The 56,519-nt window shown below is 68.8% G+C and carries 52 protein-coding genes (2 of these 52 cut by a window edge); 7 read left to right on the top strand and 45 right to left on the bottom strand.

Annotated features, from left to right (window positions below; all coding sequences use genetic code 11):
• The 18 genes from AL072_RS18390 to ccoG form a co-directional block, all read right to left on the bottom strand.
• On the bottom strand, window positions 1–816 hold the 5' portion of the coding sequence (locus AL072_RS18390; protein WP_045582855.1) for a beta-ketoacyl-ACP synthase. 411 nt of this gene lie to the left of the window's left edge; 816 of the gene's 1,227 nt are visible here — the first part of the coding sequence; it begins with the start codon at window positions 814–816; its stop codon lies beyond the left edge, outside the window.
• The gene (locus AL072_RS18385; RefSeq protein WP_045582856.1) at window positions 816–1,541 is read right to left on the bottom strand and encodes a 3-ketoacyl-ACP reductase FabG2; all 726 of its coding nucleotides are present in this window, start codon (window positions 1,539–1,541) and stop codon (window positions 816–818) included. Before AL072_RS18385 ends, AL072_RS18390 begins: the two co-directional genes overlap by 1 nt.
• Window positions 1,538–1,993, bottom strand: a complete 456-nt coding sequence (locus tag AL072_RS18380) for a hotdog family protein (protein WP_045582857.1) — start codon at window positions 1,991–1,993, stop codon at window positions 1,538–1,540. The genes AL072_RS18385 and AL072_RS18380 overlap by 4 nt, the downstream gene beginning before the upstream one ends.
• Window positions 1,990–3,180 (bottom strand): beta-ketoacyl-[acyl-carrier-protein] synthase family protein, encoded by a 1,191-nt coding sequence (locus AL072_RS18375; RefSeq protein ID WP_045582858.1) that lies wholly within the window; start codon window positions 3,178–3,180, stop codon window positions 1,990–1,992. Before AL072_RS18375 ends, AL072_RS18380 begins: the two co-directional genes overlap by 4 nt.
• Window positions 3,177–3,767, bottom strand: a complete 591-nt coding sequence (locus AL072_RS18370) for a DUF3261 domain-containing protein (protein ID WP_045582859.1) — start codon at window positions 3,765–3,767, stop codon at window positions 3,177–3,179. Before AL072_RS18370 ends, AL072_RS18375 begins: the two co-directional genes overlap by 4 nt.
• Window positions 3,764–6,175, bottom strand: coding sequence for an MMPL family transporter (locus AL072_RS18365; protein WP_045582860.1), 2,412 nt, complete (start codon window positions 6,173–6,175; stop codon window positions 3,764–3,766). Before AL072_RS18365 ends, AL072_RS18370 begins: the two co-directional genes overlap by 4 nt.
• On the bottom strand, window positions 6,172–6,822 hold the full coding sequence (locus tag AL072_RS18360; protein WP_045582861.1) for a LolA family protein: 651 nt from the start codon (window positions 6,820–6,822) through the stop codon (window positions 6,172–6,174). Before AL072_RS18360 ends, AL072_RS18365 begins: the two co-directional genes overlap by 4 nt.
• Window positions 6,819–7,241: an acyl-CoA thioesterase gene (locus AL072_RS18355; protein WP_245636841.1), complete on the bottom strand. Its 423-nt coding sequence runs from the start codon at window positions 7,239–7,241 to the stop codon at window positions 6,819–6,821. The genes AL072_RS18360 and AL072_RS18355 overlap by 4 nt, the downstream gene beginning before the upstream one ends.
• Window positions 7,238–8,968, bottom strand: coding sequence for a glycosyltransferase family 2 protein (locus tag AL072_RS18350; protein ID WP_045582862.1), 1,731 nt, complete (start codon window positions 8,966–8,968; stop codon window positions 7,238–7,240). Before AL072_RS18350 ends, AL072_RS18355 begins: the two co-directional genes overlap by 4 nt.
• The gene (locus tag AL072_RS18345) at window positions 8,965–10,704 is read right to left on the bottom strand and encodes an ApeI family dehydratase (protein ID WP_052710080.1); all 1,740 of its coding nucleotides are present in this window, start codon (window positions 10,702–10,704) and stop codon (window positions 8,965–8,967) included. The genes AL072_RS18350 and AL072_RS18345 overlap by 4 nt, the downstream gene beginning before the upstream one ends.
• On the bottom strand, window positions 10,701–11,228 hold the full coding sequence (locus AL072_RS18340; RefSeq protein WP_063840353.1) for a COG4648 family protein: 528 nt from the start codon (window positions 11,226–11,228) through the stop codon (window positions 10,701–10,703). Before AL072_RS18340 ends, AL072_RS18345 begins: the two co-directional genes overlap by 4 nt.
• 28 nt (window positions 11,229–11,256) lie before the next feature.
• The gene (locus tag AL072_RS18335; RefSeq protein ID WP_200909837.1) at window positions 11,257–11,508 is read right to left on the bottom strand and encodes an acyl carrier protein; all 252 of its coding nucleotides are present in this window, start codon (window positions 11,506–11,508) and stop codon (window positions 11,257–11,259) included.
• A 6-nt stretch (window positions 11,509–11,514) separates the two neighbouring features.
• A complete protein-coding gene (locus AL072_RS18330) occupies window positions 11,515–11,775 on the bottom strand; it encodes a phosphopantetheine-binding protein (protein WP_045582863.1) in 261 nt (86 codons plus the stop codon).
• Window positions 11,768–12,541, bottom strand: coding sequence for a lysophospholipid acyltransferase family protein (locus tag AL072_RS18325; protein WP_045582864.1), 774 nt, complete (start codon window positions 12,539–12,541; stop codon window positions 11,768–11,770). The genes AL072_RS18330 and AL072_RS18325 overlap by 8 nt, the downstream gene beginning before the upstream one ends.
• A complete protein-coding gene (locus AL072_RS18320; protein ID WP_045583326.1) occupies window positions 12,534–13,292 on the bottom strand; it encodes a beta-ketoacyl synthase chain length factor in 759 nt (252 codons plus the stop codon). The genes AL072_RS18325 and AL072_RS18320 overlap by 8 nt, the downstream gene beginning before the upstream one ends.
• 14 nt (window positions 13,293–13,306) lie before the next feature.
• A complete protein-coding gene (locus AL072_RS34950; RefSeq protein ID WP_045582865.1) occupies window positions 13,307–13,579 on the bottom strand; it encodes a hypothetical protein in 273 nt (90 codons plus the stop codon).
• Between the two features lie 415 nt (window positions 13,580–13,994).
• On the bottom strand, window positions 13,995–15,500 hold the full coding sequence (locus AL072_RS18310) for an aminotransferase-like domain-containing protein (protein ID WP_045582866.1): 1,506 nt from the start codon (window positions 15,498–15,500) through the stop codon (window positions 13,995–13,997).
• 119 nt (window positions 15,501–15,619) lie between these two features.
• Window positions 15,620–17,143, bottom strand: a complete 1,524-nt coding sequence (gene ccoG, locus AL072_RS18305; protein ID WP_045582867.1) for a cytochrome c oxidase accessory protein CcoG — start codon at window positions 17,141–17,143, stop codon at window positions 15,620–15,622.
• Window positions 17,144–17,263: 120 nt separating this feature from the next.
• On the opposite strand from ccoG, the gene AL072_RS36125 reads away from it, so the two are divergent.
• Entirely contained in the window at window positions 17,264–17,737 is a 474-nt protein-coding gene (locus AL072_RS36125) for a DUF1289 domain-containing protein (protein WP_342669606.1), read from the top strand.
• A 27-nt stretch (window positions 17,738–17,764) separates the two neighbouring features.
• On the opposite strand, the gene AL072_RS18295 is transcribed toward AL072_RS36125, so the two are convergent.
• The 14 genes from AL072_RS18295 to AL072_RS18230 all read right to left on the bottom strand — a co-directional run bounded on the left by AL072_RS18295 (window position 17,765) and on the right by AL072_RS18230 (window position 35,270).
• Window positions 17,765–18,364: a hypothetical protein gene (locus tag AL072_RS18295; RefSeq protein ID WP_144428280.1), complete on the bottom strand. Its 600-nt coding sequence runs from the start codon at window positions 18,362–18,364 to the stop codon at window positions 17,765–17,767.
• A gap of 140 nt (window positions 18,365–18,504) precedes the next feature.
• A complete protein-coding gene (locus tag AL072_RS18290) occupies window positions 18,505–19,533 on the bottom strand; it encodes a helix-turn-helix domain-containing protein (RefSeq protein WP_052710083.1) in 1,029 nt (342 codons plus the stop codon).
• A 92-nt stretch (window positions 19,534–19,625) separates the two neighbouring features.
• The gene (locus AL072_RS18285) at window positions 19,626–20,342 is read right to left on the bottom strand and encodes a response regulator (protein ID WP_045582870.1); all 717 of its coding nucleotides are present in this window, start codon (window positions 20,340–20,342) and stop codon (window positions 19,626–19,628) included.
• Complete coding sequence (locus AL072_RS18280; protein WP_045582871.1) at window positions 20,339–23,104, bottom strand: sensor histidine kinase; 2,766 nt, start codon at window positions 23,102–23,104, stop codon at window positions 20,339–20,341. The genes AL072_RS18285 and AL072_RS18280 overlap by 4 nt, the downstream gene beginning before the upstream one ends.
• A gap of 34 nt (window positions 23,105–23,138) precedes the next feature.
• On the bottom strand, window positions 23,139–23,747 hold the full coding sequence (locus AL072_RS18275) for a K(+)-transporting ATPase subunit C (protein WP_045582872.1): 609 nt from the start codon (window positions 23,745–23,747) through the stop codon (window positions 23,139–23,141).
• Window positions 23,748–23,757: 10 nt separating this feature from the next.
• Window positions 23,758–25,878: a potassium-transporting ATPase subunit KdpB gene (gene kdpB / locus AL072_RS18270; RefSeq protein ID WP_045582873.1), complete on the bottom strand. Its 2,121-nt coding sequence runs from the start codon at window positions 25,876–25,878 to the stop codon at window positions 23,758–23,760.
• Between the two features lie 14 nt (window positions 25,879–25,892).
• A complete protein-coding gene (gene kdpA, locus AL072_RS18265; RefSeq protein ID WP_045582874.1) occupies window positions 25,893–27,602 on the bottom strand; it encodes a potassium-transporting ATPase subunit KdpA in 1,710 nt (569 codons plus the stop codon).
• 13 nt (window positions 27,603–27,615) lie between these two features.
• Window positions 27,616–27,705 (bottom strand): K(+)-transporting ATPase subunit F, encoded by a 90-nt coding sequence (gene kdpF / locus AL072_RS18260; protein ID WP_045582875.1) that lies wholly within the window; start codon window positions 27,703–27,705, stop codon window positions 27,616–27,618.
• A 293-nt stretch (window positions 27,706–27,998) separates the two neighbouring features.
• Entirely contained in the window at window positions 27,999–29,078 is a 1,080-nt protein-coding gene (locus tag AL072_RS18255; RefSeq protein WP_045582876.1) for an alpha-hydroxy acid oxidase, read from the bottom strand.
• Window positions 29,075–29,770: a tetratricopeptide repeat protein gene (locus tag AL072_RS18250; protein WP_045582877.1), complete on the bottom strand. Its 696-nt coding sequence runs from the start codon at window positions 29,768–29,770 to the stop codon at window positions 29,075–29,077. The genes AL072_RS18255 and AL072_RS18250 overlap by 4 nt, the downstream gene beginning before the upstream one ends.
• Entirely contained in the window at window positions 29,770–30,456 is a 687-nt protein-coding gene (locus tag AL072_RS18245) for a Fe2+-dependent dioxygenase (protein WP_045582878.1), read from the bottom strand. Before AL072_RS18245 ends, AL072_RS18250 begins: the two co-directional genes overlap by 1 nt.
• Before the next feature lie 123 nt (window positions 30,457–30,579).
• Window positions 30,580–32,877, bottom strand: a complete 2,298-nt coding sequence (locus AL072_RS18240) for a TonB-dependent receptor (RefSeq protein WP_082109012.1) — start codon at window positions 32,875–32,877, stop codon at window positions 30,580–30,582.
• A 353-nt stretch (window positions 32,878–33,230) separates the two neighbouring features.
• The gene (locus AL072_RS18235) at window positions 33,231–34,703 is read right to left on the bottom strand and encodes a glycosyl transferase family protein (RefSeq protein WP_245636840.1); all 1,473 of its coding nucleotides are present in this window, start codon (window positions 34,701–34,703) and stop codon (window positions 33,231–33,233) included.
• A 129-nt stretch (window positions 34,704–34,832) separates the two neighbouring features.
• A complete protein-coding gene (locus tag AL072_RS18230; RefSeq protein ID WP_045582880.1) occupies window positions 34,833–35,270 on the bottom strand; it encodes an EamA family transporter in 438 nt (145 codons plus the stop codon).
• A 341-nt stretch (window positions 35,271–35,611) separates the two neighbouring features.
• Between AL072_RS18230 and AL072_RS18225 the strand changes: the two genes are divergently transcribed.
• The 4 genes from AL072_RS18225 to AL072_RS18210 are packed head-to-tail and all read left to right on the top strand — an operon-like array spanning window position 35,612 to window position 39,344.
• Window positions 35,612–36,568 carry a siderophore ABC transporter substrate-binding protein gene (locus AL072_RS18225; RefSeq protein ID WP_045582881.1) on the top strand — a complete coding sequence of 319 codons (957 nt, stop codon included), beginning with the start codon at window positions 35,612–35,614 and terminating at the stop codon, window positions 36,566–36,568.
• Window positions 36,569–36,626: 58 nt separating this feature from the next.
• Entirely contained in the window at window positions 36,627–37,616 is a 990-nt protein-coding gene (locus AL072_RS18220; RefSeq protein WP_045582882.1) for an ABC transporter permease, read from the top strand.
• Window positions 37,606–38,589 (top strand): iron chelate uptake ABC transporter family permease subunit, encoded by a 984-nt coding sequence (locus AL072_RS18215; RefSeq protein WP_045582883.1) that lies wholly within the window; start codon window positions 37,606–37,608, stop codon window positions 38,587–38,589. The genes AL072_RS18220 and AL072_RS18215 overlap by 11 nt, the downstream gene beginning before the upstream one ends.
• Window positions 38,586–39,344, top strand: coding sequence for an iron ABC transporter ATP-binding protein (locus AL072_RS18210; RefSeq protein WP_045582884.1), 759 nt, complete (start codon window positions 38,586–38,588; stop codon window positions 39,342–39,344). Before AL072_RS18215 ends, AL072_RS18210 begins: the two co-directional genes overlap by 4 nt.
• 93 nt (window positions 39,345–39,437) lie before the next feature.
• Here AL072_RS18210 and uxuA read toward each other — a convergent pair whose 3' ends face one another.
• From uxuA to AL072_RS18195, 3 genes are all read right to left on the bottom strand, one after another.
• A complete protein-coding gene (gene uxuA, locus AL072_RS18205; protein WP_425388598.1) occupies window positions 39,438–40,640 on the bottom strand; it encodes a mannonate dehydratase in 1,203 nt (400 codons plus the stop codon).
• Window positions 40,641–40,700: 60 nt separating this feature from the next.
• Complete coding sequence (locus AL072_RS18200) at window positions 40,701–42,209, bottom strand: mannitol dehydrogenase family protein (protein WP_045582885.1); 1,509 nt, start codon at window positions 42,207–42,209, stop codon at window positions 40,701–40,703.
• 163 nt (window positions 42,210–42,372) lie between these two features.
• Entirely contained in the window at window positions 42,373–43,737 is a 1,365-nt protein-coding gene (locus AL072_RS18195) for an MFS transporter (RefSeq protein ID WP_082109013.1), read from the bottom strand.
• Between the two features lie 520 nt (window positions 43,738–44,257).
• Here AL072_RS18195 and AL072_RS18190 point away from each other — a divergent pair.
• The gene (locus tag AL072_RS18190) at window positions 44,258–45,952 is read left to right on the top strand and encodes an ELWxxDGT repeat protein (RefSeq protein ID WP_052710084.1); all 1,695 of its coding nucleotides are present in this window, start codon (window positions 44,258–44,260) and stop codon (window positions 45,950–45,952) included.
• 7 nt (window positions 45,953–45,959) lie between these two features.
• Here the strand turns inward: AL072_RS18190 and AL072_RS18185 are convergent, their stop codons facing one another.
• From AL072_RS18185 to AL072_RS18175, 3 genes are read right to left on the bottom strand one after another with little or no spacing between them, the layout of a single operon-like run.
• Complete coding sequence (locus AL072_RS18185; protein WP_144428279.1) at window positions 45,960–46,691, bottom strand: GntR family transcriptional regulator; 732 nt, start codon at window positions 46,689–46,691, stop codon at window positions 45,960–45,962.
• The gene (locus AL072_RS18180; RefSeq protein WP_060721729.1) at window positions 46,688–48,079 is read right to left on the bottom strand and encodes an amidase; all 1,392 of its coding nucleotides are present in this window, start codon (window positions 48,077–48,079) and stop codon (window positions 46,688–46,690) included. Before AL072_RS18180 ends, AL072_RS18185 begins: the two co-directional genes overlap by 4 nt.
• Window positions 48,076–49,284 (bottom strand): MFS transporter, encoded by a 1,209-nt coding sequence (locus tag AL072_RS18175; RefSeq protein WP_045582887.1) that lies wholly within the window; start codon window positions 49,282–49,284, stop codon window positions 48,076–48,078. The genes AL072_RS18180 and AL072_RS18175 overlap by 4 nt, the downstream gene beginning before the upstream one ends.
• Window positions 49,285–49,313: 29 nt before the next feature.
• Here AL072_RS18175 and AL072_RS18170 point away from each other — a divergent pair, with 29 nt between their 5' ends.
• Complete coding sequence (locus tag AL072_RS18170) at window positions 49,314–49,667, top strand: hydroxyisourate hydrolase (RefSeq protein WP_045582888.1); 354 nt, start codon at window positions 49,314–49,316, stop codon at window positions 49,665–49,667.
• A 6-nt stretch (window positions 49,668–49,673) separates the two neighbouring features.
• Here the strand turns inward: AL072_RS18170 and AL072_RS18165 are convergent, their stop codons facing one another.
• The 7 genes from AL072_RS18165 to AL072_RS18135 all read right to left on the bottom strand — a co-directional run.
• A complete protein-coding gene (locus AL072_RS18165) occupies window positions 49,674–50,486 on the bottom strand; it encodes an ABC transporter permease (RefSeq protein ID WP_045582889.1) in 813 nt (270 codons plus the stop codon).
• A 16-nt stretch (window positions 50,487–50,502) separates the two neighbouring features.
• Entirely contained in the window at window positions 50,503–51,360 is an 858-nt protein-coding gene (locus AL072_RS18160; RefSeq protein WP_045582890.1) for an ABC transporter permease, read from the bottom strand.
• A gap of 56 nt (window positions 51,361–51,416) precedes the next feature.
• Window positions 51,417–52,463: an ABC transporter substrate-binding protein gene (locus AL072_RS18155; protein ID WP_045582891.1), complete on the bottom strand. Its 1,047-nt coding sequence runs from the start codon at window positions 52,461–52,463 to the stop codon at window positions 51,417–51,419.
• 65 nt (window positions 52,464–52,528) lie between these two features.
• Window positions 52,529–53,647: an ABC transporter ATP-binding protein gene (locus AL072_RS18150; protein ID WP_045582892.1), complete on the bottom strand. Its 1,119-nt coding sequence runs from the start codon at window positions 53,645–53,647 to the stop codon at window positions 52,529–52,531.
• Window positions 53,648–53,980: 333 nt separating this feature from the next.
• Window positions 53,981–55,066: a 5-oxoprolinase subunit C family protein gene (locus AL072_RS18145; RefSeq protein WP_245636839.1), complete on the bottom strand. Its 1,086-nt coding sequence runs from the start codon at window positions 55,064–55,066 to the stop codon at window positions 53,981–53,983.
• Window positions 55,063–55,782, bottom strand: a complete 720-nt coding sequence (gene pxpB / locus AL072_RS18140) for a 5-oxoprolinase subunit PxpB (RefSeq protein ID WP_045582893.1) — start codon at window positions 55,780–55,782, stop codon at window positions 55,063–55,065. Before pxpB ends, AL072_RS18145 begins: the two co-directional genes overlap by 4 nt.
• Window positions 55,783–55,792: 10 nt before the next feature.
• Window positions 55,793–56,519, bottom strand: the 3' portion of a protein-coding gene (locus tag AL072_RS18135) for a TRAP transporter large permease (protein WP_045582894.1). 575 nt of this gene lie beyond the right edge of the window; the window shows 727 of its 1,302 coding nt (coding positions 576–1,302); its start codon lies beyond the right edge, outside the window; it ends in the stop codon at window positions 55,793–55,795.

The raw sequence follows: 56,519 nt of genomic DNA, 5'->3' as shown, positions 1-56,519 counted from the left end.
TGGCTGGGTCACATGGTTGCCGTCGGAATTGCAGGCGAAGCCCACGATCTCGGCATGGATGCGGGCGCCCCGCGCCAGGGCGTGTTCGCGCTCTTCCAGGATCAATGTGGCGGCTCCCTCGCCGATCACCAGCCCGTCGCGGTCGCGGTCATAGGGACGGGGCGAGGTATGGGGCTTGTCGTTCCGGGTGGAGGTGGCGAACAGCGTGTCGAAGACGGCCGATTCCGTCACGTCCAGCTCCTCCGCCCCGCCGGCGATCATCACGTCGGCCTTGCCCCACTGGATCGCCTCGCAGGCATAGCCGATCCCCTGGCTGCCCGAGGTGCATGCGCTGCTGGTGGGGATGATCCGGCCGGTGACGCCGAAGAACAGGCCGATGTTCACCGCCGCCGTGTGGCTCATCATCTGGATGTAGCTGGTGGCGTTCAGCGTCTTGGACGTGCCGGCGGTCATCAATTCGGCGAAGGCGATCACCGGTGCCGGGCTGCCGAAGGAGGAGCCGTAGGCGATCCCGGTGCGCCCCGACCTGATCGCCGGATCGCCCAGCAGGCCGGCGTCCTCCAACGCGCGTTCGGTGGCGCGCACCGCCATCCGGGCGACCGGTCCCATGGTCCGGGTCTTCTTGCGGGGATAGCGGTCGTCGATGGAGAAACCGGGCACCGGAGCGGCCAGACGGGTGTTGATGCCGTCGAAACGGTCCCATTCGGTCATGGTGCGCACGGCGGTCCGCCCGGCCAGCATATGGGCGCGGATCTCGGGCCAATTGTCGCCCAGCGCCGTGATTCCGCCCATTCCGGTAACGACGACCCTGCGCATCAGACCATGCCCCCGTTCACGGAAATCACCTGCCGCGTCACGTAGCCGGCCTCGTCGGAACAGAGGAAGGCGACGGCCGCCGCCACCTCCGCCGGCCGGCCGAGGCGGCGCATCGGCACGGCCTTCATCACCTCGTCCATCGGTATGCCGTCGATCATCTGGGTTTCGATCACGCCGGGAGCGACGCAGTTGACGGTGATGTTCCGCTTGGCCAACTCGACGGCGAGCGCCTTGGTGGCGCCGATGATGCCGGCCTTGGCGGCGGAATAATTAACCTGCCCGCGATTGCCGGTCAGGCCTGACACCGAAGACAGCGTGACGATGCGCCCGCCGGCACGCGCCGAGACCATGGGCAGAACCAGCGGCTTCAGCACATTGTAGAAACCGTCCATGTTGGTGCGCAGCACCGAGTCCCAATCCTCGTCCGACAGGGCGGGAAAGGCGGCGTCGCGGGCGATGCCGGCGTTCAGCACCACGCCGTAATAGGAGCCATGGGCGTCAAGCTCGGCCTCCAACGCCGCGAGGCAGCCGGCACGGTCGGAAATGTCGAAGCCCAGGATCCGCCCGTCGCTGCCCGCCGCACGGATGGCGTCCAGTGTCGTTTCCGCCCCGTCGCGGTCGCGCCCGTAATGGACGGTGATCGCGAAGCCGTCGCGGGCCAGCCGTTCGGCGATGGCGCGCCCGATTCCCTTGGAGGCGCCGGTGACCAGGATGCGTCGCGTCATGAATTGTTCTCCAACAGGGTCCGGGCATCCGCGGGCTGATAGACGGTGAGCTGGGCCGCAGCCACGGTCTCGCCGCCGACTGCTGCCACGCAGTCGAACACGCCCATCTCCCCGTCGCGATAGACCAGCGTCACCCGGATGCCCAACATTGTTCCCGGCGCGAACCAGGATCGATCCGCGGTGAAGGCGCGGGTGCCGAGCAGAAGGCCCAGCCGCACCGGCGCGCCGGCCTCCCGCGCTTCCGCTCCGACGAAGGCGCCGCAGGCCTGCGCCATCCATTCGATGGCCAGATGGGCGGGTGCGCCGCGTTCGGGATCGATGAAGGGCTCGCCGGTGCGCACGGTCACCGCCGCCATAAGGCCGGCGGCATCGTAGCCTTCCACCGTGTCGATCAGGATCATCGGGCGGGCATGGGGCAGAAGCTCTTCCACCGGCCAGGGGCAGGATTTCATCCCCGATCGATCCCCAGGATCAACGCCACGTTCGACCCGCCGAACGCGAAGGAGTTGCTGAGCATCGCCACCCGGTCCTCCTTCCCGGCCAGTCGGTCGCCCGGCCGGGTTAGGGCGAGTGGCGGAAGGGCCGGATCGGCGGCGCCGTCCCACAGATGCGGCGGAAGCAGTCGGTCGGGGTTGGTGTCCGGGTGCAGCGTCAGCCACAGGAAGGCCGCCTCGCAGGCCCCGGCGGCGCCCAGCGTGTGGCCGGTCATGGCCTTGGTCGAACTGCATGGCGTGTCGGGGCCGAACAGGGCATTCACCGCCTTCGCCTCCATCGAATCGTTGAGCGACGTGCCGGTGCCGTGCAGGTTGACGTAGCCGATGGCGCTTGCCTGCAAACCGGCGTCGTCCAGGGCGGCGCGCATGGCGGCCAGCGCTCCCTTGCCTTCCGGATCGGGCGCGCTGATGTGATGGGCGTCGGAGCCTTCGCCGATGCCGAGCAGTGTCACCGGTGCGGGGTCGCGGGTCAGCAGGAAGACCGCCGCCGCCTCGCCGATGTTGATGCCGTCGCGGTTGCGGCTGAAGGGCTGGCACAGCCCGGCCGACACCGCCTCCAGCGAGGCGAAGCCGCCCAACGTCATCCGGCACAGGGTGTCGGCCCCGCCCACCACCACGGCGTCGCAGAGGCCGGCGGCCAGCAGGCGGCGGGCCGACGCGAACACCTTGCCGCTGGAGGAGCAGGCGGTCGCCACCGTGTAGGCCGGCCCCTCCACCCCCAATGTCCGGGCGACGAAATCCCCCAGCCCGCCGGTTTCCTGATGCCGGTAATGGAACCCCGCGGGCCAGGAGCCGGTGCGCCGATGGACGAGGAAGGCCTCCTCGCCTTCGGCGATGCCGGCCGTGCTGGTGCCGACGACCACGGCGATCCGGTCCCGTCCGAACCGCCGGGCGGCCTGTTCCACCTCCTCCCCGATCTGGTCGAGGGCGAGGCGCATCAGGCGGTTGTTGCGCGGCTCCGCTCCCGGCTCCGATCCGGGCGGCGGGACCGGGACAGCACCCGACAGCACGGTCCGGCCGGGCACAAGGTCGTCGCGCGGGACCAGCCCGGCTCGGGTGCCGGCGAACAGCGCGGCGGCCACCTCGGCCTTTCCCGCACCGATGGGGGTGACGAGCCCCATGGCGGCGATGCCGGGCCGTATCATGGCACGACTTCCTGCGACTGGACCTCGATCTCGTACCCCCAGGCGCTGTTGGTGTAGCGCATGGTGCCGGTCCAGGGACCGGGGGAGGGGCCGGCGGCGTTCCAGCCGTATTCGGCGTGCAGGGCCTCCTTTCCGCCCAGGCGGATGGTGCGGGCATGCGGTTCCTGTGCCAGCTCGCCGCCGATGGGCGCCAGGGACCGGCGAACCACCGCTTCCGGCCAGTAGAGGACCACCAGATCGGCGAGCATGGCACCGGGCCTCACTTCCGGCGGCAGCCAGGGCGCGGCGTCGACATCGACCCCGGCATCGGTCCAGGTCACCGTCATGGCGCGGCGGCCCAGCGTATCCAGGCCGACCAGCGTCATTTTCTCAGGAGTCACGCTGATGTGCCCTTCAAACACGAAGCTGCGGTCCCCATGTCTGCCGGAGATGAGCTGCGCCGCCTCCACATTGCGGCCGAGGTCGGCGGGACGGGGCAGCGCAAGCCGCAGGTCCGGTCCCAGCATCGGCGCGCGGCTGTCCGGTCCGGGGGCCGCGACGCAGCCGCCGAGTATGAATGCCAGCGCCATCCAGGCCTTGCGTGTCATGCCTTTTCGCGTGCCCTTTTCAAAAAGTTCGGCACACTACACGAATCGCTTTTGGTTGCACAGCCCGTGCGCGTTCCGCCGCGCTTGCCCGGCCGGGCGGCCAGCGGAGCCAGCAGGAACGCCAGCAGGATGCCGAACAGCATGGTCAGGCCGAACCCATGCACGGCCCCAGCCTTGCTGACCACCAGCAACCCGAAGGACAGCAGCGTGGTCAGCGTCGCCAGCCACACCGCCAGCAGGGTGACCGGCTGCCGGTCCTCCCCCGCCTCGGCGCAGAAGATGGCGTAATCCACCCCGATGGCCAGGATCAGGATCAGCGGCATGATGTGGAAGAAGGTGATGCTCTCCCCGGTCAGGGCAACCAGCGCCGGGGCCAGCGTCACGGCGGACAGCGGCGGAAACATGGTCCGCCCCGCCCGCCGCCAGCCATAGCGCCACGCCAGGGGGCCGACCATCAGCAGCGCCGACACCGCAACCAGCAGCACGGCCCGTTCGCGGTACTTGCCGAGCAGGGCGCTGAAATCGCCGGCGGGATCGACCAGCCGCACCCCGTCCATGCCGGACAGGGCGGCGCGCAAGGCGGCAGGATCGGTCAATCCCTGAAGGGTCACGGCATGAAGTCCCGGCGCCAGCACCAGTTCCCCCAGCATCGGCACGGTGCCCACCGCGTCGTTCAGGCGGAGCGGTTCGGCGGGCCCGGAGCCGCCGGTGCCGGCCGTCGGCTCCGGCAACCCTGTCTGTGCCCGGTAGGTGGCGAGGAAGGGCGTTTCCAGGGCGTCGCGGACCAGGGCCATGTTTTCCCCCTGCCGGATCGCGGAGGGAACGAAGGCGGCCGGGGATTGGAAACCCGCGATGGCGCCATCGCGCACCAGCGGGACCAGCCGGTCGGCCAGTTCCTCCTCCGTCCGCAACGCTCCCTCGTCGTCGGGCGCACGCACCAGCACGAACTGTTGGGCGGTGGTGGCGCCGATCAGCTGCTGGATCTCCGCCTGCTGGCGGGCGAGGTCGGGAGAGATCGGCTGCAACCGCCGCACGTCGTCGTCCACATGCAGCCGCATCATGCCGACGGTCCCCGCCAGGGCCAGCGCCGCCAGCATCGCCAGCCGTAGCGGGCGCAACCGGGGCGTTTCCCAGAAGGTCCACAGCCGCTCGGCCATACGCATCATCCGCGCCCCGTGCCGCACCGTCCTGCCGCGGTCGAGCAGCGGCAGCCACAGCACGACGGTGGCGAAGGCGGAGACGAGACCGGCGGCGGAGAACACCGCGATCTGCCGCAGCCCGGGAAAGGGCGCCAGGGCCAGCGTGGCATAGCCGATCAGCGTCGTCGTCAGCCCAAGGGTGATGGCGGGCAGGACGTGGGCCAGCCGGTCGGCCGGGGTGGGCGTGCTTTCGTCGAACAGGCCGCTGCTGTAATGCAGCCCGTAATCCACCGCCACCCCGATCAGGCTGGTACCGAACAGCAGCGCCGCCACATGCAGCTCCCCGAACAGCAGCAGCCCGGCGGTGAAGCCCATGGCGATCCCCACCCCCAGTGCCAGCACGTTGTGCAGCAGCGGCCCAACCCGGCGGAACACAACCAGGATCAGCAGCACGGTGCCGCCCAGTTCCAGCATGGACAGCAGCGTCGCCTCGTCGATGGCGGTGCTGGCTCCGGCCTGGGCGAAGAACACCGCTCCCAGGCGCTTGATCTGCAAGTCGGGGTGAACTGCGGCCAGTTGGGAGGCCGATGCGTCGAAGGCCTCCACCACCCGGCTCTGCACCTCCAGCTCGAACGGTTCGCGCGACAGGGTGGCGCCGACCAGAATCCAGGTGGTCCCCTTTTCCGTCACCGTCAGCATGCCGTCGTCCAGCGTCAGGCGCGACAGGGGAAAGGGCAGCGCCGTCAGGAAGGAGGGCAGCAGCAGGAAGGGATCGTTGCGCAGCAGGCCAGCATCGGCGATGCCGCCGACGCCGAACAGTTGCGACAGCGCCCGCGTCGCGAGATCCTCCCCCCGTCCGGCCAGCAGCGTGGTGCGATCGGCGTCGCTCAGCAGGCCGTGGCGGTGGGGGAAATACAGGGCGCCCAAGGCCCGCAGGCGCGACGGGTCCACCCCCTCGTTGACGGTGGCGACCAGCCCGGTCGCGATCAGATCCCGCGCCAGCGTGGTGGCCGCGCCGCGCGCGGCGGCGCGGTCCTCCGACCCGACCAGGGCGATGATCCGGCGGCCCAATGCGCGGGATACCGCGTCGTTCGCGCGCTGAAGGGTGGGGTCCTGCTCCTCCCTCGGCAGCAGGGCCAGCAGATCGGTGCGCAGCGGCATCCCGGACTGCACGCGCCAGCCCAGATAGGCGCAACCGGCGACCACCACCAGAAGCCAGACGAAGGCCAGCAGGCGGGCGGTCCCCGGCCGGAGGAACGGATGCGTCATGGCGACGACGCGCCCAGGCTTTCCAGCAGTTTTTCCTCGTCCCGCCCCGGCGCCGTTGCCGACAGGCTCTGGTCGAGGAAGCTCAGGCGGTCGCTGTCGCCCTCGGGCTTGATGATCTCCACGCTGTCGACAAAGCGGTTGCCGCGCACGGCGATCCGGCGGATGGGCATGGCTGGATCGTCGGCCCGCAACGGTGCCAGATCCAGGCTCCAGCCCGCGGCGTCGCTGCCGCGGGTGACGGAGAACAGCCCGTCCAGCGCCTTCCAGTCGCCGGTCAGCGCGCCGCCCAGCATGGTGTACATCCGCAACATGAAGGGCAGCTTGGCAGCGGACAGGCGCATGGTCTCGTTGCCCCGCACCTCCTGCATCAGGCCGGCGGGACTCATCACCGTGGTGATGGCGAAGGGCTTCTCCACCTGCCAGATCAGGCCGCGGCCGGGGGCCAGCAGGAACCGGCCCTCGCTTTTCAGCGGTGCCGCGAAGCCTTTGAGGGTTCGTTCCTGTACGAAACGGCCGCGCAGAACCTGCCCCTCGGCCAGCGCCGCCGGTTCGGCTGCCGGGACGGCGCGCGCGACAAGGAGGGCGGCGAGGACCGCGATGGCGAGGAGCACCGGCGGCAGCGCCGCCGGAAGACGGAAGCGGATCACAGCAGCGCCTTCACTTTCTCGATCAGAATGGCCGGGGACTCGAAAGCCAGCTCCTCTGTCCCGATCGCGACGGCGAGCTGGATGGTGCGGGCCTTGGTCAGCACCTCGCCCGATCCGGCGTCGCGAATGCGGTAGTCGATGCGCAGGCGGTTCTCGTACTCCACCAGCGTCGCCGTTACCCGCACCGTCTGGGCGAAGCGGATGGGGCGGACATATTTCAGCTGCATGTCGACGATGGGCCACATGAAGCCCGACTCAGCCATCTCCGGGTAGTTGTAGCCGATGCGGTCCAGCAGGGCGCAGCGGGCCTGTTCCAGATAGCGGGCGTAATTGCCGTGCCAGACCACCTGCATGGGGTCGAGGTCGTAGAATTGCGCCTGGATGGTGACCTCGGCGGAAATCATATCGGCAGCGCTCATGGTTCCCCCGCGCCCTCCGGCGCCCAGAAATCGAAGAAGTTGTACCATTGGAACGGATCGGCCAGCGCATGGCGCTCCAGGCTGCAGGCGAAGGCGGCGGCGCAGCCGTCCAGAGCCTCCGCCCGCCGGCCGCGCGGCAGGTCGATGCGGTCGGTCAGCCGCTCGGCATACAGGCGGTGGCGGCCGGCCTCGCGCCGGCAGAACAGCAGATAGACCGGGCATTCCAGCAGAGAAGCCAGGATGTAGGGGCCCTGTGAGAAGGGGGCCGGTTCCCCCAGGAAGGGCACCCGGCTGACCCGCCCGCCACCGCCCACCGGTGTGCGGTCGCCGGCGATCACCACCCAGTCGCCCCGTTCCACCCGCTCCTTCAGGGCGATGGCGGTATCCGGCCCGACCTCTGTCACCTGGAGCGTGTTGACCCCGGCCTCGGGATTGAAATCGCGCAGGAGGCGGTTGTAGTTCTCGGCATGGCGGGTGTGGACCAGCACCAGCAACCGGCGTCGCGTCTCCTCGTCCAGCAGGGCGCGCGACAGATCCATGTTGCCCAGATGGGCGACGATGAACAGCGCGCCCCGGGGACTGGCCTCCGCCTTGCGCAAGGCATCGACCTCCGCCGGCTCGACCTCTCCGGTCTTCGTCCCGCCCGTCCAGGCGGCGAAGCTGTCCAGGGCCCGTCCGGCGAAGGACAGGAAATGGCGGTAGCCGTCCCGCCAGCCGGGCGCCCGCGCCATTCCCTTGGCCGCGAAGGCGCGGGTCAGGAAATCGTGCGAGGCCCGCCGCTGTTCGGTTCCCGTCAGGTAGAAATACAGGACCACGGGCGCCAGCACCGCCATGCAGCCGCGCCGTCCGAACAGGCGGTAGGCGGCGGCGCAGATCCGCAACCCCCGGGCCATGCCCCGCTCGCCCAGCGCCGCCCAATGGCTGGGCTTGTCCAGCGACGGCAGCGGAGGCGGGCGGTTGGCCAGGATCGACGGCAGCCGCGCCAGCATGGTGAACACCAGCCGGGTATGCATCCACGAGATGCGGACATTGTCCCGCAGCACATCGAAATTGGAGGTGTTGTCGGGCGGATAGGTGACCCTCACCGGCAGTTCGGCCACCGGCGTGCCGCGCCAGAACAGGCGGACCATGATCTCGGTGTCGAAATCCATCCGCCGCCCGATCCGGGCGCCGGTCGCCGTCAGCGCCGCCACCGGCGCCAGCGGGTAGACGCGGAATCCGCACATGGAATCGCGGATGCGGAGGGACAGGGTTTCGATCCAGACCCAGACATGGGTGACCCAGCGTCCGATGGCCCGGCCGGTCGGGATGGAGTCGTCATAGACCGGCCTGCCGGTCACCAGCGCATGGGGATGGCGGCGTGCCAGGGCCAGCAGGCGGGGAACGGCGGTCTGGTCGTGCTGCCCGTCGGCGTCCACCTGCACCACATGGGTGAAGCCGGCGGCCAGCGCCAGTCGGATGCCCTCCATCACCGCCGCCCCCTTGCCCTGGTTCGGTTCCAACCGCCGGACGGTGACGCCGTTGGTGGGATCGTGCAGGGCGGCGAGGGTGGAGCGGGCAGGTTCCATGCTGCCGTCATCCACCACGAAGACCGGTATCCCCTGGGCGCGCAGGCCCGAAACCACGTCGCCCACCACCCGCCAATGGTTGTGGCTGGGCACGACGGCACAAGCATGGAAGGCAGGGTTCAGGGAACCGGGGGCCAGGAGAACCGAGGGAGTGGTCATGCACCGGCCGCCCCGGTGTCCTCGACCTTGATGAAGCCGGACGTGAGAACCCCGCCGCCATCGCGGTACTCGAAGCCCAGGCGCCGGCGTGCCGGATCGTGACGCAGGCTCAACGTGACAATGCCGCCCGGCACGGTCACGCGGCGGAACTTGACCTGGAAATTCCGCGCCGCTCCGATGAACAGGCCGAGGTGACGGTCGGCGTTCCTCACCGCCCAATCGACCAGCGCCACCCCCGGCACGATCGGGAAATCGGGGAAATGCCCATCCAGCGCCGCAAGGTCGGGCGACACGAACAGATCCAGTTCCACCCCGCCGTCGATGGGACGCAGGGCGTGCATATCGGGTTCGGTGGGCTTCACGGACGTCTCCTCGGTGAACAGGGCGGCGAGGGCGGCGGCGCTGCGCTTGCCCAGCGGGCCGGCCGGAAGGCGGTCCACGAAACGCCACAGGCGCGGCAGGCCGGCCGGTTCCTGGGTCGCCGCCAAGTCCCGGCGCAGCAAGCGGCTGAAGCGGAACGGCCCCAGGGCGGCCAGCCGCTCCGCCCCCGCGGGGTCAGGGACGACCACCGCCCCTAGGCGCAGGCGGGCCTTGCCGTCATCCCCGCGCTCCACCACCGTCAGAGCGGCGTCGGCCACCCCGGGCAGGCCGCACAGCCGCCGCTCCACCTCGGCCAGTCCGATGCGCTTGCCTTCGATCTTCACCAATCCATCCGCCCGGCCCAGGAAGCGGAAGCCGTCATCCGACGCCATGTCGATCCGGTCGGCGCCCTCGTGCCTCCCTCCGGGGACATGGGCGGCCAGGACGCGCATCCCGCCATCCTCCATGCGTTCGACCCGCGTGCCGGGCAGCGGACGCCACGGCGGGTCGGCGACGGCGTCGACACGGTGGCGCAGGGCGACGGCGCCGGTTTCGCTGCTACCGAAAATCTCTGTGGGGACGGTACCGAGCAGATCGGCAGCCAGACGCGCCGCCCGCTCCGGCAGCGGCGCGCCGGCCGACAGGATCAGGCCGGGACGGCGGTCAGGTGGCAACGGGACCAGCCCGTCCAGCCGGGTCAGGTGGGCCGGGCTGGTGACGAGCACATCTCCTCCGCTCAGCGCCGCCGCCGCGGTTTCCCACAGGTCATGTGCCTTCCCGGCGAAGGGCCGTCCGCTCGCCAGCGGCCAGCACAGGCGGAAGGCCAGACCGTAGACATGTTGATGGGGAACCGTCGCCTGCACCCAGGCACCGGCGGGCACCATGGCGCCCAGCGCGGCCTCCACCGCCGCCGCCTCCCGTTCCAAATGCTCCAGGGTCTTGGCGATCCGCTTGGGCGCGCCGGTGGTGCCGGAGGTAAAAACCGTCAGTGGCGAGGCCGGGTCGAGCGCGTCGAGCGGCAGTCCGCCGTCCCCCGGTTCCAGCCGCAGGAACGGTTCCGCTGCCGGGCGCCCATCGCCGACCAGCATATCCCAGCCGCCACGCAGTCCCTCCAGCGTGCCTGGCTGGGCGTTGGACGGCAGAATCGCCTCCGATCCCGCCAGCCAGAGGGCGAACAGCCCCACTGCACCCCAATAGGCGTCTGTGGTGACCAGCATTCCCCGCCGGCAACCGGCCCGGCGCAGCCGCAGGGCGTTGGCGGCCACGTCGGCGCGGAAACGGGCGGCGCCGATCACGCAGCCGCTGCTGGAGGCCAGCGGGCCGTCATGCCCGTCGATCAGGATCCGGCCGAAGGAACAGAGAAGCGGTGCGTTCATCGGACGGTCCCGCGCACCCGCCGGCGGACCACCCATTCCCCCGCGAACAGCGCCCCCATGGCCCCATAGGTGAGCAGCCCGGTCCACAGCGCCCAGGCCTCGTCGCTCCCTGCCAGGGCCAAGCCGGCGGCGACGGCTGCGTTGAGGGTCAGCCAAACCGTCCATACCCAGGTGACTGCCCGGCAATAGGCCTGTCCTTCCGGCGGCAGATCCGGCTCGCGCAGGCGGGCCAGCCGTTCGACCAGGGACGGCGGATCGCGCAAGGTGACGGCGAAGGCGGCGGCGAAGCCCAGGCTGAGCACCACGGGATAGGCCCGCGCCGCGAGCCAGGGGTCGAGCGGCAGCAGGGCGGTCAGCGCTGCGGCGCCGGCCAACAGCGGCGGACGCCATGCGCGCCCCGCCTCCCCGCCCGAAATCAACAGCCGCAGCCCGATCAGCCCCAATGCCGCCGCGACGAATGCCGCAGGCGGCACCGTATCGCGCGCGGCATAGACGATGGCGGGATAGAGCATGCCGGCGGCCATCAGTGCCACGGCCGCCGGAGAGAGGCGCCTAGGCCGCAAGAAGAAGCGCCTGCACGCGGTCGAGAATGTCGCCGACGGTGCGCACGCTCTTGAACTCCTCGGGCTTGAATTTGCGCCCGGTCAGGTCCTGAAGCTTCACGACGAGATCGACGGCGTCGATGCTGTCCAGATCGAGATCCTCGAACAGGTGCGATTCGGGTGTAACCCTGTCCGGTTCCACCTCGAACATGTCCTCCAGGTAGCCCTTCAGCTTTTCATAGACTTGCTCGCGGGTCATCATGCCCGTTCACTCCACCTGCTGCGACTGGACGAAGAGCGCAAGGCTCCGCACGTTTGCGAAATGCGCCTTCACATCTCCGGTGACCGAGTCGATCTTGATGCCGAACCGCTTGCGAAGGGCGACGCCAAGCTCCAGCGCATCAATTGAATCCAATCCGAGGCCATCGACGAACAATGGTTCCGAGCTGTCGATATCCTCCGGCCGGATATCCTCCAGTTTAAGAGACTCGACGATCAGCGTTTTAATTTCGTTTTCCAAATCAACCATTGGCCGAGCATTCCATGTAATACTCTTCAAGCTGTCTGACCAACTTGCGTGCAGCAAGTGACCGGTACTCATACCCCAACCATTCACGGGCGTCCAGGCGGTCGCCAACCTCGACATGGAAGCGCGGGCGGCGGTACGGAACCTTCCACCACGGCTCTCCCTTTACCAGCGTCAGCGGCCGGCAGGTGATGACGACGAGCTGGATATCGGTTTCCAGCATCGTGGCGATGTTGGCGAAGCCGCGCCGGAAACGCGGCGGCTCGCCCGGTATCGTCCGGGTGCCTTCGGGAAAGATGATCAGGCTGTCGCCGCGCGCAATGGAATCCCGGCATGCCTCCAGAAGCGCTTCCGGTTCCAGATCGTTGCGGATATAGCCGGTCCCCCGCACCACGCGCCCAAGATAGGGGCTGTTCCAAAGCGCACCTTTGACGATGCACTGGCTGCGCGGCACCAGCCCCATCAGCAGCACCACGTCCAGCAGGGTGGGGTGGTTGGCGACGATCATCCGGCCGCCGGCCGCACGCAGCCGGTCGGCCCCCCGTACCGTCACCTCGATCACTCTCAGCCGTGTCAGGGTCCACACATAGCCACGGAACAGCCAGTGGACGAGCAACTGGTTGCGTTCCCGGCGCTTTGCCCCCGGCGGCGTCAGCAGGGTCACCAGTGGAAACACCGTCAGGGCAAGAACCGCTCCGCCACCGAACAGCGCGGCAAAGGCGAGCCCCGTGCACGCCACACGCCGCAGATGATCGAGCCGCTCAACCATGGCGCCGCCAGGTCCAGGTCATGCGCCCGCCCGCCGAGGTGGCTGCCGGCTCACCCGACAACAGAAAGCGCAGGAAATCCGATGCGGCGGAGGGCGCCGGATGCATGCCGCCGCGGTTGGGGGTGGCGTGAAAGAGGATATCGTCCCCGGCTTCCAGCAGCAGGGCGCAGACCATCGGCAGACCGGCATCATCCGCATCGCGGAATGCGCCGTAGACATCGGGCAGCACATCGTCGCCGTAGAGCAGAAGCACCGGTTCGTCCGGTCGTTCCGCCAGACAGACGGCAGCCTCCAGCAGGCCGAAGCCGAAGCTGTCCGGCCCGGCGGCAAGCGCCGTGTGGCCGGCGCGGTTGCCGGCATGGATCGAGAGCAGGCCGGCCAATCCATGGTGGACCGCCATGCTGAATTCCGCCGGTGACGGCGCTTCCCCCGCGTCCAGCGCCTCCAGAATGGTCACGGTCCGGCTCAACTCCCCATGACGGGACGCCAGGACGTAGCGCGCCCGCGCGACGGCGTCGCCGCAGGCCAGCGCCGCCGCGATCAGCTTCTGCCCCAGGGGAGTCGCCCGCCGGCGCAGCATCATGGGCAAGGGGGATGTCGCCGCATCCGCCTCGATCCCGTCCGGCGCTCCGGCCCAGCCGCACCATGCGGCGCGCGTCTCACGCCCCGGCGCCCAGGCCGACCAACGGTTCAGGGCGAACCGCAGCCCGGTCCCGACCGGCCCGGACCCGTTCACGGAATGGCCATTCATCGCCATTACCCGGGTCAATAGCCGGCGCGGTAGAGGCGACGCTCGATCTCGTCCTCCAGCGCCTTGACGTTCGAGTTGTAGGCGCGGTGGACCATTCCCCCCTGTTCCTTGAGGTTGGAGGTCGCGACGTGTTCGATGCCGTAGCGGTTCTGATCGTAACGGATGTTGACCGTCATCGTATGCGTCCGCCATTCTTGGGTCGCCCGCATCAGACCGGGCTGGACACGGTCCACGGTCCAGCGCTTCTCCGCCGCCGCTTCGAGGATCGCCTGTTCGACCGACCTCATGGGCAGGGTCCGCGCCCCCGCCGGCACGGGATGATCGGTGACCGTGTAGATGGGCTGCTGTCGGTTGCAGCCCCCCAAGCCCAGCACTGCCGTAAGTGCCACCGCCGCGCATACCGAACGCTGTGTCGAAGTCATACCGATCCCCGCAGCCCCCACCATCACGCTCCAATCCGGATGCCGTTCGCGTGCCCGCACACGCGTACCTCCGCAGGAGTTGCTGAATAGCATATTCAGATGATGGTATGCATTTGTTTGCTTACGGTATGATTGTGGCGGACCGATCCGGACAGGGCATCGTCGGGATGCAGGACGAGAGACCTCCCGGCTGACGGTGTCTCCGCTCAGTGAATTGAACAGCAGAGTCGGCCTGTTGGATGATTTCCGCCACAGGCTCGGCTCTTTGGAGCAACGGGGTTCAGATGACGATGCCGATCACCGCAGGGCTTTGTTCCAGTGTATCGGCCAGTGTTTCCAGCATGCGGCGGCAATCGGCGCGGGCAGGTGGGGCGCCGAGGCAGATGCGCAGCGCCTCCGGGGCCGGCCCGGGCTGGAAACCGGAGACGAGGTCGGGGCCGGGGACGAGGAAGGTGTCGCTGACTGCGGCGGCGATTCCGCGGGTGCGCAGGTGGGAAGCGAATTCGCCTCGCGTCCAACTCGGCGGCAGGGTCAGCCACAGGTGGAAGCCGTCGGGATGGGCGGTCATCGCCGTAGGCGGCAAAAGGTCGCGTGCCATGCCCTGGCGCACCCTTGCCTCCGCCCGGATGGCGGACAGAAGCTGTTCGGCGGTGCCGTCGCCGATCCATTGGGTTGCGACCGCGGCAAGGATCGGCGGGGTGCCGAGCATGGTCGCCCGCAGGGCGGAGGCGAGCCGGATCGCCTGCCGCCCGTCCGGTGCGGCGACATAGGCGATGCGCAGGCCGGGCGCCACGCATTTCGCCAGACCCACGACATGGAAGGTCACGTCCGGCGCGAACGACGCGATGGGCGGCGGCGCATCCTGCGGCAGGACGCCGTAGATGTCGTCCTCGATGATGGGAAATCCATGGTCGCGGGCGATGGCGGCGATGGCCTCGCGCCGCTCCGCCGGCAGGGTCGCCGTCGTCGGGTTGTGCAGGGTCGGGGTGCAATAGAGCGCCTTGGGCGCATGGGCCTTGACGGCGGCACGCAGCGCATCGGGGTCCAGCCCCCGGCCGTCCATCGGTATGCCGATCACCTGCAGCCCCAATTGCCGCGCGATGGCCTTGAAGCCGGGATAGGTCAGCGCCTCCGTGCAGACGGTGTCGCCGGGGCGGGCCAGCATGCTCAGCAACGCCAGCAGGGCGCCCTGCGTGCCGGGGCAGACGACGGTTCGGGTGGCGATCCGGCTGGCGGCCTCTTCGGCGTCGCTGCCGCCGGCCGGGTCGGGCTGCCGCCTGGCAAGCCACCGCGCGCCGGCCGCCCGGTCCTCGTCGGTGGCGCCGGCACCGGAATCGGGGTAGCGGAGCAGCGACTGCGGATCGATCTGCCGGACCGCCAGCTCTATGCCTTGGCGCACCCGGTCCAGCAGCTCCGGCGCGTCGGGAAGGGGCGGCTGATTCATCGTCATGTCGATGACGGCCGGGATGGGGTTGGGAACGGGAGCGGTCGTCAGGCGTCGGGCCGGGCCGGGCACCGGGGCGTCCTGCTGGCGGACGAAGGTCCCCTGGCCGACACGGGCGTCGAGCAGGCCGCGCCGGCGTGCCTCGCCATAGGCACGGCTGACCGTGGTCAGGTCCAGTCCCAGCCGGTCGGCCAGCGTGCGTTGCGGTGGCATCCGCTGCCCCACCGCCAGACGGCCGTCGCGGACATCGTCGGCGATGGCATCGGCGATGGCGAGATAGAGCGGCCTGTCCCGGTCGGTCAGGTCGGGCTGCCAGAGGCCGCCACCGGTTTGCTCTGCCATATCGGATTGCATGGATATCCTGACCGTTGCCGGCACCGGGCCGGATTGTCCGCAACATATGCGCGTTTCGCGGTCCTGGCCGCAAGCCGTTCCACCCGATCGGTGCCGGAGCCGCCGGATCAGGGTGCTAGGAACACGCTGTCGTGGCGGACCGGCTCGCCGGCCGGACCGGACAGGGCATCCGGCGTCAGCGTGAGGGTGAGCGGCGTCGAGGGGGCCGACAGCGCGGCCTTGGGCACGCGGACCTGGATGCGGTAGGTATCCACCGCGTTGGCGCGGGCCGACAATGCCAATTCGTTCAGTTCCCCGCCCTCGCCCGACAGGCTGAGGCTCGCCTGAGGCAGGCCGGACAGGGTCAGTCGATAGTGCCGGCCTGTCAGGGACATGTTGGCGATCTTGATGGTGTAGGCGTTCTGGATGCGTCCGTCGCTGAGCATCACGAACAGCGGCGCACGGTCGCGCAGCACGGCGATATCGTTACTCGGCTTGAACGCCAGGGCGATGGCCATCGCCCCGCCGACCACCACCAGCATCAGGCCGTAGACGATGGTGCGCGGCCGCAACAGGCGGTAGCGGGGCAGGGCGACCGCCGCCTTGGCGGCTTGTGTGGTATTGGCCGCCTTCGCGGCCTGGGCGGTCAATGTGTCGAAGCGGATCAGGTCGCCCGGCTGGCCGATGCGCGCCATCACGTCGTTGCAGGCATCCACGCACAGGCCGCAGCCGATGCATTCCATCTGGATGCCGTCGCGGATGTCGATGCCGGTTGGGCACACTTGGACGCATTGACCGCAATCGATGCAATCGCCGAAGCCCTGGTGCCGGCGCGTGTCCCAGCCCTCGTTCTTGCGCAGCGGTGCGCGCCCCTCGCCGCGCCAGTCCTGGTAGGTGACCACCAGGCTCTCCTCGTCCAGCATGGCGGCCTGGATGCGCGGCCAGGGGCAGACGTAGAAGCACATCTGCTCGCGCATGAAGCCTGCCATCAGATAGGTGCAGGCCGTCATGAACAGGATGGAACCCACCGCCAGTGCCGACGCGTCGAACCGCAGCAGGTCCGCCGCCAGGGTCGGCGCATCGGTCAGGTAGGCGATGCCGAGGAAGCCGGTGACGAAGGCGATGGCCAGCCATGCCGTGTGCTTGACCGCCTTCTTCGCCAGCCAGTTCGCGGTCCAGGGATGCTGATCCAGCCGGATGCGGGCACCGCGGTCGCCCTCCACCTGCCGTTCGACCCAGACGAACAAATCGGTCCAGACTGTCTGCGGACAGGTGAAGCCGCACCAGACCCGCCCGCCGACCGCCGTCGCCAGGAACAACCCGATGGAGGCGATGATCATGATGCCGGTGATGTAATAGACCTGCTGCGGCCACAATTGTACGGCGAACATGTAGAAGCGCTGGCCGTCGAGATCGAACAGGACCGCCTGATCGGGCGCGTCCGGCCCGCGATCCCACCGCAGCCACGGCAGCAGTGCGAACAGCGCCAGCAGCACCGCGCCGAGCACCGTCTTCAGACGCCGGTATCGCCCGCGCACAGCCTTGGGGTGGATCTTGCGATGGGAGGCATAGGCGGGGGAGGAAGCGGAAGCAGGCGCCGGAGCGGCGGCGTGTTCCGGGCGGCGGGTGATGAGGGGCGCGTCGCTTGGCATGGGGCACCTGGCTCGAAGGAACCGTCCGGCCGCCTGCCCATTGCCGGGGCGAATGGCGGGGCGACCATCTGGCAATGAGCTTTGTATGGAATATTGACCGCATGCCTGCAAGTTAATTGTATGGCTAAAAGCCGCGCAATCTCGCCGATGTGCCAGTATGACGCACCATTCAATTGCCGCTGCGCCGGATCCATACAATATCAGGAAGGCTTTGGTGCGGGCGGTCGCCATTGTCGGAAAGGCGTTCCGAAACGACATTGTCACCGACTGGACGCGATCATTCGACAGGGCCCCATGGCTAGGACCACAAGCAGCAAGGACACCGGGAACCCGTGCATTGGAAGCTGCCGCTTCGACACGAACGGCGCATGTCGCGGCTGCCGCCGGACGAAGGCGGAGGTGAAAGGCTGGAAACGGCTGCCGGATGAGGCCAAGGCGGCGATCAACGGGCGCATCCGGGCCGAACGCATCGCGGCAAAGCCACCGCGCAAGCGCCTGCGCAAACTCGGAAAGAAGATCCGCAAGCTGGAAACGAAGCTCGAGGCTCTGCGGGCCGAGCGCGAAGCCCTGGAAAGCGCCCGGCCTGCGGAATAATTGTCCGGTGCCGGGCCGGACCCGCCGTCAGCGGAACTTGAAGGGCAGGCGGATGCCGATGGCGGCGGTGTTGAACCCGGCGGTCTGAAAGGCGTTGTTCATGTATTCCATGCCCTTCAGCCGGCTGACGATGTAGGAGTCCTGCCTGTCGAGCTTATCGATCGTCCAGCCGCCGAACGAGGGAGTAACGGTGTTGAGGGCGGAGACCGCCTGTCCGATCAATCCATCGAACATGTTCGGAGCCGGGCTGTTTCCAAGGTTGCCGTGCAGGGCCGCGCTTCTCTTCCCCCACCAGGACTTCCGGGCAATGTAATATTTGGAATTGGTGGAAATCGTAGCGGCCGTCTGTTTGACCGAATTGCTGACCCCGTCGGATTCAAGGTTCATCGAGCCCCAATGGCCGTCCCCCTTGCCCCAGCCGGATTTTGTCGAGGCATCGCCCTGATCGACCAGCCATTCGAAGATGGCCTTGACCTTGGCCTTGGACGGCGACTGCTTGAATTGTTCGAGGCAGGTCAGAAACACCGCTTCGGCGGCACCGCCGGCCGAGATGGACCACATCATCACCAGCGGGCGCTCGTTCATGCTGAGTTTGCTGTCCAACAATCGTGAAAAATCATACGACATGGGTGCTGCCTCCGGTCGAAAGGGATCGGGCGCCGACCGGCGCTTCGAATGCCGTACGCTAGCGTGGCAACGGAACCCGGACCATGACCGTGGGTCCATTTTCCTTGACCACGCGTCCGCGGCTCCGGCGGAGCAGCGCGTCAGGCGCGGAGCTGGCGCAGCCAGTCAGGAAACTGTCCGGCCGCGGCCCTGGTGTCGTGGCTCTCGGCGCCACGCGCCCGATGGCGACCGTCTGCGGGGGCCGATGCCCAGCCGTCCCGGATGTCCGACGGCGTACAGCCGAACGCGCGCCGGAAGGTCCGGCTGAAATGCGCCTCGCTGGTGAAGCCGAACGCGAAGGCGATTTCGCCGATGCGGCGGCCGTCGGCGGGATCGGAAAGGATTTCGCGGATTCGCAGCAGACGCCGGCCCTGGATGTAGCGCGCGATGCCCCGATGCGGCTCGAAAAGTTTGTAGAGGGCCGAGCGTGACAGGCCCAGTGCCAGACACAGGCGGTCGGCGGACAGCCCGGGATCGTTCAGGTTGGCGTCGATAAGGCGCCGGGCCTGCATCATCAGGGTTGCCGCGATCTGCGGCCTTGCCTGCCGGAGGGTGTCGTGGGTGGGGGCCAGGCAGGCGGTGAGAATCCCGCGGATGGCCCGCACCACATGCGGCGCGTCCGCCATCGTCGATGCCGGAGCCGCCCGGGCCAGCGACCGCAGATGGTCGGCCAGCAATTGCCCCATGATACCGCCCAGGCGCGTTCCATGCAGTGCGTCGGCCCGCGGCAGCATGTCGGTCATGACGTCCCGGGGCACGATCACGCAGGCTCCCTGCAACCGCATCGTCGGCAGTTCCAGCGGTTGCCCCATGTCCTTGACCAGGATCTCGTCCGACGCGTTGCCGGCGGCGCCGGTGCTGTCCAGGCGTATGATGAAGTGGTCGATATGGTCCGAGCGGATCCGAGCCGGCGACCGGTGGTAGGCCAGGGCGTCTACGTCCATGGTCCCGACGATCAGCGGACCGAAATGGGTGCTGGTCGCCGTGCCGGTGAAGTGCCGGCGCGCGTCGCCGTCGGGTGGAGCGATCTCGTAGACCGAGGTCATGGCGTCCCGCCACGCGCCGAAGCGCTCCTTTTCCGGCAGGACGTCCGTCGAGAAGCGCCGGAAGGGAACGGATTGCGTGCTCAAGGGAGAAACCGGGTTCGGTTAGTGTCCGATCCATCTTCCCGATGCCGTGCCCGGAGGTCAAGGGGGCGGCGGTGCGGAACCGGTCGATCCGGTCAATCCGGGCCCCGCAGGCGGTAGCCGACCCCGGTTTCGGTCAGGATGTGGCGGGGGCGGTCCGGTTCCGCCTCGATCTTCTGGCGCAGCTGGCGGATGTAGATGCGCAGATACTGGATGTCGGTCTCGCCGCCCCAGACCTCCTTCAGGATCATGCGGTGGGTCAGGACCTTGCCGGCATGGGCGACCAGCAGGCGCAGCAGGTCATATTCGCGCGGCGACAGCTTCACCTCTCCGCCGCGTACGGTGACGATGCGGCGGACGAGGTCGACCGTCAGGTCGCCGCTGCGGAACAGGGGCCGCTCGCCCTGGCGCTGCAGGCGGTGGCGCAGGGCGGCGCGGATGCGGGCCAGCAGCTCGTCGACGCCGAAGGGCTTGGTGACGTAGTCGTCGGCGCCGAGGTCGAGCGCCTCCACCTTGCCGGCTTCGTCGACCCGGCTGGACAGCACGATGATGGGCAGCGCCGCGATCGCGGGGGAGGCCGGGTCGCCGGCCCGCAGGCGGCGGATCACCTCAAGCCCGTCGATCCCCGGCAGGCCGAGGTCGAGCACCAGCAGGTCCGGCACCCGGCGATGGATTTCCCTGAGCGCCGCGTCGCCGTCCTCGGCCTCCACGATGTCATAGCCCTGGGCCGACAGGCTGGTGCGCAGGAAGCGGCGGATCGGCGGCTCGTCGTCGACGACCAGGACGCGCAGCGGGGCGGAGGGCGAGGTCATGGCGCAGTCTCCTCCGGCATGGGCAGGTCTGCCGCGGCGGGAAGGGTCAGGGTGAAGACGGCGCCGGACCGGTCGCGGCGGTTGCCGGCGACGATGCTGCCCCCCATCGCCTCGACGAAGCCGCGGCAGATCGCCAGCCCCAGCCCGGTGCCGGCGCGCTGCCGGTCCTGGGCGTGGACACGGTAGAACTTGTCGAAGATGCGGTCCACATCGGCGGGCGGAATGCCGTCGCCCTCGTCCATCACCTGGGCCTCGACGCCGGCCGGCACGCGACGAGCCCGCACCGTCACCTGCGATCCGGCCGGCGCATATTTGGCAGCATTGTCCAGCAGGTTGAACAGGGACTGTTCGAACAGCACCGGGTCGAGATCGACCATCGGCAGGTCGGCGGCGAGGTCGACCTCGACCCGGTGGCCGGCAAGGATGCGGCCGGCGCGCTCCAGGGCGCTGCCGACCACCTCCGACAAATCGACCGGGCCGGTGCGTGGGCGGATGGCTCCGGATTCCAGGCGGGTCATGTCCAGCAGATTGGCGATGAAGCGGTTCAGCCGCTCCGCCTCTTCCTGGATCGTTGTCGCCAGTTCGAGCCGGGCGGGCTCGTCCAGCGCGGTGCCGTAGCGGGTGAGGCTTGTGGCCGAGCCCAGGATGGAGGCCAGCGGGGTGCGCAGGTCGTGCGAGATCGAGGTGAGCAGGGCGGAGCGCAGGCGTTCGGTCTCCGCCGCCAGCTTGGCGCGGTCGACATCCTCAGCCAGCATCACCCGCTCGATCGCCAGCGCCGCCTGATCGCTGAGCGCGTCTAGCAGGCGGCGCTGGTCCGGGGCCAGCAGGCCGCCGCGCTGGCGGCCGGGACTGCCGGCGCCGGTGTCGATGCCGACCAGCGCCACCGGTCCGCGGCCGGTCCGCATCGGCAGGAACAGCCAGCGGGCGCCCGGCAGGGTGTCGGCGCCGAGGCCGGCAGGCTTGTTGTTGCGCCAGCTCCACACCGCGGCGGCGAGATCGGCCTCGTCCAGCACATCCTCCGGCGGATAGCCGGCGCGCACCGCGAGGCGGTCGCCCTCCCTGCTGCCGTCCATGCTGCCGACCCCGTCGCCGTCCGGCATCAGCAGGACGACATGCACCTTCAGCATCGCCGCGATCTGATAGGCGGTTGCCCACAGCAGGTCGTCCATGGTGACGACGCCGGCCAGCTTGCGGCTGAACCGGTAGAGATCCTCCGTCGTCCTGGCGCGCAGCCGCGCCGTCACCGCCTGGGCGCGGACACGGGCGGTCAGGTTGCTGGCGATCACCGCGACCACCGCGAAGACCAGCAGCGCGACGATGTTTTCCGGGTCGGCGATGGTGAAGGTGTAGAGCGGCGGCAGGAAGAAATAATTGAAGGCCAGAACGCTGGCGATGCAGGCATAGAGCGACGGTCCCAGCCCGCCGGTGACGGCGCTGCCCAGCACGGCGGTCAGGAAGACCAGCGCGATGTTGCTGAGCCCCAGTGCCAGATGCAGCAGGTGCCCCAGCCCCAGCGCCGCCGCGACATAGGCGCTGGCGGCGAGGTAGGGCAGCCCCTGGAAGGACGGGCGGCCGGTCGCCGCGGTCCGCACCGTCTTGGGCGGCACCGTGTCGGCCGGGGCGGCGGCGATGACATGGACGCTGATGTCGCCGGCCCGGCGGATCAGGCCATGCGCGACCGAGCCGTGCAGCAGCTCCGCCCAGCGCGGGCGTCCGGACTTGGCGATGACGATATGGGTGATGTTGTTGGCGCGGGCATACTCGACCACCGCGTCGGCGACGTCGCGGCCGGGAACCGTCACCGCTTCCCCGCCCAGCCGTTCGACCAGCCGCAGGGTGTCGGCGATGCGGTCACGCTCCGCCTCGGTCAGGCGCAGGTCGCGGCTGGTCTCGACATGGATGGCACTCCAGCGGGCACGCAGCCGTTCCGCCTGCCGCCTCGCATAGCGGACCAGTGCCCCGCCGCTGGCATCCTGGTCGATGCAGACCAGCAGCCTTTCGCCGGCGGCCCAGGGGCCGGCGATGGCGTGCGCCTGCATATGGGTCAGAAGCTGGTCGTCGACCCGTTCGGCGGTGCGGCGCAGCGCCAGTTCGCGCAGCGCTGTCAGGTTGCCGGGGGAGAAGTAATGGCGGATCGCCTGCTCGGCCGTGCGGGGGACATAGACCTTGCCCTCCTGCAGGCGCTGGATCAGGTCTTCGGGCGTGATGTCGATGACTTCGATGTCGTCGGCACGGTCGATGATGGAATCGGGAACCGTCTCACGGACGCGGACGCGGGTGATCTTGGCGACGACGTCGTTCAGGCTTTCGACATGCTGGATGTTCAGCGTGCTGTAGACGTCGATGCCGGCATCCAGCAGCTCCATGACGTCGAGATAGCGCTTGGCATGACGTCCGCCGGGGGCGTTGGTGTGGGCCAGCTCGTCCACCAGCACGATCTTCGGCCGGCGGGCGAGGATGGCGTCCAGGTCCATTTCGGCCAGCGCATGGCCCTTGTGGCGGACGGTGCGGCGGGGAACGATCTCCAGCCCGGCGGTCAGCTCCTCGGTGTCGGCGCGGCCATGGGTCTCCACCACGCCGACGACGAGGTCGGCGCCCTCGCGCCGCTTGGCATGGGCGGTCAGCAGCATGGCGAAGGTCTTGCCCACGCCGGGCGCGGCGCCAAGGAAGATCTTCAGCCGCCCCCGCTCCTCCCGTTCCGCCTGGCGCAGCAGGGCGTCCGGCGATGGGCGGCTGCTGCGGTCGCCCTGGTCCTCGTTCATGCCGCCTTCCCGCCGCACATTGGTTGCCGGATCTTTAGCGGGGTGCCGCCGTCCTGTCCAAGGCAAGATTGAGCGCCAGCACATTGACCGTCGGCTCTCCGAGGAAGCCCAGCGGGCGCGGCGCGGTGTTGGCGGCGACCAGCTGGCGGACGGCATCCTCGCCCAGGCTGCGCGCCCGGGCGACGCGCGGCACTTGGAAGTCGGCGGCAGCCGGCGACAGGTGGGGGTCGAGCCCGCTGCCCGATGCGGTCACAAGGTCCACCGGAACTGCAACGCCTGGGTTCTCTGACTTCAGTTTCCCGGCATCGGCCTCGACCCGCTCGGCCAGCGCCTTGCTCGTCGGACCGAGGTTGGAGCCCATTGAATTGGCGGCATTGTAGGGTTGCGAGGTGGATTTCGCCGGGTCGGCCGGGTCGGCGCCGGTGGTGGCCGACGGGCGCGGGTGGAAATAGCGGTCACTGGCGAATTCCTGCCCGATCAGGCCGGAGCCGACGACGGTCCCGTTCCGTTCGATCAGGCTGCCGTTGGCCTGATGCGGGAAGAGGGTTTGCGCGATGCCGGTGACGGCCAGCGGGTAGGCGAGGCCGGTGACGACCGTCAGGGCGACGGTCATCACCAGGGCGGGACGCAGTTCCTTCAACATGTCGGGCTCCTCAAACCAGGCCGATGGCGGTGACGATCAGGTCGATGGCCTTGATGCCGGCGAAGGGCACCACCAGCCCGCCGAGGCCGTAGATCAGCAGGTTGCGGCGCAGCAGGGACGCGGCTCCGACCGCGCGGTAGCTCACGCCGCGCAGCGCCAGCGGGATCAGCGCCACGATGATCAGCGCGTTGAAGATGATCGCCGACAGGATGGCGCTTTCCGGGCTGGCGAGATTCATCACGTTCAGCGCCTGGAGCTGCGGGTAGAAGGCGAGGAACATCGCCGGGATGATGGCGAAATACTTCGCCACGTCGTTGGCGATGGAGAAGGTGGTCAAGGCGCCGCGGGTCATCAGCAGCTGCTTGCCGATCTCGACGATCTCGATCAGCTTGGTCGGGTCGCTGTCGAGGTCGACCATGTTGCCGGCCTCGCGCGCCGCCACCGTGCCGGTGTTCATCGCGACGCCCACATCGGCCTGGGCCAGCGCCGGCGCGTCGTTGGTGCCGTCGCCGCACATGGCGACCAGCTTGCCCTTCGCCTGCTCGTCGCGGATCAGCTGCAGCTTGGCCTCCGGCGTCGCCTGGGCGAGGAAATCGTCCACCCCGGCCTCGGCGGCGATGGCGGCGGCGGTCATCGGGTTGTCGCCGGTGATCATCACCGTGCGGATGCCCATCTGGCGCAGCGCCGCGAAACGCTCGCGGATGCCGCCCTTGACGATGTCCTTCAGATGGATGACGCCGAGCAGCCGTCCGTCGCGCGCCACCGCCAGCGGCGTGCCGCCGGCCTTGGCGACCCGTTCGGAAATCGCGAGGATCTCGCGCTCCACAGGGTCGGCCGCCGGGTGCAAGGCAGCGACACTGCGCCCACCGGCTACCGCGATGCGTTGCGAGCCGCGGACATGGGCCAGAACCGCGTCCACCGCGCCCTTGCGGATCACCGCCCCGTCGGTGTCGATGCCGCTGATGCGGGTCTGCGCGGTGAAGGGGACGAAATGGGCGTGCATCTCCTCCATGGCGCGGGCGCGGATGCCGTAATCCTGCTTGGCCAGCACGACGATGGAGCGGCCTTCCGGCGTCTCGTCGGCCAGCGAGGCGAGTTGGGCGGCGTCGGCCAGCTCCTCCTCGCCGACGCCGGTGACGGGCAGGAACTCCGATGCCTGGCGGTTGCCGAGCGTGATGGTCCCGGTCTTGTCGAGCAGCAGCGTGTCGACGTCGCCCGCCGCCTCGACCGCCCGGCCCGACATGGCGAGCACGTTGAAGCGCACCAGCCGGTCCATGCCGGCGATGCCGATGGCCGACAGCAGCGCGCCGATGGTGGTGGGGATCAGGGTGACGAACAGCGCCACCAGCACCAGCACGCCGACAGATCCGCCGGCATAGACGGCGAAGCTGGGGATCGTCGCCACCGCGATGACGAAGACGATGGTCAGCCCGGCCAGCAGGATGTTCAGCGCGATCTCGTTGGGCGTCTTCTGGCGCTGGGCGCCTTCCACCAGCGAGATCATGCGGTCGAGGAAGGTCGAGCCGGGCGCAGCGGTGATGCGCACCGTGATGTGGTCGGAGATGACCTGCGTGCCGCCGGTGACGGCCGAGCGGTCGCCGCCGCTCTCGCGGATGACGGGGGCGGATTCGCCGGTGATGGCGGCCTCGTTGACCGAGGCGACCCCCTCCACCACCTCGCCGTCCGACGGGATGATGTCGCCGGCCTCCACCAGCACGAGGTCGCCGGGCTTGAGGGCGGTGGCGGGAACGGTGCGGACCGTCCCGTTCTCCAGCTTCTTGGCGCTGGTCTCGGTGCGGGTCCTGCGCAGGCTGGCGGCCTGGGCCTTGCCGCGCCCCTCCGCCACCGCCTCGGCGAAATTGGCGAAGATCAGGGTGAACCACAGCCAGACGACGATCTGGATGGCGAAGCCGCTGACACCTGCCCCGGTGACCGCATCGCGCAGGACCAGCAGGGTGGCCAGTGCCGCCACCGCCTCGACGCAGAACATCACCGGGTTGCGGATCATCTGGCGCGGGTCGAGCTTGCGGAGAGAACCGCCGATGGCCGGCAGCAGGATGGCAGGGTCGAGCAGCGTGCTGGCCGACGACTTGGCCGGTTTCCGGCCCGACCGTTTGCTTATGGCATGCATGGGAGCGTTCCCGATCAGAAGAGGGTGCCGGCGGACATCGCCAGATGCTCGGCCACCGGGCCGAGGGCGAGGGCCGGGAAGAAGGTCAGGCCGCCGACGATCAGGATGACGCCGACCAGCAGTCCGACGAACAGCCCGTCATGGGTGGGGAAGGTGCCGGCCGAGGCAGGCGCCCGCCGCTTGGCCGCCAGCGAGCCGGCGATCGCCAGCATCGGCACGATGACGAGGAAGCGCCCGACCAGCATCGCGACGGCGAGCGTGACGTTGTACCAGGGGGTGTTGCCGGTCAGCCCGCCGAAGGCGCTGCCGTTGTTGGCCGCACCGGAGACATAGGCGTAGAGCGCTTCGGAAAAGCCGTGCGGGCCGGCATTGGCCATCGACGTGGTGCCGGTGTCGAGAACCACGGCGAAGGCGGTGAAGCCCAGCATCATCAGCGGCAGGCACAGGATGGCGAGCATGGTCATCTTGACCTCCTTCGCCTCCAGCTTCTTGCCGAGATATTCCGGCGTGCGGCCGACCATCAGCCCGGCGACGAACAGCGCGACGATGGCGAACAGCAGCATGCCGTAGAGCCCGGCGCCGACACCGCCGACGATGATCTCGCCCAGCATCATGTTGATCATCGGCACCATGCCGCCCAGCGGCATGAAGCTGTCATGCATGGCATTGACCGCACCGCAGGAGGCGGCGGTGGTGACGGTCGCGAAGAGCGCGGATGCGGCGATGCCGAAGCGGGTCTCCTTGCCCTCCATGTTGCCGGCCGAGCCGTCGATGCCCAGCGCGGCGAAGGCCGGATTGCCCTGCGCTTCCGCCCAATAGGCCAGCGTGACGCCGGCGACGAACAGCAGCCCCATGGCGGCAAGGATCGCCCAGCCCTGACGCTCGTCCCCGACCATGCGGCCGAACAGGTTGGTCAGTCCGGCCCCCAGCGCGAAGATCGACAGCATCTGCACGAGGTTGGTCAGGGCGTTGGGATTCTCGAAGGGGTGGGCGGAGTTGACGTTGAAGAAGCCGCCGCCGTTGGTGCCCAGCATCTTGATCGCCTCCTGCGAGGCGACGGGGCCGAGCGAGATGGTCTGCTTCGCCCCTTCCAGCGTGGTGGCGTCGACGGCTCCCGCCAATGTCTGCGGCACACCCTGCCACACCAGGAAAAGGGCGTAGAGGATGCAGAGCGGCAGCAGGACGTAGAGCGTGCAGCGGGTCAGGTCGACCCAGAAATTGCCGACCGTGCGGGAGGATGCGCGGGAAAAGCCGCGCACCAGCGCCACCGCCAGCGCGATGCCGGCCGCCGCCGAGACGTAGTTGTGGAAGGTCAGTCCCATCATCTGGACCAGATGGCCCATGGTGGTCTCGCCGCCGTAATTCTGCCAGTTGGTGTTGGTGGTGAAGCTGGCCGCGGTGTTGAAGGCGAGGTCGGCGGGAACCGCCGCCATGCCCAGCGGGTTTAGCGGCAGCACGTCCTGCAACCGCTGCAGGGCGTAGAGAAGCAGCATGCCGGCGGCGCTGAACAGCAGCATCGACACGGCGTAGGTCACCCAATGCTGCTCGGTCTTCTCATCGACCCCGGCCAGACGGTAGAGCCCGCGTTCGACGGGGCCGAGAACGGGCGACAGCAGCGTGCGTTCCCCGGTGAAGACGCGAGTCATGAAGCCGCCCAGGGGCCGCGTCACCGTGGCGACCAGGGCGAGGAAGACGAGGATTTGAATCCAGCCGTTGACGGTCATGGAAAGGAGCTCCTCAGAACCGTTCCGGGTGGATCAGGGCGTAGACCAGATAGGCGAACAGCCCGATGGCCATGATGCCGGCCAGTGCGTAGTCGAGGGTCATGCGGGCGCCCTCCTACAGCCGGTCGCAGGCGTGGACATAGGCGACTGACGCGGCGAAGAAGCCGACGGTGAGCGCCAGGAACAGGATGTCGAGCATTGTGTCGTCTCCGGGATTGCGCACCCTTCGTCCCGATCGTCGCGCCGGTTCGGCACCGGCGGGATAACCTGGATCAAGAGGGAGCGCGACCATGGGAGCGTGCGCCGGAACCGCGTATAAATTCGATGGGGGGCGGCGGGGACGAAAAATATAAAAGACGTATACGGAGGGGGGCTGCCCGATGGCCGGACCGGTGCTCAGCCACCGAAGATCACCTCGCGATCGATGTCGGACAGACGTGGCCGCCCGGTCAAGGCCATCGCCACCTCCAGCTCGGTCTGGAGCAGGGTCAGCATATGGGCCACGCCGGCAAGCCCGCCAACCGCCAGCGCATGCAGCACCGGCCGTCCGACCAGCACGGCGTCGGCGCCCAGCGCGATCGCCTTCAGGATGTCGGTGCCTCGGCGGATGCCGCCGTCCATCAGCAGCGGCAGGCGGCGGGCGACCCTGGCGGCCACTGCCGGCAGTGCGTCGATCGAGGCGGGCAGGGTGTCGAGCGTCCGGCCGCCATGGTTGGAAACGATGAGGCCGCGTGCTCCGGCCGCGATGGCCGGCTCTACGTCGTCCGGATTGAGGATGCCCTTCAGCAGGATGGGCAGCGGCGTCCGTCCGCACAGCCACTCCACCGTGTCCCAGGTCGGGGCGGCGTGGAGCATGCCCTGGAACACCGGGCTGCCGGGCCGTGCCGGCTTGAAGCCGTCGGGTGCAAGGCCGGCGAGGTTGACCGGGGCGATGTCGGGAGGCAGGCGGAAGCCGGCGCGCTGTTCGATGTTGCGCATGCCGTTCACCGGCGCGTCCACCGTCAGGACCAGCGCCTTGCAGCCGGCATCCTCCGCCCGCCGCACCAGGGTCAGGGTATCGCCCCGCAACGGCTGGGTGTAGAGCTGGAACCACAGGGGCGCCGTCGCCCGCGCGGCGATCTCGTCCAACCGGACGCTGGCCTGGGTGCTGACGGTCATCCAACTGCGGGTCAGGCCGGCGGCCTCCACCGTCGCCAGTTCGCCGTCCCGATGGACCAGCTTGTGATAGGCCATCGGAGCCAGGATGATCGGGTAATCCAGCATCTCCCCGAACAGCTCCGACCGGGCGGTCGCGCCGGACAGGTCGCGCAGCACGCGCGGCATCAGCCGCAGCCGGTCGAAGGCTTCGCGGTTGGCGCTGAGGGTGATCCCGTCGGCCCCGGCCCCGGCGATGTAGGCGCGGATGGCCGGATCGACCCGGTCGTCGAAATGGCGCTCGTAGTCGGCCAACGAAACGGTGTCGGGTGGAACCATCATGGACGAACCTCATTCCGGTGTGCCGGCCCCGCGCAGGCGCTGGCCTTCGCGCCGGCCTGCGTGGCCAGGGCCCGGATGCGGGGATCGGGATGCGGTGCCAGCGCCGCGGCCATGCTGCGGTAGAAGTCCGGGAAGCCGCTGTCGAGTGCGAGGCGGAACCAGCGCAGCGCCTCCTCCGCCGACCCATCCCGCAGAAGCATGCGGGCATGGTTGAAGCGGCCCCAGCAGTCGCCGCCTTCCGCCGCCGCCCTGAACAGGGCGCGCGCCGCGCCGTGGGCGGCCGGAACTGCCCGCCCGCTCTCGTGGAACAGCCCCAGCATGTTCAGCGCCTTGGCGTTGCCCCTGGATGCAGAGGCTGCATAGAGCCGGTAGGCGGCCTCGTCGTCGGCGGGAACGCCGATGCCGTGGCAATGGAGGTCGGCCAGATTGAACATCGCCCAGCCGTCGCCGAGATCGGCGGCCCTGCGGTAATGGGCGGCGGCCTGGCAGGGATCGGCTTGGATGCCCCAGCCATGTTCGAGGCAGCGGCCCAGCATGGTGATGGCGCGGGCGTCGCCGCCGCGCGCGGCGCTGCGGAACCAGGCGACCGCCCGGTCCCCCTCGCCACGGTCGAGGCAGGACTGGCCGAGCGCCAGCAAGGTGTCGGCGATGCTCAATCCCGGCGAACAGGAGGCTCTTGTGCCCTCGGCCATCACAGCTCCGCCCAGCGGCGCAGCAGGTTGTGGTAGTGGTTGACCAGCGACAGCACCGCGTGGTGGCCGTCGCCCAGCTCCTGCCGCAGATCGATGATCGCCATGTCGAGGTCGTAGAGCATGGCGCGCAGCCCGTCGTCGCGGACCATCGACTGGGTGAAGAAGAAGGAGGCCCAGCGCGACCCGCGCGTCACCGGGCTGACCCGATGCAGGCTGCTGGACGGATAGACCACGGCGTGGCCGGCGGGCAGCTTGACCGACTTGGTGCCGTAGGTGTCCTCGACGATCAGTTCACCGCCGTCATATTCCTCGGGATCGCCGAGGAAGATGGTGGTCGACACGTCTGCCCGCATGCGCAGGCCGCCGCTGCCGGGGATGGCGCGGATGCTGTTGTCGACATGGAAGCCATAAGTCATCGCCGGATCGTAGCGGTTGAACATCGGCGGCAGGACCCGCAGCGGCAGCACCGCCGAATTGAAGGCCGGGCTGCGGGCCAGCGCGCGGAGGATGACCATGCCGAGTTCCCGCGCCGTCTCGCTCTCCTCCGGGATTTGCAGGTTGTGCTTCGCCCCGGCCGCCTGGTCGCCGGCGGTGACGCGCCCGTCCACCCAGGGGGAGGCCTTCAGCACCGCCCGGCACTGCGCGATCTCTCCGGCGGTGAGGATATCGGGAATCTGCAGGAGCATGGCGGGTTTCCTCGTAGAACAGAGATCAGGCAGCGGACAAAGGACAACGGACAACCGGCCGGACCGCCCGTCGCAGGCGGTCCGGCCGGCCTTTTCAGACCTTGTGATGACCGATCAGCGTGCTCAGAACGTCAGTCCCGTCGTCAGCATGACCGTCCGACCCGACGCGGGCACGGCACGGCTGGCGTTGAACGCCGAGGTGTAGTTGCGATGGTCGGTCAGGTTGTAGCCGTTCAGGGCCACCGAGACGTTGCTGAACTCGTAGGACACCATCGCGTCGGCCGAGAAGCTGTCGGGCATGCGGGCGGTGTTGGCGCTGTCCGCCCAATATTCCGACGCATATTGCACGCCGCCGCCGACCGTGAACTTCCCGGAGATGCCGGCCTTGAACCCGTAGGTCGTCCACAGGCTTGCATTGTGCTTGGGCACGTTGGCGGCGACCTTGCCGACGACGGCCGGGTTGGTGCGGGCCTCCGTCACCTTGCCATCGAGATAGGCGTAATTGGTGTAGATGTTCCAGTGCTCGGTCACCTCGCCGCTGATGCTGGCCTCGAAGCCGCGGACGCGGATGCCGAGCCCGGATTCGGAGAAGCCGTCGGTGACGGTGCCGGTGGTCGGATCGATCGAGTAGGTGTTGGACTTCTCGGCCTGGAAGATCGCGGCGCTGACGCCCAGCCGGCCGTTCAGGAAGTCGGCCTTGCCGCCGATCTCGTACAGGTCGGTCTGTTCCGGATCGAAGTTGCGGGCACTGTTCGGCGTCTCGGCCGTGCCGTTGGTCACCGCCGCGGCGATATCCGTGCCGATCGGTTTGTAGGAGCGCGAGAACGAAGCGTAGACCGACGATTCCTTGGTCGGCTCGTAGATCAGGCTGACCGAGGGGCTCCAGGTCCGTTCGGTTCCGGTGCCGCCCGCGACCGTCGGGCTGGCGGCGCCGAAGCTGGTGCGGAAGTAATCCCAGCGCAGGCCACCCTGGACCGACAGCTGGTCGAACAGCCACACGCGGTCGGTCACGAACAGGCCGGTGTTGGTGACGCTCGCCTGGCGCCCGCCGCTTTCCGGAAAGATGATGGCGGTATTGGCGGCATAGCTGTGGGAGGGCGACCGCACGGTCTGGCTGTTGGTGCGGTTGACCCAGGTGCCGGTCTCGCGCTTGTCGCGCTGGTAGCTGACGTCCAGGCCGCCGTTCAGCGCGTGGCGCAGCCCGAACAGCGTGCCGTCGAACTTCGCGCCGGTGACGTTCTGGACGCCCCAGCCCTGCTGCTTGAAGGCCATGCCGCCGCCGGCACCGTAGGCCAGCGCAGGGTTGCGGCCTGCCAGGAATTGGGTCGCGCTGGCACCGCTGATCGCTGCCGGGGTGGTGGAGGCGAAGTTGCGCTGGTAGTGGCTGAAGCGGGAGTCGTTGTAGATGGACAGCGACCTGTTCACCTCATGCGAGGAGGTCGACGTTAGGATGTGGTTGGCGGTGTCGTCGCGGTCGAGGTTGCGGACGTAGGAGGTGGAGCGGTCGAGGCCGAATTCGCCGGCCGGCCGGAAGATGCCGTCGCGGCCCTGCACCATCGGCTGCCCCATGTCGGGCGTCTTCTCGCCCTTGAGGAAGGCGTAGTTGAGGTGCCAGGTGGTCGATGTGCCCAGCCCCAGGCCGAGGTCGGCGGCGATGCCGCGGCGGTCGGACTCGACCTCGTCACGGTCGGCGACGTTCTGGCTGTGGTAGAGGCCGTTCACCCGCAGCGCCGCGGTATCGCCGAGCGGCTGATTGACGTCCACCGTCGTGCGGTAGGTCGGGCCGCTGCCGACCGACTGGTCGATCCGCACCTTCGGTTGCAGGGATGCCTTCTTGGTGCCCTGGTTGATGACGCCGCCGGAATTGCCGACGCCGAAGCCGTTGCCCGACGGGCCCTTGAAGACCTGAACCGTCTCGGTGTTGAAGACGTCGTGGGTGTAGACGCCGAAATCCTTGAGGCCGTCGGTGTAGATGTCGCCCCGAGCCGTCAGGCCGCGGATGCGGAACTGGTCGCCGTTCTGGCCGCCGTTGCCCTCGCCGGTCGAGATGGTGATGCCGGGCACGTTGCGCAGCGTCTGTTCCAGCGAGGTGGCGCGCTGCTGCTCGATGATCTCCTGCGGGACGACGTTCACGACGCGTGGGGTATCCTTGACCGTGTCGGGCAGGCGGGACACGCCGGTCGGTGCGCTGTTGACGTTGCCCGTCTCGGGCGCGGCGGCATCGACCTTGATGGAATCGAGCTGAAGGGCGTCGCCGGAGGAGCGCTGCGGCGTGGGGCCGGTTCCCGGAGCGCCGGTTCCCGCGCCGGCCGCCTGCGCATCTACCGTGGACGAAAGAGCGAAGGTCATGGCCAGACTGGCGGTGGCGGCCGCACCGGCCAGAAGGGGTCGCAGTCCATGGGTGGAGGTGGTCTGTCGCATCAAGCTCTCCCGAAATGCGCCAAGGGCGTGTGTCTGTCGCTGTCAGCGCTTCTACCAACGGGATAGGCCCCCCGGACAATGACTGAGATTCAGAATTATTCTAAATTGCAAAATCTGGTGGATATTGTTTGCATCCAAGCGACTGCTGCACGCACCAATGGCGTGTAAAGGTTCTTGTCAGAGTTTGCTGCCGCTGGACCTTTGGCCTTTGAAATTTAGTTTTGTATCAAAGGTTTGTTGCCGGATCGGAATCGCGGTTCAGTCGCGCACCGGCTGAAAATCCCTTTTTTTGTCCGACCACTGTTGCCGAAACGCAACTATGATAATAAGAATTATTTGCATTTTCTGAGCGGTCAGCGGAGCCGGCGGGCTTTCCACAATTCCTCGGCCCTGGCCATGGCTTCGCCGATGCCGATACGGACGGTGTCCGGCAGGGCGAACAGTGCGAAGGCTGTCGTGCCGACGATGATCCGTTCGGCGCGGGCGTCGCGCATGGCTCCGCTCCACACCCCTTGCCAGTAGTCCAGGCTGGTGCCGCGCGGGCGCGGGGTGACAGGCGGCTCCCCGATGAGGGCGGGCAGGGCGAGGTCGGCCGGCTCGCCGTCGATCAGCCGGTGGATGGTGGCGGGTCGGAAAGGCGCATATTGGGCGACGTCGCGAACGCTGCCCAGTACCGCCATGTCCTTCCAGCCCAGGAGCCGGGCGGTATCGCGATGCAGATCCCGATAAGACGGCTTTGCCACGCCCAACAGGCTGGTCCGTCCGCCGCCGGGCTTCAGCAGATGGACGGCTTCCAACGCCGCCGTGCGAAACTGGGTCAGCCGGTGCAGGGCGATCAGCCGATGGATCTGCGGGGCGAGCGCGGTCAGCGGGACATAGGCGATCCGTTCGCCGTCCAGGGCGGCGGCGATGTCGTCCGCGGTCGGACAGACCGGGATCCCCAGCGCGGAGGCGACAACCTCATAGCGTCCGGCAGCGCCGCCGCTTCCGGTGTTGCCGTGCAGCAGGACGCGATACCCGGCTTGCGCCACCAGCTTCGCGGCATGAAAGAACCAGGGCGGGTTGTGGTAATTGGGCGAGGTGAAGCAGGGCCAATCCACATCGGCATGGATCGTCCGGCCCAGCCGGCCGGCGACATGCGCCTGCATCGCCCGTACGAAGCCGGCAAGTTCCGGTGCGGTCGCTCCGCGCACGCGCATCATGCCGAACAGCGCGCCGATCTGGATCGGGTCGGCGTCACCGGCCAGGACGATGCCCATCGCCTCTTCGGCTTCCCCACCGGTCAGCGGGCGACCATGCCCGCCGCCGGCGATCCCGAGCGTGCCGACATGGCGGGCCAGACGGTCATGGGGGGAAGCGCTCTGGCCGAGCCGCTCCAGATTCGCGATCACCTCATCCGGTGTCGGCTGCCCTTCCAGCAGGTTGGCCGGGCGGGTGGCGAGAGGCGGAACCGGAGTGCCGCCGGGCTTGTTCCAGCCGGGATCGAAGGGCGACTCAGCGGCCGGGCCGGCCACCATCGGTACGAACAGGCTGTCTATTGCCGCCGCCAGCGCCTGTACCTTCGGTCGCAGCGCTTCGGCGAAGGGGGTGGGGACGAGGCCGCGGCCCGAGCGGACGAACAGCGGATCGCCGAACTCCTCCCGCATCTGGCCGAGCAGGCGGCTGAGTGCCGACGTCTGCATGTCCAACTGCCGGGCGGCCAAGGTGACGTTGCGCTTCGACAGCAGGGCATCGAAGGCGACGATCATGCGCCCGCGCTTCAATTGGTCGCTTTGCCGGTGGGATGCGAGCGGGTCCGGCCAGGGCACGGATGGAAGATCGTTCATGGTGCCCATCGGGTGCCCCAGGGTCTTGCAGATGCTTTCCGCGAACGTGGCGCGGCCATTATGCTTGATTCCCGATAATGATATGCATTCGCGTTGCAGTGCAAGATCCCGGCCCGTTCGGTTTGGATTTCATTTGAAGGCGAGCAGGATCACGCCGGCCGCGATCAGGACGACGCCCAGCCAATTCGCTCCCGACAGTTTCTCACCCAGGAAGACGACGCCGAACAGGGCGACCAGCACCACGCTGAGCTTGTCGACGGGAGCCACCTGCGAGGCGGGGCCGAGCTTCAGCGCGCGGAAATAGCACAGCCAGGACGCACCGGTGGCCAGCCCGGACAGGATGAGGAACAGCCAGGACTTGCCGGAAACCGTGGACGGCGACAGGGATTGGCCCGAGGCGACGACGATGCCGATCAACAGCAGGAAGATGACGCCGGTCCGGATCAGCGTCGCCATGTCGGAACCGACGCCCTCGACGCCGACCTTGGCGAGGATCGCGGTCAGCGCCGCGAAGCAGGCCGACAGCAGCGCCCACAGCATCCAGGATGGAAGCAGATTATCGGTCATTCGTTCGATTCCCTTCGCGTTTCCCGTATTGTTCGATATGAGGTGAGCCCGGCAGGGCCCGGCAAGGCGATCCTGTACAGGACGCGAAGGTCCCGGAAGGACCGTTCGCGACCGCACCGACCCTTTCGGCGCTGCGAGTGTCAGGCATGCCGGGGCATTGCTTTGGACAGATCCAAAGTTTTTGCAAGTAAGAATGAGTAGCGTTAGCATGTGCCCTGGATCAACCCCCGGGGGCGCGGCCGATTCAGTTCTTCCGGCCCGGGCGGCCGGCGCCTCGACGCCTGCGGCACCCTTCGCCGCCCGCCCATCCGCTGACATCCTGGACATGCTTGGGAGTTGTGATGACCATCGTGACACGCCGCAGAGACCTGTTGACGGCGGGCCTGGCGATCGGCTTTGCCGGCCTGACCCCTCTCGCGATGCCCCGGCTGGCAGCCGCCCAGACGGCGGCCACCCCCGGCACCGTGCGCCATGCCCGCGGCGAAACCAGGCTGGCGAAGGCGGTGGGCAAGGTCCTGTGCTTCGACATGGCCTCCCTCGATACGCTGGATGTGCTGGGTGTGCCGGTGGCGGGTGCGCCGACCGGGCTGAAGCCCTCCCATCTCGCCAGGTATGACGGCCCGGACTATGCCCGGATCGGCACGCTGTTCGAGCCGGACTACGAGGCGGTGAACGCGGCGGACCCCGACCTGATCATCGTCGGCGGGCGGTCCGCCCCCAAATATGCCGAGCTGTCGGCCATCGCGCCGACCATCGACATGACCGTGAAGACCGAGCGATTCATCGACAGCGCGCTGGACAATGCCGGCACGCTGGGCCGGATCTTTGGCAAGGACGCCGAGGTGAAGGCCCGCGCCGACAGGCTGCGCGCGTCGATCGCGGATCTGCGGACGGTCGCTGCCGGGGCGGGCCGGGGTCTGCTGGTGCTGACCACCGGCGGCAAGCTCAGCGCCTATGGGCCGGGGTCGCGCTTCGGGGTGCTCCACACCGAATACGGCATCGTGCCGGCGGCGGACGGCCTGGACACCGCCAACCACGGGCAGGCGATCAATTTCGAGTTCATCCTGCAGACCAACCCGGACTGGCTGTTCGTGATCGACCGGGACTCCGCCATCGGGCGCGAGGGCCAGTCCGCCCGCCAACTGCTGGACAACGACATCGTGCGCCGGACGACGGCCTGGCAAAAGGGGCAGGTCGCCTATCTGGACGCGGCGAACTGGTACCTGATCGGCGGCGGGCTGAACGCGTTGCAGAAAGATGTCGACGGCATCGAGGCGGCGCTGACGGGGAAGGCGTGACGATGGCCGCCCACCTGTCCGCCGCCGGCATCTTCGCCGGCGACGGCGGATCGCCGGCATGAGGGGACTCGTCCCGGCCGCCGCGCCTGTCGCCGCTGCCGTTGCCGCCGCAGTTGTCGTCATCCTGCTGGCGGCGGCCAGTCTGTTCGTCGGTGTCAGCGACGTATCCGTCGGCACCCTGTTCGGCCGTGTGTCGGACGACGCGGCGCAGATCCTGCTGATCAGCCGGATCCCGCGCACCTTGGCGCTGATCCTGGCCGGTGCGGGGATGGCGGTGTCCGGCCTGATCCTGCAGTTGCTGGCCCGCAACAAATTCGTCGAGCCCTCCACCGCAGGTACCGCGGAATCGGCGGTGTTCGGCATGCTGATGGTGACGCTGCTGGCACCGGAAACGCCGATCCTCGGCCGGATGCTGGTGGCTGGAGCCTGCGCGCTGGCCGGCACCGCGCTGTTCCTGGGCATCCTGCGGCAGATGCCGTTGCGCTCGCCGATGATCGTGCCGCTGGTCGGCATCATGCTGGGGGCGGTCATCACCGCGTCGACCGAGTTCGTCGCCTACCGTTTCGACCTGATGCAGTCGGTGCGCGCCTGGGAGACCGGCGACTTTTCCGGCGTGCTGCGCGGGCGGTACGAGCTGCTGTGGATCGGCGCCGTGCTGACCGCGGTGGCCTACGCCGCGGCCGACCGCTTCACCGTCGCCGGATTGGGGGAGGATTTCACCACGAACCTCGGCCTCGACCACCGGCGCGTCGTTTCGCTCGGGCTGGTCATCGTGTCGCTGGTCACCGCGGCGGTGATCGCCACCTGCGGCATGATCCCCTTTCTCGGCCTGATCGTGCCCAACTTGGTCAGCCTGACGCTGGGCGACAACATGCGCCGGTCGCTGCCTTGGGTGGCGCTGTCGGGTGCCGCGCTGGTGCTGGCCTGCGACATCGCCGGGCGGCTGGTGATCCGCCCCTACGAAATCCCCATCGGCACGACGATGGGCATCGTCGGCAGTGCGATCTTCCTCTATCTTCTGTTGCGGAAGAATAGTCATGCCGGTTGATCGCCGACCGGTTCATAGCCGTGCGATGCCGCCGGCCATCCTGCTCGCCGGCCTCGGCGGGCTGACCATCGCGGCCATCTTCTTCTTCCTCACGCTGGGTGCGCGCGGCAACTGGGGCTTCATCCTGGCCTTCCGCGGGACCAAGGTCGCGGCGATGATGCTGGTCGGCTATGCCATCGCCGTCTCGACTGTCCTGTTCCAGACCATCACCAACAACCGGATCCTGACCCCGTCGATCATGGGGTTCGATTTCCTCTACCGGCTGATCCAGACGGTGATGGTCTTCCAGCTCGGCTCCGCCACCGTCGCCGCCTTCGATCCGCGCCTGCGCTTCGGGATCGAGGTGGGGGCGATGGTCGCCTTCTCCTGGCTGCTCTATCGCTGGCTGTTTTCCGGCAGCCTGCGCGGTCTGCACCTGCTGATGCTGGTCGGCATCGTCTTCGGCGTGCTGTTCCGCAGCCTTGCCGGCTTCCTGCAGAGGGTGATCGATCCCAACGAGTTCCTGGTGGTGCAGGACCGGCTGTTCGCCAGCTTCAACCGGGTGGACGGCCAATTGCTGGCGGTGTCGGCGCTGGTGGTCCTGGCGGTGTCGGTGGCGGTCTGGCGCAACGCGCGGGTGCTGGACGTGCTGGCGCTGGGGCGGGAGGCGGCGATCAACCTGGGCGTCGACCACCGGCGGGAGGTCACGCGCATCCTGGTGATGGTGTCGGTGCTGGTCGCGGTTTCCACCGCGCTGGTCGGGCCGGTGACCTTCTTCGGGCTTCTGGTCGCCAACCTGGCCTATCTGCTGGCCGACACGCATCGCCACCGGCTGATCCTGCCGGTCGCGGCGCTGGTCGCCAGTCTGACGCTGATGGCTGGCCAGCTGGTGCTGGAACGGCTGCTGGGCTTCAACGGAGCCCTCGGCATCGTCATCGAATTCCTGGGAGGCATCGTCTTCCTGGTCATCCTCGTGCGGAGAGCGGCCCGATGATCGAGGTCCGGAACATCAGCAAATCCTATGGCGACACCCTGGTCGTCGACGACGTCTCGATCGCCCTGCCGGCCGGCGGCGTGATCTCGCTGATCGGCGCGAACGGCGCCGGAAAATCGACGCTGCTGTCGATCATCAGCCGGCTGTTGCCGATGTCCGCCGGTACCGTGACGGTGGAGGGGATGGACGTGACGACGACGCCCGGCGACGTGCTGGCCCGCCGCCTGTCGATCCTGCGCCAGGACAACCAGATGACGGCGCGCCTGACCGTGCGGGACCTGATCGCCTTCGGCCGCTATCCCCACAGCAAGGGACGGCTGACGGTGGAGGACAGGGGCCATATCGAGCGGGTGATCCGTTACCTGGACCTGGAGGCGGTCGCCCACCGCTTCCTCGACGAGCTGTCCGGCGGCCAGCGCCAGCGGGCCTTCATCGCCATGGTGCTGTGCCAGGACACCGAATACATCCTGCTGGACGAGCCGTTGAACAACCTGGACATCAAGCACGCGGTGGCGATGATGAAGCTGTTCCGCCGCACCGCCGACGAGTTCCGCAAGACCGTGATCCTGGTGCTGCACGACATCAATTTCGCATCTTGCTATTCGGACCGCATCGTGGCGATGCGCGATGGACGCATCGCCTACGAAGGGCCGCCGGAGGAGATCATCACCCCCGACGTCATCCGCGACCTCTACGGCGTGGAGGCCGACATCCACGAAATCGACGGCCGGCGGATGGCGCTGTATTTCCGCTGATGGATTTGGGCTGAAAAGCCGATGGCCGGCGTGGAAAGGATGCCACCTCTCCTGCGCCGGCCATCGAAGGCTGTTGGGATCGCGCGATCCGTCCTATTGCGCCGTCAGCCGGCCGGCGCGGAACGCCTCGATGGTCCGCATCACGCCCCGCAGTTCGGCCAGCCCCTTCAGCCGGCCGACGAAGGAATAGCCGGGGTTCATCGTCTGGCCGATGTCGTCGCCCAGCAGATGGCCGTGGTCGGGCCGCATCGGGATCTGGGCATCGGCGCGCCCGGCCGCCTTGCGGCGCTCCTCCTCGGCGATCATGGCGGCGGCCACGCCGATCAGGTCGGTGTCGCCGCCCAGATGGTCGGCCTCGTAGAAGGAACCGTCCGGCTCGTGCGTGGTGTTGCGCAGATGGACGAAATGGATGCGCGGCGCGAACTCCTTCGCCATCGCCACCAGATCGTTCTTCGGGTTGGAGCCGAAGGAGCCGGTGCACAGGGTCAACCCGCAGGCCTCCTGCGGCACCGCTTCGAACAGCGCCCGCACATCCTCGGCGGTGGACATCACGCGCGGTAGACCGAAGATCGGGAAGGACGGGTCGTCGGGATGGATGCACAGCCGCACCCCTTCCTCTTCCGCCACCGGCGCGATCTCGCGCAGGAACTCGATCAGGTTGGTGCGCAGATCCTCGACGCCGATCTCCTGGTAGAGCTCCAGCATGCCGCGGAAGCTGTTGCGGTCATAGGCGAAGTCACGGGCTGGCAGCCAGTCGATCAGGTTGCGTTCCAGCTCGGCCACCTGTTCCACGGTCATCGCCTCGAACCGCGTCTTGGCGGCGGCGACATGGGCCGGGTCGTAGCTGGCCTCGGCGTTCTTGCGCTGCAGCACGAACAGGTCGTAGGCGGCGAAGTCGACGCTGTCGTAGCGCAGGGCATAGCCGCCGTTCGGCAGCCGGTGCATCAGGTTGGTGCGGCTCCAGTCGGTGATGACCATGAAGTTGTAGCAGATCACCGGGATGCCGGCGCGGGCGACGTTGCGGATCGACTGCTTGTAATTGTCGATCTTGGTCCGGTAGTCGCCGGTGCGGGTCTTGATCTCCTCGCCGACGCCGATGCTTTCCACCACCGCCCAGGTCAGGCCAGCGGCTTCGATCATGGCGTGGCGCTTCTGGATTTCCTCAGGAGTCCAGACGCTGCCCTGGTTCATGTGATGCAGCGCGGTGACGATGCCGGTTGCACCGGCCTGACGGGCCTTCTCCAGGGTGACGGGATCATCGGGGCCGAACCAGCGCCAGGTCTCTTGCATGATCATGGTCCTTTCAAAAATCGGAAATTGCTGCGGGGAGCGGACCCGCTACGGATTTGGGGGGATTCAAGGGGCGGCGAGAAAGGCCTCGAGCGTCGGGCGGACCCCGGCGGTCATCAGGCTTTCGAGCCATGCGACGACGGCGGTGCGGAACGCGGCCTCGGCGGCCAGTTCCGGCGCGAAGACGTCGCCGATGGCGAACAGGGCGTCGGCCAGGGCGGCGGGGTCGTCGCGGTGGGCGCGGGCGATGCCGGTCAGCGCGCCCGCCAACGGGTCGGCCACCTTGTAGGCATTGCCCGCCTCGTCCACCTCCAGCAGGAAGCGCATCCAGGCGGCGACCGCCAGCGGGATCACCGCGGGGATCCTGCCGGCGGCGAACAGCTCGCGGGCCGGCTCCAGCAGGCGCGGCGGCAGCTTCTGCGAGCCGTCGGACGAGATCTGGATGGTGCGATGCCGGATGCCGGGGTTGCGGAAGCGCGCCTCCAGCGCCGCGGTGTAGGCGGGAATGTCGGTGCCCGGCACCGGCGGCAGGGTGGGGATCAGATCCTCGGCCCACAGCCGGCGCATGACGGCGGGCAGATGCGGGTCGGCCATGGCGTCGGCGATGGTCTCGATGCCGGCGACCACCGACAGGTAGGCCAGAAGCGAATGGGCGCCGTTCAGGCAGCGCAGCTTCATCAGCTCGAACGGGTGGACGTCATCGACCAGGATGGCGCCGGCCTTCTCCCAGGCCGGGCGGCCGAGCGGGAAGCGGTCCTCGATGACCCATTGCTTGAAGGGCTCGCTGACCACCGGCCAGGCGTCGCGGCAGCCCAGCGCCGCGTCTACAGTGGCGCGGTCGGCGTCCTGCGTGGCGGGCGTGATGCGGTCGACCATGGTGCAGGGGAAGGAGACATGCTCCGCGATGTAGGCGGCGAGCTCCGGATCGCGCAGTTCGGCATAGCGGATTACGATGCCGCGCACCTTGATTCCGTTCTGGGCGAGGTTGTCGCAGACCAGCACGGTGAAGGGCGCCAGCCCGGCGGCGCGGCGGCGGCGGATCGCCTCGGCCAGCAGGCCGGGCACGCTGCGCGGCGCTTCGGGAGCGGCGAGGTCGGCGCGGATCAGCGGATGCATCTCGTCCAGCGAGCCGGTGGCGGCGTCCTGGCAATAGCCCTTCTCGGTCACCGTCAGGGTGACGATGCGGATCTCCGGCGTGGACATCAGCGCCAGCGCCTCGTCCAACTGGTCTGCGGTGGCCATGGCGTCGAGGAAGGATCCGACGACACGCAGGCTGTCGCGGCCGTCCTCGCGCACCAGCAGGGTATAGAGTCCGTCCTGCGGCTTCAGCGCGTCACGGATCGCCGGCGACAGCGGATCGACGCCGACGATGCCCCAGCCGGTTTCGCCGGTCGCCAGCACGTCGTCGGTGTAGGTGGCGAGATGGGCACGGCAGAAGGCGCCGAGGCCGATATGGACGATCCCCGGCGTCACCGCGGCGCGGTCGTAGGCGGGGCGTTCGATCGCCGGAGGCAGGCGGTCGAGGATGGTGCGGGAAAGACGTTTCGCCAGCAGGGCGGTGTTCGCGTCGGGCATGATGGGCTCCGGTTCGCGGCGGTCGCTGCGGTCTTCCCGTTCGGTGGGGGAGGCCGGTGCTCCGTCATTCGGGGACAGGATGGTCGGTCGGGACAGGGCTCCGGGGCGGGGTGCCCCGGAGCCTTGGGGCGGTTTCAGGCGTTGGGCAGGGTGTCGCGTCGTCTCAGACCTCGATCCCCGCCGGGGTCATGCCCGACCCGGTCTTCGGCAGGATGAAGTGCATGATCGCCAGACCGACGAGGTAGAGCACGGAGGCGATGGCGAACAGCACCTGATAGTTGCCGTCGGTCGCATCCAGCAGGCGGCCGACGCCCATCGACACGAACATGCCGACGAAGTACGCGCAGAAGCCGCCGATGCCGACCACGGACCCCACCGCGTTGCGCGGCATGGTGTCGGAGACGATGGTGTAGACGTTGGCCGAATAGCCCTGATGGGCGGAGGCGGCGATGCCGATCAGCAGGACGGCGACCCACATGCTGGAAACCGTGGAGGCGAAGAACACCGGCAGCACGCACAGGCCGCAGACCAGGAAGGTCAGCTTGCGGGCGCGGAGCGGCTTAACGCCGCGCTTGATCAGGTGAGAGGAGAACCAGCCGCCGCCGACGCTGCCGAAATCGGCCATGGTGTAGATGATGATCAGCGGCAGCATCGCCCCGAATAGGTTCACGCCATACTGCTTGTTCAGGAAGCCCGGGACCCAGTTCAGGTAGAACCACCACACCGGCGCGGAGAAGCAGGTGCCGACGATGTTCGCCCAGGTGCCGCGGTAGGTCAGCAGCTTGATCCAGGGGATGTTCTCCTGCGGCAGCACCGGGTCGCTGCGGATATAGGCCAGTTCCTCGGCCGTCAGCTTCGGATGCTCTTCCGGCTTGCGGTAGATCAGCAGCCAGGCGATGACCCAGAAGAAGCCGATGCCGCCGGTGACCAGGAAGGCGGCCTGCCAGCCATAGGCGACCAGCAGGATCGGCACCAGGATCGGCGCCACGACCGCGCCGACGTTGGATCCCGCGTTGAAGATGCCGGTGGCGAGCGCCCGTTCCTTGGCCGGGAACCATTCCGACACCGCCTTGATCGAGGCCGGGAAATTGCCGCCCTCGGTCAGACCCAGCCCGGCGCGGGCGACCTTGAAGCCGAAGACGCTGCCCATGAAGGCATGGATGCAGGCGAAGAAGCTCCAGCCGGCGACCGCGGCCGGCAGGCCGATGCGGATGCCGACCTTGTCCATCAGGCGGCCGCAGCCGATGTAGCCGAAGGCGTAGGCCAGCGAGAAGGCGGCGACGATGTCGCCATAGTCCGACTCCGTCCAGCCCATGTCGCCCATCAGTGTGGACTTCAGCAGGCCCAGAACCTGCCGGTCCATGTAGTTGATGGTGGTCGAGAAGAAGAGCAGGGCGCAGATGGTCCAGCGGTAGCGACCGATGGCCTTGCTCACCGTGACCGCAGCCTTGCCGATTCCGCCGGCTGTCCGTGCCGGCTCGTCCGTCGCAGCCCCAGGGGCCGCGCCGGCAATGATCTGTTCGCTCATGATTTGGCGTCTCCAGCCAGGACGCGTGTCACCGCCGCCGGTCATCGCACCGGCGTTGCACGCCGGCGCCGATCCTGCATCGTCTTCGGGCCGACCTCCTGCGGATGCGCGGGCCCCGGTCTCGGGAGCCCATGCGGCGGCAGGCGGCGGTCACGCGCTTCAGAACTGTTTCCTGGAGCAGTCCGGCCATCGTCGGGAGCGGTGCCGCTTCGGTACCGTTCGTGGCGTTGCATACTACCATTCCAGTTGCTGGTATGGTAGTTGCGCTCCCTGCCGGCGGTCAACGGCGCCGGCTGCGGCATTTCGTCAGGGCGCCACGCCCGAGGGCGGCCCCCTTCGCCGTGCCGACATGGCTTCGCGGTGGTGGCATCCTCATTCGTTCGGCCAATGCGAACCGATGGGTCGCCGGACCGTGGTAGTCGCAGGGCGCGATGGGTAAGTGGCTGCAAAAGCAGGACGCCAAGGCAATCCCAGGGTGTAGCGTTCTTCGGCTTGTCTGTGACCAGCGGAGGAAACCGTCATGGAGCGGGAACTCGGGCAGAATTCGGGCCGGTCCGGCCGGTTCATTGTGGGCGGCGCCCATCGTGACCTGCTGTTCGGTGGAGATGGAAACGACACCGTCATTGGCAACCGCGGAAACGACTATATGGAGGGCGGGGCAGGCCGGGACCGTTTCGTCCTCCGGCCGGGAGACGGCTGGGACTGCATCGGTGACTTCCAGGGCGGGGCGGGCGGCGACCTGCTGGATTTGACCGGGTGGGACGGGGTCGGCAGTCTGCAAGACGTGCTGGCCAAGTCGCATCAGGACAGCGATGGACTTGTTCTCGATTTCGGCCCGCGCGACGGCGTGAAGCTGATGGGCCTGTCGCGGGACGACCTCACCCCAGGCAATCTCAGGCTGAAGCCCCATCATGGTCATGCCGCCGCCGTGTTCGCGGCGGTGGATGGCGACCATGGCGGCGAATTGTGGGGAACGGACGGCCGCCGCGCCTTCCTGCTGCGCGACATTCATCCCGGCTCCGCAGATTCCGCCCCGCAATCCCTGGTCGCGGCTGATGGGCTCGTGTTCTTCACGGCGGACGACGGCGTTCATGGCCGTGAATTGTGGTCCACCGATGGAACGCCGGCCGGAACGCGCATGGTGAAGGACATCGATCCGGGGGCGTCCTCGTCCGCGCCGCTGGCGCTGACGGAACTGGACGGCCGCCTGTATTTCCAGGCGGATGACGGGAGCCACGGAAACGAACTGTGGGTCAACGATGGAACGCCGGCCGGAACGCGCATGGTGAAGGACATAAATCCGGGCGGGCTGGACTCCTATCCCTACAACCTGACCGCAGTCGGCGACGAACTGTTCCTTTCGGCCAGCGACAGCGAGCATGGCCGGGCGTTGTGGCGATCCGATGGAACGGCGAGGGGGACTGTCCTGGTCAAGGACTTCTACCCCGGCAGCTTCGATCCGCCGGTGCCGCTGCCGATCCTGCCGACGCACTTCACCGCGGTCGACGACCGGTTGTTCCTGACCGCTTGGGACGGTACCGGTTCCTACAGTCAGCTGTGGGTGACGGACGGCACCGGGGAGGGAACCGTCAAGCTGCTCGACGGTGTCGGCGACGATCCGAAAGTCGGACGTCCGGCGATCCTGACTGCGGTGGATGACACGCTGTTCTTCAACCGCGGAGAGGACCTGTGGAAGAGCGACGGCACGCCGGAAGGCACCGCCCTGGTGAAGGATTTTCCATCGGTCGGTCTTTCCCTTCCCGGCCTGTTCACCGCCTTCGATGACCGGATTGCCTTCGTCGCCGACGACGGGGAGCATGGCGACGAACTTTGGATATCGGACGGGACGGAGCGGGGGACACGCATGGTGAAGGACATCGCGCCAGGCAGCGCCGGGTCCGGCGTCGGGGATTTCGCCGTCGGGGACGATACCCTGTTCTTCACCGCGGATGACGGCGTGCACGGCAGGGGGCTTTGGATGAGCGATGGCACCGAAGGCGGCACGCACATGATGACGGACAGGTCCCACGACACGGCATGGACCCAGCCCACGAACCTGCGCGCTGTCGGCGATAGCCTCTATTTCACCGCGGCCGACGCCACCCAGCCCGGCGCGCTGTTCCGTTTCGATACCGGCAAGGGCGAGGTGACGCAGATCGCCAGCGCGCAACCCTTCAGCCTGCCGTACAACGCTTTGGGAATCGTCGGGCTTTGAAGGCCCGTCACCCGGCCCGCTGTGCGCGGGGCGAGGCGCAGGCGGCGGCGACCACCTCGCCGGTGCGGCCGACATGGTGGACGAACAGGTGCTCCGCAGTGCTGCCGTCGCGGGCGTCCAGCGCCGCCAGGATCTCGCGGTGCTCCAGCACCGATTCCTTCCAGCGGCCCTGGGCGCCCAATGCGAAATAGCGTGCCCGCGCCAACCGGCCGAGCAGCCGGTCATGCGCCTCGACCAGTGCCGGGTTCTTGGCGCTGGAGACGATCAGCCGGTGGATCTTCTGGTTGATCGCGAAATACTCCTCCAGCGCGCCGGCCCCTTCCAGCGCCTCGATCCTGTCCTGGAAACCGCGCAGCCGGCGCAGGTCGGCGGCCGTCATCCGTTCGGCGGCGAGCCGGGCGGCGAAGCTCTCGATGCAGCCTTCCGCCTCGAACAGATGCGTCAGTTCGGCGGCATTCAGCGGGGCGACGATGGCATTGCGGTTGGGGCGCAGCATCACCAGCCCGTCGGCGGCCAGCAGCTTCAGCGCCTCGCGCAGCGGCGTGCGGGAGATGCCGAACCTCTCGCTCAGCTCCGGCTCGATCAGCCGGGCGGACGGGGCGAGCTCGCCGTAGATGATCATGTCGCGCAGCCGGTCGACTGCCATGTCGGCCAGCGGCGGCGGCGGCACCGCGCGGCGGCGGCGGGGCGATACGGCCTCCGGAGTGCCGGTTTCGGGAAGGTTGTCGTCGACGGTCATGGATGGGATCCTTGCCTGCCTGCGGCGAGCGTTTCCTCGGCGAAGGCGGCGAAGCGCAGCACCCGCCGGTCCATGCCGCGAGGGGCCACGATCTGCAAACCCACCGGCAGGCGGTCGCGCCCGGTGCCGCAGGGCAGGCTGAGCGCCGGGGCCTTGGCGTGGTTGAACAGCGGGGTGAAGACCGCGTGCGCCCGTGGCGGCACCGGCTGCCCGCCGATGGTCTCCGGCCCCAGCCGGTCGAGCGGCCAGGCGACGCAGGGAGTGGTGGGGCCGATGATCAGGTCGATGCCGTCGAAGGCGGCGGCCAGAGCGCGCGCGACCTCGGCGCCGAGCAGCTGCGCCGCAGCGACCTCCGCCCCCGACAAGGACAGGCCGCGCTCGATCTGCGCGGCGATGTCGGGATCGAACAGGCCGGGGTCGCGGCGGAAGGCGTCGCCGTAGAGTGCGGCGAGGCCGGCATGTTGCAACGGCATCAGCGCGGTTTCGGTGACGCCGGCCGGCCAGACCGGATCGCGGCGGACGATGCGGACGCCGGCACGGGCCAGCGCCTCGACCCCGCTGTCGACCGCCTCGCGCACGTCGTCGTCCATCAGTGCGTCCAGGCCGAAGCGCGGGCTGTGGGCGACGGTCAGCGAGGCGGCGGGACGATCTTCGGCCGGGGCGACCGCGGCGGAATCCGGGTCGCGCGGGTGGGGACCGGCCAGCGCCTCGAACATCAGGGCCGCATCGGCGACGTCGGCGGCGATGGGGGCCATCACCGCGATGCCGGTGAAGGGCTCGGCGAAGCCGGGGCCGTAGGGAATGGCGCCGAAGCTGGGCTTGAAGCCGACCACGCCGACATGGGCGGGCGGGCGCCGGCTCGACCCGCCGGCATCGGTGCCGAGCGCCAGCGGCACCAGCCCGCCGGCCACCGCCGCCGCCGGCCCGCCGCTGGAGCCGCCGGGGGTCAGGGCCGGGTCCATCGGGTGGCGGGTCGGGCCGAACAACGGGTTGGTGGTGACGCCCTTGCAGGCGAATTCCGACGTGTTGGCCATGCCCAGGACGACGGCGCCGGCACGGCGCAGCCGCTCCACCGCGATGGCGTCGGCAGGGGCGCGGAAGTCGGCGAACAGGCGCGATCCCTGGGTAACGCGCCGGCCGGCGACCCAGATGGTGTCCTTGACCGCCACCGGCACGCCGGCCAGCGGCAGATGCTCCCCGGCGGCGATGCGGCGATCCACGGTATCGGCGTCGGCCAGCGCCTCGTCGGAATGGACGGCGACGAAGGCGTTCAGGGCCGGGTTGCCGTCGGCGATGCGGGCGAGCGCCGCTTCGGTCTCGGCCCGGGCGCTTGACCGGCCCCCGCGCACGGCCCCGGCCAGCGTGACGGCGCGCAGGGGAGTGGTCATCGCTTGTCTCCGAGAAGGCTGAGGCCGGCCAGCGCCGCCAGAAGGCCGACGACGACATAGCCGGTGGCGAGGTCGCTGACCGCGGCGATGGCGACCAGCAGGATGGGGCCGGCGATCAGGCCGGCGAAACCGCCGACCATCACCGCGCCGGTCGCTTCGCCGATGCGGCCGGCGGGCGCCAGCCGCGCCACCTCCGCCAGGAAGATGCCGTTCCAGCCGCTGGCGGTCAGCCCGAACAGGAAGGTTACCACCGTCAGCGCGGCAAAGGGCAGGGAGGCTCCGGCCAGTCCCAGCAGCGCCGATGCCGCGGCCATGCCGAACCCGAGCAGGGCGACCAGCCGCCGCGTCGCCACCCAGCGCGAGGCGACCACGCCCCAGCCGAGCCGTCCGACCAGCCCGCCGGCCTGTCCGGCCGCCAGCGCGATGCCGGCGGCGACATGCTCCATCCCCAGATCGGTGACGGCATAGACGACGAAGAAGCCGTTCAGCGTCAGCTGGCTCGCCGAATAGGGGAAGACCGCCAACGCCAGCCGCCGCAGCGCCGGGTCGCCGCGCAGCAGCCGCCAGGCCGCCCCCAGCCCGAAAGCGCTGCCGGCGGAGCGGGTCAGCGGGTCGTAGACCGGGCGCAGCCGCTCGAACAGAACCACGCCGGCCAGGGCCAGCGCGGCGATGACGGCGTAACCGGCGCGCGGATCGATCAGGGCGGCCAGGGTCGGCAGGGCCAGCGATCCGGCCATCGCGCCGATCTGGTTGCCGGTCTGCCGGACCGAGAACACCATCGGCCGGTCGGCGGCACGAGCCAGCCGGCCGAGGATGGCGGCGCTGGCCGGCGTCTCCGGCCCGCAGGCCAGCCCGATGGCGATCCCGGCGGCCAGCAGCGCCGCCGTGCCGCTGCCCATCATCGCGCACAGCATGGCGGCGGCGACCGCCAGCGCGCAGAAGCTGGCGACGCGGAAGGCGCCCAGCCGTCCGGCCAGCACCCCGCCGCACAGCGAGGCCGCCATGCCGACCGCGAACCCGGTGGTGGTGAACAGGCCCAGTCCCGCCGGGTCGATCCCCATGCGGGGAGCCAGCACGCCGGGCGCGAACAGGCCGAGGGCCACCAGCGCCTGCAACCCGGTCATTCCGGCCAATGCCGGCAGCAGGGGGGGCAGCAGGGGCGCCTGGCTGGGGGCTGGCGTGGCGGCCGCCGTCTCGGCTACCATCGCGGCATTCCCAGGATGGAGGCGGCGGCATGGCGGGCGGCATTTCGATTCATGGCGTGGACGTGGCACGCGGCGTCGCCGCCGAGGGGCTGCGGGTGGAACTGTACGCGCTGGCGCCGGACCGCCGGCTGCTGGCGGCCGGGCGGCTCGGCGCCAACGGCCAGCTCGACCATCCGACGGTGCGCGGCGAGGGCATCGCCGCCGGCCCGCACGAGGTGCTGTTCCATGTCGGGGACTGGCTGCGCGCGGCTGGATACCCGGAGGAGCAGACCCGCTTTCTCGACATCATGCCCTTCCGTTTCGTCGTGACCGACCTGGACCGCCATCTGCATCTTCCGTTCAAGTTCACGCCCTTCGGCGTTTCTCTCTTTCTGGGAGTGTAGCCGGGGTCAGGTCAACCGCTTGGACAGGCCGGCGGCCCGTTCCATCACCAGCATCAGCGCGACGGTGGCGACGATCAGCACGCCCGACAGCGCGGCGACCGTGACGTCCAGCTTGCCCTCCAGGTCCTGCCACATGCGGATCGGCAGCATATCTGTCGCGGCATCGCGCAGGAACAGAGACACGGGAACATTGTCGAAGGACGCCATGAAGGCGATGAAGCCGCCGGCCATGATGCCGGGCCGGATCAGCGGCAGAGTGATGCGGCGGAAGGTGAACAGGCGGGTGGCGCCCAGGCTGGCCGAGGCCTCCAGCAGGGTCGGGTTCATCTGCGCCAGCGAGGCCACGGTGTTGCGAACCACGAAGGGCACCGACACCACGGTGTGGCCGATGATCAGCGTCAGCGGCGACACCGGCACGCCGATCAGCGAGAAAAACATCAGCGACGACAGCCCGAAGGCCAGCGCCGGCAGCACCAGCGGCGACAGGAACAGGCTGTCCAGCACCCGCGCCGTCAGGCTGGCCGACCGCGCGATGCCGAGCGAGGCGGCGACGCCCAGCAGTACCGACAGGCCGGTCGCCCAGGCCGCCACCTTCAGGCTGTTCATAAGCGCGAACTGGAGCTGCCAGGCGTTCCACAGCTCGACATACCAGCGCAGCGAATAGCCGGGCGGCGGGAATTTCAGCGAATAGCCGCTGGTGAAGGACACCCAGATCACAACGATGGTCGGGGCCGCCAGCAGTGCCAGCGCCAGCAGCGCGACCCCGGTCATGACGATGCGGAAGCTGAGCGCGTCGAGGTCGATGCGGCGGTTTGCCATGGCTGCCTCCCCGGGGTCAGGCGTTGGTGTAGCCGCGCGACAGGCGGCCCAGCACGTTGAAGATCGACACCACCACCAGCACCGCGACCAGGAAGATGACGGAGATCGCGGCGGCGAAGGGCCAGTTCTGCAGGGTGGAGGCCTGCTGGTAGATGTACATCGGCATGAACAGCATCTGCCCGCCGCCGATCAGGCTCTGCGTGATGAAGGCGGTGATGGCGGCGGCATAGGTCAGCAGGCAGCCGGCGATGATGCCCGGCAGCGACAGCGGCAGGATCACCTTGCGGAAGGTCCGCCAGTGTCCGGCCCCCAGCACCGAGGAGGCATCGGCGAGATTGGGGTCGATGCGGCCGAGCGCGGTGATCAGCGGCAGCACCATCAGCGGCATCTGCACCTGGGCCAGCGCCACCACCACGCCGCCTTCGGTGTAGAGCAGCTTCAGCGGCGTGTCGATCAGCCCGAGCCCGAGCAGCGAGGCGTTGACGATGCCCTGCCGCCCGAGGATGACCACCCAGGCGAAGGTCCGCACCACCACGCTGGTCAGCAGCGGCAGCAGCACCAGCAGCATGATGACGCCCTTGGCCCAGCCGGGGGAGCGCTGGTGCAGCCACGCCACCGGATATCCCAGCAGCAGCGTCAGCGCCGTGACCTTCACCCCCAGCCACAGCGTCGATCCCAGCACGCCGAGGCTGAAACTGTCGCCGAGGAAATTGACGTACTGGGTCAGTCCGAAATGCCCGCCCTGCGGATCGGTCTGGAAGCTCAGCGCCAGCAGGATGACCAGCGGCGTGACGAAGAAGACGGCGAAGCCCGCCGCCAGCGGGGCCGCGAGCTTCAGATCGTAGGTGGTGACGTTGCGCAGCGTCGCGGCCATGGGAGTGTCTCCTCTTGAGATGCCCTCTCCCGCTCCGGGAGAGGGCAGCCGATGCCTCACACCCGGATTTCGCGGTTGAAGCGTTCGATCCAGGCGCTGCGCTGCTCGTTGATCTTGGCCCAGTCCTGGAACACGAACTTCTTCGCGATCTCGGCATGGTCCTTGGCCAGCGTCTTGGCGAGTTCGCCCTTGATCGCGACCTTGGTGTTGGTCGGAACGATCAGGAACGGTTCGTCCATCAGCTGGGCCTGGACCTCCGGCGACAGCGCCGCCTCGATCAGCTTGAAGGCCAGCTCCTTGTTGGGGGAGTTCTTGACGATGTGGATGGTGGTCTTGAAGGCGATGGCGCCTTCCTTCGGGATGACGAACTCGACCGGGACGCCGCGCGCCTTCAGGATCTGGATGGCGTTGAAGTTGCCGGGGGAGATGTCGATCTGGCCCTGCTGGAACAGGGTGGCGAGCTGGCCCGGATTGGCGGCGACCGCGGCGAGGCTGGGGCGCAGCGCCTCCAGTGCCTTGAAGGCCGGGTCGATGTTGGTCTCCGACCCGCCATGCATCTTGGCGAGTTCGACCATGAAGCCGGTGCCGAGCGTCGAGTTCAGGTTGGTGATGCCGACGCGGCCCTTGAATTCCGGCTTCCACAGGTCGGCCCAGGAGGTCGGGGGCGTCTTCACCGTTTCCGGGTTGTAGGTGATGCCGACCACCTGGAAGAAGGGCGCCGGCCCCATCGGCACCTGTGCCGCCGGGATCAGGTCCCTGTAGTAGGCGCTCTTCTCCACCGGATAAGGCTCGACCAGATCCTGGGCGATGGCCTGCAGCGCGGGCCCCGGATCATGCAGCATGACGTCGATCGGCGGGTTGTTCTTCGCCGCGTTCACCTTGGCGATCTGGTCGACCGACAGCATCGGGTCGAGCACCATGTCGGCGTTGCCGGTCGCCTTGCGGAAGGCGGGGACGAGGACGGCCTTGTGGGCTTCCTCCCAGCTGCCGGTGAAGGTCGCGAAGACCAGCGGGCGGGCCTGCGCCCAGGTCAGGCCGGGAAAGGCGTGCATGGCGCCAAGCGTCAGGGCCGTCTGCATCAGCGTGCGGCGGGTCAGCAGCATCGATCACTCCTGTCGGGTGGGGAGGGAAAAAGGCGGAGGGGAGGAATGGGCAGGTGAAGGGAGGGTCAGGCCGCGGCGAAGACCGAGGCGAGGCGGGGGGCGACCGGGGCGAGCCGCACCGGCGTACCGGGGGCGAACAGGGCGGCGCGGTCGATGCGCGGCTCGGACACCTTCACCGCGGACCCGTCGGCGATGCGCACCTCGTGGACGACCGTGGCGCCCAGCGGCAGCCCCATCTCGACCACGCCGTTCAGGGCGTCGGCGCCGGCTGCGGCGGGATCGACGCGCAGATGCTCGGGTCGCAGGCAGACGGTGACGCGGCCGCCGGGACGGACGTCGCCCTTGGGCGCGCGGGTCTCGATGATGCCGCCGGCATCGAGCCGGACCGTGCCGCCGTCGCGGCCGCCCTCGACCAGCACGCCGCCCAGCAGGTTGGCGGAGCCGACGAAGGTGTTGACGAACAGGCTGTCGGGTGCATCGTAGATGTCGGTCGGCGGCGAGAACTGCTCCAGCCGGCCCTGGCTCAGCACCGCGACGCGGTCGGCCATCGACAGCGCCTCCTCCTGGTCGTGGGTGACCAGGATGGTGGTGATGCCGGACAGGCGCTGGATGCGCTTCACTTCGATCTGCATGTCGAGCCGCAGGTTCTTGTCCAGCGCGGCGAAGGGTTCGTCCAGCAGCAGGATCGACGGGTTGACCGCCAGCGCGCGGGCCAGCGCCACGCGCTGCTGCTGCCCGCCGGACAACTGGCGCGGCATGCGGTCGCCGAGATGGCCGAGCTTCACCAGATCCAGCATGCGCTGCGCCTCGCTGCGCTGGGTGGCGCGGTCGACGCCGCGGGCGTCCAGCCCGTAGGCGACGTTCTCGGCCACCGTCATATGCGGAAACAGCGCGTAGTTCTGGAAGACGATGCCGACGGCGCGGCGGTTGGGCGGCAGCCCGTCGATGGCCTCGCCGCCGACGATGACGTTGCCCTTGGTCTGGGCCATGAAGCCGGCGATGATCCGCAGCAGCGTCGTCTTCCCGCAGCCCGACGGCCCGAGCAGGGCGACCAGTTCGCCGCCCTTGATGTCGAGCGTCACGTCGTTCACGGCCAGCGTGTTGCCGTAGCGCTGGGTGATCCCGTCGAGGAGGAGGGTCTGCCCGCGCTGGGCCGACTGACTGCTTGGCGAGGCTCCGACCATGGCTGCACCGTCCGTTCCGCGTTGCCGTTTTACGGATGGTTAGATAGCAAAGCGCATGCCGTTTTTGGACTATACTATATAAATCAATAACTTAATATGATATTTTACTCTCGGGCGATTTGCATCCAGATGATACTGCTGCCGTTTTGGGCGGCATTCGTAAGCACATGCCTCTTTTCGCGTCATGCCCTGTCCAAGCCTTACGCCCCCTCCCCAGCCCTCCCCCGCGTTCCGCGGGAGAGGGGGCCTCGTGCGGAGCGGCGGCAGCCCCCTCCACCGCCAAAGGCGGGGGAGGGTTGGGGAGGGGGCAGACTGCAAACCGCAGGTCGCGCGTCACACCAGCGGCAGGTCGCTGCCGCCATTCACGATGTCGACGGTGCCGGAGATCAGGTTTTCGGCATAGAGCGCGTCCAGGTCGATGCCGCCGGCCGGGCGTACCGGCCGGATGGCGCCGATCCAGCCGGCGATGGCCTGTTCCTGTCGGCGGCGGATCGCCTCCGCCTCCTCCACCGTCACCGCCTGGAAAGACAGGCTGTCGCCGGGGCGCAGCCGGCCGGCGCGGGGCAGGTCGGCGGAGATCACCGTGGCGATCTTGGCATAGCCGCCGATGGTCTGATGGTCGTTCAGCAGCAGGATCGGCTGGCCGTTGCCCGGAACCTGGATGGCGCCGGTGACCAGCCCGTCCGACGGGATGTCGGCCGACCCGCGATGCATCAACGCCGGCCCCTCCAGCCGCAGGCCCATGCGGTCGGCCTGCTTGCCGACCCGGTAGGCGGTGGACAGGAAGGTTGCCAACGCCGCTTCGGTGAAGCGGTCGTCCTGTGGTCCCAGGACGACGCGCAACGGCCCGGAGCCATAGTCGGGCAATTGCGGCAGCCCGGTTTCAGGCCCGCTGGGAGCGGCGTCCCGGGCAAGCGGCAGGCGGGCGCCCTGGCCGAGCGGCCGGCCGCCGAGCGGACCGATGCCCGCCCGCACATAGGTCGACAGGCTGCCCATCACCGGCTCCAGCGCGAAGCCGCCGGCCGCCGCCAGATAGGCGACCGACGCACCGTCGACCGCCCCCAGCCGCAGGATGTCGCCCTGTACCAGCGTGTGGCTGCGATGGGGTTCCAGCGGTTGCAATGCCTGTCCCTCGCGCTCCACGGCCACCGCCAGCGGGCCGACCGCGGCGATGCGGACGGACGTGGCCTCGACCCGCAGGGTTGGGCCGAGCAGAGCGATCTCCAGCGCGGCGGCGCAATCCTTGTTGCCGGCCGGGTTCCCCACCAGCGCATTGGCGAGCCGCAGCGCCAGCGGATCGAGCGCGCCGGCCACCGGCATTCCCAGTTCCTGGAAGCCGAAGCGGCCCAAATCCTGGACGGTCGCGAACAGGCCGGGCCGGACCACCGTCAGGAAAGCTGTCGGATTGGCCGCCATCATGCGGCCCTCAGGCGACCGGGGTCGAATTGGCTGGCATCCACCGCCGCCGCGATGGTGTCGAAGCCGGCGCGGTCCACCGGGTCGAAGCGCACGCGGTCGCCGGCGGCCAGCAGGATCGGGTCCGTCCGGCCGGCATCGTAGAGCGGCACCGGGCAGCGGCCGATCAGGTGCCAGCCGCCGGGGCTTTCCCAGGGATAGACGGTGGTCAGCCGCCCGGCGATGGCGACGGAGCCGGCGGGAACCCGCAGCCTCGGCTCGGTCCGTCGTGGCCGTTCCAATTCCGGCACGAGGTCGCCCATGTAGCCGAAGCCGGGCATGAAGCCCAGCATGTAGACGAAATACTCGGACGAGCCGTGCAGCGCCGCCACCCGCTCCGCCGTCAGGCCGAGGGCGTCGGCCACCTCCACGAGGTCGGGGCCGAGGTCGGGAGCGTAGCAGACCGGCAGGCGCCACAGCCGTCCCGGTTCCGTGGCGGCCGTGGCGGCGGCCAGCGCCGTTTCCACCGCGGCCTGCATCTCCCGCCGGCCGCTGGTGAGCGGGTCGTAGACCACCAGCAGCGAGCGGAAGGTCGGCACCGTCTCCACCAGCCCAAGCGGGGGCGCCCCCTTCAGCCGGGCGTGCAGGGCCATGACGCGGGCGTTGGTCGCCCGATCGACGGCCTCGCCGAACTCGACGTTGAAGGCGGTGTCGCCGGCGGAGGTGAAACGGACATCCACGGTCTTCCCCTTATCCGATCATCATCGACGGCAGCCAGGACACCATGCCGGGGAAGATCCACAGCAGCGCCACCATCACCATCATCAGCACGAAGAAGGGCAGGCTGGCCTTGCCGATGGTGAAGATGCTCCTGCCGGTCATGGATTGCAGCACGAACAGGTTGAAGCCGACCGGCGGCGTGATCTGCGCCATCTCCACCACGATGATGATGTAGATGCCGAACCACAGCAGGTCGATCCCCGCCTGCTGCACCATTGGCAGGATGACCGAGGTGGTCAGCACCACCATCGAGATGCCGTCGAGGAAGCAGCCCATCACGATGAAGAAGACGGTCAGCGCCACCAGCAGCGCCGCGGCCGACAACTGCATCGAGGTGATCCATTCCGCCAGCAGGCGCGGAATGCCGGTGTAGCCCATCGCCACCGTCAGGAAAGCCGCGCCGGCCAGGATGAAGCCGATCATGCAGGAGGTATGGGCTGCGCCGAACAGGCTGTCGCGGAAGGTCGCCCAGTTCAGAGTCCCCGTCGCCAGTGCCAGCACCAGCGAGCCCAGCACGCCGATGCCGGCGGCCTCGGTCGGGGTGGCGATGCCGACATAGATGGAGCCCAGCACCGCGGCGATCAGAGCCACGACCGGGATCAGCGCCCCGGTGTCGCGGATCTTTTCGGCCAGGCTCTGGGACGGTTCGGGTGGCGGCACCCGGCCGGGATTCAGCAGCGACCAGCCGCCGACATAG

It is taken from the genome of Azospirillum thiophilum, from assembly GCF_001305595.1.
Taxonomy (GTDB): domain Bacteria; phylum Pseudomonadota; class Alphaproteobacteria; order Azospirillales; family Azospirillaceae; genus Azospirillum; species Azospirillum thiophilum.
The sequence above is the reverse complement of the archived record's forward strand: the minus strand, read 5'-3'. Positions and strand labels throughout refer to the sequence as shown.

Coding starts and splice junctions, on each gene's coding strand:
- AL072_RS18285 (WP_045582870.1), bottom strand. CDS start 20,342: ATGACCTCGCCCTCCGCCCCGCTGCGCGTCCTGGTCGTCGACGACGAG.
- AL072_RS18370 (WP_045582859.1), bottom strand. CDS start 3,767: ATGACACGCAAGGCCTGGATGGCGCTGGCATTCATACTCGGCGGCTGC.
- AL072_RS18385 (WP_045582856.1), bottom strand. CDS start 1,541: ATGACGCGACGCATCCTGGTCACCGGCGCCTCCAAGGGAATCGGGCGC.
- AL072_RS18165 (WP_045582889.1), bottom strand. CDS start 50,486: ATGGCAAACCGCCGCATCGACCTCGACGCGCTCAGCTTCCGCATCGTC.
- AL072_RS18240 (WP_082109012.1), bottom strand. CDS start 32,877: ATGCGACAGACCACCTCCACCCATGGACTGCGACCCCTTCTGGCCGGT.
- AL072_RS18225 (WP_045582881.1), top strand. CDS start 35,612: ATGACCATCGTGACACGCCGCAGAGACCTGTTGACGGCGGGCCTGGCG.
- AL072_RS18335 (WP_200909837.1), bottom strand. CDS start 11,508: ATGATGACCCGCGAGCAAGTCTATGAAAAGCTGAAGGGCTACCTGGAG.
- AL072_RS18215 (WP_045582883.1), top strand. CDS start 37,606: ATGCCGGTTGATCGCCGACCGGTTCATAGCCGTGCGATGCCGCCGGCC.
- AL072_RS18345 (WP_052710080.1), bottom strand. CDS start 10,704: ATGAACGCACCGCTTCTCTGTTCCTTCGGCCGGATCCTGATCGACGGG.
- AL072_RS18275 (WP_045582872.1), bottom strand. CDS start 23,747: ATGTTGAAGGAACTGCGTCCCGCCCTGGTGATGACCGTCGCCCTGACG.
- AL072_RS18185 (WP_144428279.1), bottom strand. CDS start 46,691: ATGACCGTCGACGACAACCTTCCCGAAACCGGCACTCCGGAGGCCGTA.
- AL072_RS18195 (WP_082109013.1), bottom strand. CDS start 43,737: ATGAGCGAACAGATCATTGCCGGCGCGGCCCCTGGGGCTGCGACGGAC.
- ccoG (WP_045582867.1), bottom strand. CDS start 17,143: ATGCCAAGCGACGCGCCCCTCATCACCCGCCGCCCGGAACACGCCGCC.
- AL072_RS18280 (WP_045582871.1), bottom strand. CDS start 23,104: ATGAACGAGGACCAGGGCGACCGCAGCAGCCGCCCATCGCCGGACGCC.
- kdpF (WP_045582875.1), bottom strand. CDS start 27,705: ATGACCCTCGACTACGCACTGGCCGGCATCATGGCCATCGGGCTGTTC.
- kdpB (WP_045582873.1), bottom strand. CDS start 25,878: ATGCATGCCATAAGCAAACGGTCGGGCCGGAAACCGGCCAAGTCGTCG.
- AL072_RS18365 (WP_045582860.1), bottom strand. CDS start 6,175: ATGACGCATCCGTTCCTCCGGCCGGGGACCGCCCGCCTGCTGGCCTTC.
- AL072_RS18250 (WP_045582877.1), bottom strand. CDS start 29,770: ATGGCCGAGGGCACAAGAGCCTCCTGTTCGCCGGGATTGAGCATCGCC.
- AL072_RS18180 (WP_060721729.1), bottom strand. CDS start 48,079: ATGACCACTCCCCTGCGCGCCGTCACGCTGGCCGGGGCCGTGCGCGGG.
- AL072_RS18170 (WP_045582888.1), top strand. CDS start 49,314: ATGGCGGGCGGCATTTCGATTCATGGCGTGGACGTGGCACGCGGCGTC.
- uxuA (WP_425388598.1), bottom strand. CDS start 40,640: ATGATCATGCAAGAGACCTGGCGCTGGTTCGGCCCCGATGATCCCGTC.
- AL072_RS18200 (WP_045582885.1), bottom strand. CDS start 42,209: ATGCCCGACGCGAACACCGCCCTGCTGGCGAAACGTCTTTCCCGCACC.
- AL072_RS18295 (WP_144428280.1), bottom strand. CDS start 18,364: ATGTCGTATGATTTTTCACGATTGTTGGACAGCAAACTCAGCATGAAC.
- AL072_RS34950 (WP_045582865.1), bottom strand. CDS start 13,579: ATGAGGTCGGTCGAACAGGCGATCCTCGAAGCGGCGGCGGAGAAGCGC.
- AL072_RS18150 (WP_045582892.1), bottom strand. CDS start 53,647: ATGGTCGGAGCCTCGCCAAGCAGTCAGTCGGCCCAGCGCGGGCAGACC.
- AL072_RS18325 (WP_045582864.1), bottom strand. CDS start 12,541: ATGGTTGAGCGGCTCGATCATCTGCGGCGTGTGGCGTGCACGGGGCTC.
- AL072_RS18310 (WP_045582866.1), bottom strand. CDS start 15,500: ATGGCAGAGCAAACCGGTGGCGGCCTCTGGCAGCCCGACCTGACCGAC.
- AL072_RS18210 (WP_045582884.1), top strand. CDS start 38,586: ATGATCGAGGTCCGGAACATCAGCAAATCCTATGGCGACACCCTGGTC.
- AL072_RS18160 (WP_045582890.1), bottom strand. CDS start 51,360: ATGGCCGCGACGCTGCGCAACGTCACCACCTACGATCTGAAGCTCGCG.
- AL072_RS36125 (WP_342669606.1), top strand. CDS start 17,264: ATGGCTAAAAGCCGCGCAATCTCGCCGATGTGCCAGTATGACGCACCA.
- AL072_RS18230 (WP_045582880.1), bottom strand. CDS start 35,270: ATGACCGATAATCTGCTTCCATCCTGGATGCTGTGGGCGCTGCTGTCG.
- AL072_RS18380 (WP_045582857.1), bottom strand. CDS start 1,993: ATGAAATCCTGCCCCTGGCCGGTGGAAGAGCTTCTGCCCCATGCCCGC.
- AL072_RS18235 (WP_245636840.1), bottom strand. CDS start 34,703: ATGAACGATCTTCCATCCGTGCCCTGGCCGGACCCGCTCGCATCCCAC.
- AL072_RS18320 (WP_045583326.1), bottom strand. CDS start 13,292: ATGAATGGCCATTCCGTGAACGGGTCCGGGCCGGTCGGGACCGGGCTG.
- AL072_RS18190 (WP_052710084.1), top strand. CDS start 44,258: ATGGAGCGGGAACTCGGGCAGAATTCGGGCCGGTCCGGCCGGTTCATT.
- AL072_RS18175 (WP_045582887.1), bottom strand. CDS start 49,284: ATGGTAGCCGAGACGGCGGCCGCCACGCCAGCCCCCAGCCAGGCGCCC.
- AL072_RS18350 (WP_045582862.1), bottom strand. CDS start 8,968: ATGACCACTCCCTCGGTTCTCCTGGCCCCCGGTTCCCTGAACCCTGCC.
- AL072_RS18330 (WP_045582863.1), bottom strand. CDS start 11,775: ATGGTTGATTTGGAAAACGAAATTAAAACGCTGATCGTCGAGTCTCTT.
- AL072_RS18255 (WP_045582876.1), bottom strand. CDS start 29,078: ATGATGGTTCCACCCGACACCGTTTCGTTGGCCGACTACGAGCGCCAT.
- AL072_RS18155 (WP_045582891.1), bottom strand. CDS start 52,463: ATGCTGCTGACCCGCCGCACGCTGATGCAGACGGCCCTGACGCTTGGC.
- AL072_RS18340 (WP_063840353.1), bottom strand. CDS start 11,228: ATGGCCGCCGGCATGCTCTATCCCGCCATCGTCTATGCCGCGCGCGAT.
- AL072_RS18220 (WP_045582882.1), top strand. CDS start 36,627: ATGAGGGGACTCGTCCCGGCCGCCGCGCCTGTCGCCGCTGCCGTTGCC.
- AL072_RS18355 (WP_245636841.1), bottom strand. CDS start 7,241: ATGAGCGCTGCCGATATGATTTCCGCCGAGGTCACCATCCAGGCGCAA.
- AL072_RS18375 (WP_045582858.1), bottom strand. CDS start 3,180: ATGATACGGCCCGGCATCGCCGCCATGGGGCTCGTCACCCCCATCGGT.
- AL072_RS18145 (WP_245636839.1), bottom strand. CDS start 55,066: ATGATGGCGGCCAATCCGACAGCTTTCCTGACGGTGGTCCGGCCCGGC.
- kdpA (WP_045582874.1), bottom strand. CDS start 27,602: ATGACCGTCAACGGCTGGATTCAAATCCTCGTCTTCCTCGCCCTGGTC.
- AL072_RS18245 (WP_045582878.1), bottom strand. CDS start 30,456: ATGCTCCTGCAGATTCCCGATATCCTCACCGCCGGAGAGATCGCGCAG.